Annotated in this window: 40 protein-coding genes and 1 pseudogene (1 of these 41 only partly in view); 20 read left to right on the top strand and 21 right to left on the bottom strand. The window is 43.9% G+C overall.

From position 1 onward, the window contains the following. The 6 genes from recO to F6K64_RS07705 form a co-directional block, all read left to right on the top strand. Window positions 1–537 carry the 3' portion of a DNA repair protein RecO gene (recO, locus tag F6K64_RS07730; RefSeq protein WP_287265227.1) on the top strand. The gene continues 429 nt to the left of window position 1, outside the view, so only the last 537 of its 966 coding nucleotides appear in the window; its start codon lies off the left edge, out of view; its stop codon occupies window positions 535–537. Window positions 538–776: 239 nt separating this feature from the next. Beyond that, window positions 777–2,216, top strand: a complete 1,440-nt coding sequence (locus tag F6K64_RS07725; RefSeq protein WP_008180203.1) for an MFS transporter — start codon at window positions 777–779, stop codon at window positions 2,214–2,216. Between the two features lie 20 nt (window positions 2,217–2,236). Continuing rightward, window positions 2,237–3,394, top strand: coding sequence for a glycosyltransferase family 4 protein (locus F6K64_RS07720; RefSeq protein ID WP_287265225.1), 1,158 nt, complete (start codon window positions 2,237–2,239; stop codon window positions 3,392–3,394). Between the two features lie 43 nt (window positions 3,395–3,437). Next, entirely contained in the window at window positions 3,438–4,016 is a 579-nt protein-coding gene (locus F6K64_RS07715) for a Uma2 family endonuclease (protein ID WP_287265224.1), read from the top strand. A 1,956-nt stretch (window positions 4,017–5,972) separates the two neighbouring features. Then, complete coding sequence (locus F6K64_RS07710) at window positions 5,973–7,760, top strand: SUMF1/EgtB/PvdO family nonheme iron enzyme (RefSeq protein WP_287265223.1); 1,788 nt, start codon at window positions 5,973–5,975, stop codon at window positions 7,758–7,760. An 18-nt stretch (window positions 7,761–7,778) separates the two neighbouring features. Beyond that, window positions 7,779–8,594, top strand: a complete 816-nt coding sequence (locus tag F6K64_RS07705; RefSeq protein WP_071106782.1) for a prohibitin family protein — start codon at window positions 7,779–7,781, stop codon at window positions 8,592–8,594. A gap of 240 nt (window positions 8,595–8,834) precedes the next feature. On the opposite strand, the gene lpxB is transcribed toward F6K64_RS07705, so the two are convergent. Then, window positions 8,835–10,064: a lipid-A-disaccharide synthase gene (lpxB, locus tag F6K64_RS07700; protein ID WP_287265221.1), complete on the bottom strand. Its 1,230-nt coding sequence runs from the start codon at window positions 10,062–10,064 to the stop codon at window positions 8,835–8,837. Between the two features lie 143 nt (window positions 10,065–10,207). On the opposite strand from lpxB, the gene F6K64_RS38780 reads away from it, so the two are divergent. The 3 genes from F6K64_RS38780 (at window position 10,208) to F6K64_RS07685 (ending at window position 11,768) form a co-directional block, all read left to right on the top strand. Then, window positions 10,208–10,351, top strand: coding sequence for a hypothetical protein (locus F6K64_RS38780; RefSeq protein WP_287265219.1), 144 nt, complete (start codon window positions 10,208–10,210; stop codon window positions 10,349–10,351). A 266-nt stretch (window positions 10,352–10,617) separates the two neighbouring features. Further along, window positions 10,618–10,818: a hypothetical protein gene (locus F6K64_RS07690; protein WP_287265218.1), complete on the top strand. Its 201-nt coding sequence runs from the start codon at window positions 10,618–10,620 to the stop codon at window positions 10,816–10,818. Window positions 10,819–10,982: 164 nt separating this feature from the next. Beyond that, complete coding sequence (locus tag F6K64_RS07685) at window positions 10,983–11,768, top strand: calcium-binding protein (protein WP_287265216.1); 786 nt, start codon at window positions 10,983–10,985, stop codon at window positions 11,766–11,768. Between the two features lie 101 nt (window positions 11,769–11,869). Here the strand turns inward: F6K64_RS07685 and lpxA are convergent, their stop codons facing one another. The 5 genes from lpxA to purC form a co-directional block, all read right to left on the bottom strand. Further along, a complete protein-coding gene (lpxA, locus tag F6K64_RS07680) occupies window positions 11,870–12,664 on the bottom strand; it encodes an acyl-ACP--UDP-N-acetylglucosamine O-acyltransferase (RefSeq protein WP_287265214.1) in 795 nt (264 codons plus the stop codon). Between the two features lie 402 nt (window positions 12,665–13,066). After that, window positions 13,067–13,579, bottom strand: coding sequence for a 3-hydroxyacyl-ACP dehydratase FabZ (fabZ, locus tag F6K64_RS07675; RefSeq protein ID WP_008180185.1), 513 nt, complete (start codon window positions 13,577–13,579; stop codon window positions 13,067–13,069). Window positions 13,580–13,597: 18 nt separating this feature from the next. After that, window positions 13,598–14,596: a UDP-3-O-acyl-N-acetylglucosamine deacetylase gene (locus F6K64_RS07670; protein WP_287265213.1), complete on the bottom strand. Its 999-nt coding sequence runs from the start codon at window positions 14,594–14,596 to the stop codon at window positions 13,598–13,600. Window positions 14,597–14,731: 135 nt separating this feature from the next. Then, window positions 14,732–17,341, bottom strand: a complete 2,610-nt coding sequence (locus F6K64_RS07665; protein WP_287265211.1) for a BamA/TamA family outer membrane protein — start codon at window positions 17,339–17,341, stop codon at window positions 14,732–14,734. A 325-nt stretch (window positions 17,342–17,666) separates the two neighbouring features. Next, the gene (gene purC, locus F6K64_RS07660) at window positions 17,667–18,395 is read right to left on the bottom strand and encodes a phosphoribosylaminoimidazolesuccinocarboxamide synthase (RefSeq protein ID WP_287265210.1); all 729 of its coding nucleotides are present in this window, start codon (window positions 18,393–18,395) and stop codon (window positions 17,667–17,669) included. Window positions 18,396–19,364: 969 nt separating this feature from the next. On the opposite strand from purC, the gene F6K64_RS07655 reads away from it, so the two are divergent. Continuing rightward, complete coding sequence (locus F6K64_RS07655) at window positions 19,365–19,586, top strand: DUF7219 family protein (RefSeq protein ID WP_008180180.1); 222 nt, start codon at window positions 19,365–19,367, stop codon at window positions 19,584–19,586. 20 nt (window positions 19,587–19,606) lie between these two features. Here the strand turns inward: F6K64_RS07655 and F6K64_RS07650 are convergent, their stop codons facing one another. Further along, window positions 19,607–22,171: an adenylate/guanylate cyclase domain-containing protein gene (locus F6K64_RS07650; protein WP_008180179.1), complete on the bottom strand. Its 2,565-nt coding sequence runs from the start codon at window positions 22,169–22,171 to the stop codon at window positions 19,607–19,609. A 395-nt stretch (window positions 22,172–22,566) separates the two neighbouring features. On the opposite strand from F6K64_RS07650, the gene F6K64_RS07645 reads away from it, so the two are divergent. Next, window positions 22,567–23,076: an RNA-guided endonuclease InsQ/TnpB family protein gene (locus tag F6K64_RS07645; protein ID WP_008180178.1), complete on the top strand. Its 510-nt coding sequence runs from the start codon at window positions 22,567–22,569 to the stop codon at window positions 23,074–23,076. Window positions 23,077–23,130: 54 nt separating this feature from the next. On the opposite strand, the gene F6K64_RS07640 is transcribed toward F6K64_RS07645, so the two are convergent. The 4 genes and pseudogenes from F6K64_RS07640 to F6K64_RS07625 form a co-directional block, all read right to left on the bottom strand. Then, window positions 23,131–24,264 (bottom strand): glycosyltransferase family 4 protein, encoded by a 1,134-nt coding sequence (locus F6K64_RS07640; RefSeq protein ID WP_008180177.1) that lies wholly within the window; start codon window positions 24,262–24,264, stop codon window positions 23,131–23,133. Between the two features lie 263 nt (window positions 24,265–24,527). Further along, complete coding sequence (locus F6K64_RS07635) at window positions 24,528–25,142, bottom strand: chromophore lyase CpcT/CpeT (protein WP_008180176.1); 615 nt, start codon at window positions 25,140–25,142, stop codon at window positions 24,528–24,530. Window positions 25,143–25,636: 494 nt separating this feature from the next. Then, window positions 25,637–26,797: an esterase-like activity of phytase family protein gene (locus F6K64_RS07630; RefSeq protein ID WP_008180175.1), complete on the bottom strand. Its 1,161-nt coding sequence runs from the start codon at window positions 26,795–26,797 to the stop codon at window positions 25,637–25,639. A 526-nt stretch (window positions 26,798–27,323) separates the two neighbouring features. Further along, a pseudogene (locus tag F6K64_RS07625) lies at window positions 27,324–27,916 on the bottom strand (Uma2 family endonuclease). Between the two features lie 1,215 nt (window positions 27,917–29,131). On the opposite strand from F6K64_RS07625, the gene F6K64_RS07620 reads away from it, so the two are divergent. Continuing rightward, the gene (locus F6K64_RS07620; protein ID WP_008180172.1) at window positions 29,132–29,398 is read left to right on the top strand and encodes a hypothetical protein; all 267 of its coding nucleotides are present in this window, start codon (window positions 29,132–29,134) and stop codon (window positions 29,396–29,398) included. Window positions 29,399–29,524: 126 nt separating this feature from the next. Here the strand turns inward: F6K64_RS07620 and F6K64_RS07615 are convergent, their stop codons facing one another. From F6K64_RS07615 to F6K64_RS07595, 5 genes are all read right to left on the bottom strand, one after another. After that, window positions 29,525–30,448, bottom strand: a complete 924-nt coding sequence (locus tag F6K64_RS07615; protein ID WP_287265209.1) for an ABC transporter ATP-binding protein — start codon at window positions 30,446–30,448, stop codon at window positions 29,525–29,527. A gap of 961 nt (window positions 30,449–31,409) precedes the next feature. After that, the gene (locus F6K64_RS07610; RefSeq protein WP_287250279.1) at window positions 31,410–32,183 is read right to left on the bottom strand and encodes an ABC transporter permease; all 774 of its coding nucleotides are present in this window, start codon (window positions 32,181–32,183) and stop codon (window positions 31,410–31,412) included. A 101-nt stretch (window positions 32,184–32,284) separates the two neighbouring features. Next, window positions 32,285–32,614: a hypothetical protein gene (locus tag F6K64_RS07605; protein ID WP_287265208.1), complete on the bottom strand. Its 330-nt coding sequence runs from the start codon at window positions 32,612–32,614 to the stop codon at window positions 32,285–32,287. Window positions 32,615–32,625: 11 nt separating this feature from the next. Next, window positions 32,626–32,808 (bottom strand): hypothetical protein, encoded by a 183-nt coding sequence (locus F6K64_RS07600; protein WP_287265207.1) that lies wholly within the window; start codon window positions 32,806–32,808, stop codon window positions 32,626–32,628. Between the two features lie 505 nt (window positions 32,809–33,313). Beyond that, complete coding sequence (locus F6K64_RS07595) at window positions 33,314–33,481, bottom strand: hypothetical protein (protein WP_008180164.1); 168 nt, start codon at window positions 33,479–33,481, stop codon at window positions 33,314–33,316. A 329-nt stretch (window positions 33,482–33,810) separates the two neighbouring features. Here F6K64_RS07595 and F6K64_RS07590 point away from each other — a divergent pair, with 329 nt between their 5' ends. From F6K64_RS07590 to F6K64_RS07580, 3 genes are all read left to right on the top strand, one after another. Then, window positions 33,811–35,823, top strand: coding sequence for a protein kinase domain-containing protein (locus tag F6K64_RS07590; RefSeq protein ID WP_287265205.1), 2,013 nt, complete (start codon window positions 33,811–33,813; stop codon window positions 35,821–35,823). Window positions 35,824–36,025: 202 nt separating this feature from the next. Then, window positions 36,026–36,811, top strand: a complete 786-nt coding sequence (pgeF, locus tag F6K64_RS07585; protein ID WP_287265204.1) for a peptidoglycan editing factor PgeF — start codon at window positions 36,026–36,028, stop codon at window positions 36,809–36,811. A gap of 348 nt (window positions 36,812–37,159) precedes the next feature. Next, window positions 37,160–38,686, top strand: a complete 1,527-nt coding sequence (locus F6K64_RS07580; RefSeq protein ID WP_287265202.1) for a DEAD/DEAH box helicase — start codon at window positions 37,160–37,162, stop codon at window positions 38,684–38,686. 94 nt (window positions 38,687–38,780) lie between these two features. Here the strand turns inward: F6K64_RS07580 and F6K64_RS07575 are convergent, their stop codons facing one another. Then, a complete protein-coding gene (locus tag F6K64_RS07575; protein WP_287265200.1) occupies window positions 38,781–40,520 on the bottom strand; it encodes a calcium-binding protein in 1,740 nt (579 codons plus the stop codon). An 887-nt stretch (window positions 40,521–41,407) separates the two neighbouring features. Further along, complete coding sequence (locus tag F6K64_RS07570) at window positions 41,408–42,904, bottom strand: calcium-binding protein (protein WP_287265199.1); 1,497 nt, start codon at window positions 42,902–42,904, stop codon at window positions 41,408–41,410. A 264-nt stretch (window positions 42,905–43,168) separates the two neighbouring features. Here F6K64_RS07570 and F6K64_RS07565 point away from each other — a divergent pair, with 264 nt between their 5' ends. The 3 genes from F6K64_RS07565 to F6K64_RS07555 all read left to right on the top strand — a co-directional run bounded on the left by F6K64_RS07565 (window position 43,169) and on the right by F6K64_RS07555 (window position 47,148). After that, a complete protein-coding gene (locus F6K64_RS07565) occupies window positions 43,169–44,317 on the top strand; it encodes a hypothetical protein (RefSeq protein ID WP_287265197.1) in 1,149 nt (382 codons plus the stop codon). A gap of 186 nt (window positions 44,318–44,503) precedes the next feature. Next, a complete protein-coding gene (locus F6K64_RS07560) occupies window positions 44,504–44,983 on the top strand; it encodes a DUF1822 family protein (RefSeq protein ID WP_287265196.1) in 480 nt (159 codons plus the stop codon). A 1,247-nt stretch (window positions 44,984–46,230) separates the two neighbouring features. Next, window positions 46,231–47,148, top strand: a complete 918-nt coding sequence (locus F6K64_RS07555) for a DUF1822 family protein (RefSeq protein ID WP_008180144.1) — start codon at window positions 46,231–46,233, stop codon at window positions 47,146–47,148. Window positions 47,149–47,469: 321 nt separating this feature from the next. On the opposite strand, the gene F6K64_RS07550 is transcribed toward F6K64_RS07555, so the two are convergent. Next, the gene (locus tag F6K64_RS07550) at window positions 47,470–47,613 is read right to left on the bottom strand and encodes a hypothetical protein (RefSeq protein ID WP_287263710.1); all 144 of its coding nucleotides are present in this window, start codon (window positions 47,611–47,613) and stop codon (window positions 47,470–47,472) included. Window positions 47,614–47,726: 113 nt separating this feature from the next. Here F6K64_RS07550 and F6K64_RS07545 point away from each other — a divergent pair, with 113 nt between their 5' ends. Beyond that, window positions 47,727–50,024, top strand: coding sequence for a CHASE2 domain-containing protein (locus F6K64_RS07545; protein ID WP_287265195.1), 2,298 nt, complete (start codon window positions 47,727–47,729; stop codon window positions 50,022–50,024). Between the two features lie 511 nt (window positions 50,025–50,535). Next, window positions 50,536–51,390 (top strand): DUF928 domain-containing protein, encoded by an 855-nt coding sequence (locus tag F6K64_RS07540; RefSeq protein ID WP_044492329.1) that lies wholly within the window; start codon window positions 50,536–50,538, stop codon window positions 51,388–51,390. Between the two features lie 341 nt (window positions 51,391–51,731). Here F6K64_RS07540 and F6K64_RS07535 read toward each other — a convergent pair whose 3' ends face one another. Both F6K64_RS07535 and F6K64_RS07530 read right to left on the bottom strand, forming a co-directional pair. Continuing rightward, window positions 51,732–54,569 (bottom strand): CHAT domain-containing protein, encoded by a 2,838-nt coding sequence (locus tag F6K64_RS07535; RefSeq protein ID WP_287265194.1) that lies wholly within the window; start codon window positions 54,567–54,569, stop codon window positions 51,732–51,734. 313 nt (window positions 54,570–54,882) lie between these two features. After that, window positions 54,883–57,671, bottom strand: a 2,789-nt coding sequence (locus F6K64_RS07530; protein ID WP_287265193.1) for a beta strand repeat-containing protein, incomplete at its 5' end; no start/stop codon positions are given.

Raw genomic sequence — 57,671 nt, 5'->3', positions numbered from 1 at the left:
TTGTCCCATGGTGTCTTTCACCTGCTTGCCCTGGCCGGAATAGCACCTCAAGTGCAACTTTGTTGTATCACACAACACACTTTAAGTCCAGATTTGACTGACCCGAATTGGCGGGTTGGTTTTAGTGTAGAAGCAGGTGGCACTATTAGTTTAGTCAGTCATGAGTCCAATATGAAGGATTTACCCAATCGAACTATTCCGAATCGAACTATTCCGAATCGAACTATTCCGAATAAAGTAGAGAGGTTGACTCAAACCACTGGCAACACTGATACTGATGTCATCCTACCCCCTCCTCCACGAGTAAATCATAAGCTGAATGCTCTGGAGTTAACCCTGCTTCAACAACTGGCAGCTGCTGAATTACCTCAGCTGACTACACTATTAAAAGAGCAATTGGGAGGGTGGAAGGCGGCTGAGTCTATAGATTCACTCTGGGTGAAGCTGGAGCGAATTTTACGAGACTACGCTCAGTATCACTTTGGTCGCTCAATTCGCTCAGCGGCTTTAGTGGATGCGTTGTCGTCTGTTAACTAATACTCATAATCCGGGTCTGTTAATAGGTAATAAATAATGGGTAATAAATAATAGTTAATGGGTAATGACAATATAATTTTGGTGTTTAAAAGCAGCAAGATTAAGGTATTAAATTATCAATTAATAATTACCATTTACTAATTACCAATTGCCGAGTAAATCATCCATTCATAGTAACAGTATGACTATCTAAAAAAGTTGTTACTGGTAATAAAAAAGCCTAACCCATAAAAGCCAGAATGCGATCATCGGAGCCTGGAAAAAAACAAAAACACTCCCCAGACCCCACGTCTGATTTCACCAAGTCTGATTTGGTGGCAAAACCCTCATCGAGAAGTGATGAGCTAAGGGATCAGGAACTGGATTCATCACCGGATAAAGGATTTCTACCAGTTCTAAAAAATTCCAACTTCTTAGCCCTATGGAGTGGTCAAGTCTTCTCTCAGCTAGCAGACAAAGTTTATCTGGTGTTAATGATTGCCTTGATAACCAGTCGCTTTCAAGACGCTGATCAAACTATCAGTGGCTGGGTATCAGCTATCATGATTGCCTTTACCATCCCAGCAGTTCTATTTGGTTCCTTGGCTGGCGTCTATGTGGATCGGTGGTCAAAAAAAGATGTGCTGGTGCTAACCAATCTGTTGCGAGGCGCACTGGTGTTGTTAGTGCCTGGGTTGTTGTCCTTTACTCAAGGCTGGACATCAGTCTCCAATGTGCCACTCGGCTTTTACGTCTTATTAGTGATTACATTTCTAGTCTCTACCCTGACCCAATTTTTTGCCCCAGCAGAACAAGCGGTAATTCCCTTGATTGTGAAACCGCACCACCTACTGTCGGCCAACTCCCTATATACTACAACCATGATGGCTTCCTTAATCATTGGTTTTGCTGTGGGTGAACCGTTGTTAGCCTTAGCGGATAGCTTGGGAGCTCAGCTACATTTCGGCGTGTACTTGGGGAAAGAAGTTTTGGTAGGAGGGTCTTATGCGATCGCAGGATTAGTGTTGTTGTTACTGAGAACGGGTGAAAATCGGGCAAAGTCTAAGGCTGAGCAACCTTATGTGTGGGCAGACATTGCCGATGGTCTGCGTTACGTACAACACCATCGAAATGTCCGCAATGCTATGATTCAACAAGTTATTCTGTTTTCCGTTTTTGCTGCTTTAGCCGTTCTGGCGGTAAGACTCGCGGAAAACCTACCTGGGATCACCGCTTCCCAGTTTGGCTTCTTGTTAGCAGCAGGTGGAATTGGGATGGCGATTAGTGCAGCAATCCTAGGAAACTGGTTTGATGACACCTCCTATGTAGATTTAAGTCTGTCTGGTTCTGTAGGTATGGGAGTAGCCTTAGTAGGGTTGTCCCTATTCACTAACAATCTCTGGCTGGCTTTACTGATGACAATGGTATTGGGGGGGTTTGGGGCTTTGGTGGGTATCCCGATGCAGACTACCATCCAGGCAGAAACACCAGAACAGATGCGGGGCAAAGTTTTCGGACTACAAAACAACGCTATTAATATCGCCTTGAGTTTACCATTAGCCTTAGCGGGGATCGCAGAAACTTGGTTGGGTTTACAACCTGTATTTCTTGGTTTAGCAGCACTTGTGTTCTTAGGTGGGTTCTTAAACTGGTATATTTCCGGTAATAGATTAAATAATTTAAATAAACGTCATCAATAGAGACTTAACTACCAACCGGAATGCATATCGCCTGGCTCGGAAAAAAATCCCCTTTTTGTGGTAACGTCACCTACAATCGAGAAGTGACCAATGCTCTGCTCGACCGGGGCTACCAGGTCAGTTTCCTCCACTTTGCCCAAGAAGAAGAGGACCGGACTTGGTGGGGTTGTCAGGAGGTACCACTGCCTTGCTTGTACAAGTCTCAGATGTATACCATTCCAACCCTAACCGCCAGTAAGGTTTTGAAGCGATCGCTACAGGAGCTCAAACCTGATCTGGTTCATGCTTCCTTAACTTTATCTCCTTTAGACTTCCTGTTACCGGAAATCTGTACCGAACTCAATTTACCCCTAGTGGCGACCTTCCATCCGCCCTTTGATGGTAAACGACGCAATTTGCAATCGGGAACCCAATTGCTGACCTATCAAGTTTATGCGCCGTTTCTCGCCCACTACGACCGAGTGATTATCTTTTCTCAACTCCAACGGGATGTCCTAAGCCGGGTTGGGGTTCCTGATCACAAGCTAGCAGTGATTCCCAATGGAGTTGATGTCCAGAAATATTCTCCAGGATACTCCCAGTGTACCTCTGAGTTTGCATCCGAGTTCAAAGCGGAACGGCTATTTGTTTATCAAGGTCGCATTGCTACGGAAAAAAATGTGGAAGCGCTGCTGCGAGCCTGGAAACACTGTAACCTGGGTAAATCCAGCAAGCTAGTGATTGCTGGTGATGGACCGTTATTAGCCTCATTGAAACCATTTTATGGGGAAGAACAAAATGTCATTTGGCTAGGATTTGTGGCTTCCGAGCAACAACGGATTGAGATTTTGCGGGCAGCGGATGTGTTTATTTTACCTTCTCTATTGGAAGGGCTGTCCTTATCATTACTGGAAGCCATGGCTTGTGGTGTGGCTTGTGTAGCCACAGATGCTGGAGCTGATGGGGAAGTGTTAGAGGATGGTGCTGGGGTAATTCTCAATACCCATGGGGTGACATCCCAACTGAAAACCCTATTGCCCCTATTGCGTGACCACAGAGACTGGACTACTTTGCTTGGTCACAAAGCTAGGGCAAGGGTTCTAGAGCGCTATACCTTAAGTGGGAATATTACTCAGCTCGAAAGGCTTTATGAAGAGGTTGTACAAATCAGGCTTGTGCAATTGAGTGGTCGTGCTTAGTTTTTTTTTGTTTGGCAAGTTACCGATAACTTGACATTGATCCATGAATACCCTTCCGATCAACATTCCTCCCAGCCTCAGAGTTACTGACGAGCAGTTTGAACAACTTGCTGCTGCTAATCGAGACTTACGCTTAGAACGTAGTGCTACAGGAAAAGTAATTGTCATGCCACCCACTGGGGGGAATACTGGAAAACGCAACATTGATATTGAAGGGCAACTTTGGTTATGGAATCGCCAAACTAAACTGGGGGTTACCTTTAACTCCTCTACTGCTTTTCGACTTCCCAATGGGGCAATTCGTTCCCCTGATGCAGCTTGGGTTACTCAAAAACGATGGAATGCATTAACCCCTGAACAACAAGAAACGTTCCCACCCCTTTGTCCTGATTTTGTGCTGGAGTTGCGTTCAAAGAGTGACAATATGGAACCCTTACGCCAAAAAATGCAGGAGTATATTGATAATCAACTGCGTTTGGGTTGGTTAATTGACCCTAATCATAAGACGGTTGAAATTTATCGACTTAATCAACCTGTAGAGGTCTTGAAATCTCCCAGAACATTATCGGGAGAAGATGTTTTACCTGGCTTTGTCTTAGACTTGGAATTAGTCTGGAATTAGCAGGATTTTAAGCATATGCGCTACGCGCACGCTACTTGAGGTGCCATTAGCCTTTGACCACGCTAAGCCATTCGTCACAAGCTAAGGCAGAATGTATTTTGTCAAGGTATTGTTAATTAATCTTTACCTGGGAGGGTGATATGCAAGCTAAAATCCTTACTGGGTAATATGTTCAGCCCATCTGTTACTTCAGGTGCGCTTTCCGCATTAAGAATTAAATTCGCTCAAAGTGCGCTTTCCAATGGGCGAGTAAATCGCCCTTGGGTCGCACTTTCGGGTCGCACCTGAAAGATACATGCTGTTTTGGGCTAACCTTGGACGTAGTTATAAGGGTTTGAGCTTCCAGAAAATGATAGGAGGGTCAATTTGGGAGTTTATCTTTTTTGAGATAATTGGCATCAAAGCTTTATCTAGTAAGCTTTTTAGAGGTCATGTCACCCCCTCAGCTAGAAACCTAATTTTTTCGTTGGTCAAGTTCAATTGGTATGGGAATCGCTGGGGACATCTTATCAAAGGCAACCTAGCTGAAATCCTTGCCACACAAAGCTTACAGGCTAATTGTTTCCCCCCCAGGGTTTCTAGACTTGGCCATCGCAAATAGGGGCGTTAATCAACCTGTCAATCTACCCAATCTTTTTTGGCATAGCATGGCTGAAAAGCTTACCCCAAGCCATTTTTAGCCTGGTTGTCACCCCTTCAGGTTATGCCATCATAGCGATGCAGCGCGGTCTTGGGGGTTCCCCCCACTCGCGCTTTGCATCAAGACAATGATCAGCAGCTGAAAAGGTACCCTCAAGGGTACTGTCAAGCCGGGTTAGATCATTCTATAAATGTATTGATTGAAATTCATTACAGTAAAAGGTAAAACCCATGGCTTAAAAATACTAGAATCCCTGTGTCTTCCAAGTTCCGATCAACTTGGGAGTAGATCAAAGTGGCAGAACAGATGAATTATGTACTATCAGAGCAAGCTAAAACCCATGAGGGGGCTATAGCTAATGTACAAATGCTCAAATGCTCTGCATAAGTGACATGCTGCCATCGCTATTTTACGGATAATTAAGCCCACCTACTTAAATACTGGGGTGGCGACTTTATTCGTGGTATGATCCATTTTCATTGGTGGCAGGCAGCCAAGGCTTAACGTTAACTATTTAACCGGATTTGATATTACTTCATCCTTCCTTAATACTTGATAAATCATCCTTCATAGGACTTGATTTTTTTCCGTAAATGAATTAATATAATATCCAGATAAAAAAATCTCAATGGTCAATGGGTAACAATTTAAATTCTGTCCCCATCCTTAAAATAGCTGTCTTGGCGTTATTCAGGGTGCCATTACTTGCAAAGTTTTAGGTAGCCAAGTTAAACACGGTGCTTAACAATTTCTACAGTCTTGGGTTATGTCAAAACTCAATTATAGGTATGAGTAATTCTAAATAAAAGCCTATAGAGTTAATCACCCTTCAAAGAATCTCCAGGATTCTAGAGTGTGGAGTATGGAAATTATCCTTCAAAAGTCAAGCAATTCTTCACAAGGCAATATGCATCTAAATTCTAGAAGCCTTCTTCAGAAAAAATTTCAAAATTCATAAGCCAAAATACTTATCATATCAATTTCAGTCCAGTAGGCATTTCAACATAAGATGCGTTTACCCTGTTTCTGTTTTCAGAATGGCTTCACCTCAATTCAGTGTCAGGATTCTGACAAAACTTAATCAGAAGCTCCAAGCTTATGGTTCCCATAATTCCATGACCAAGGCTGAAGTCATAGTTCAGCTTTAGATCATTTCCTTCTGGGATCATTACCTTGGCTGTTAGTTTGAAGTTCTACTTTCTCAGAGCATGGTTAAGTTTGAATAGAAAGTTGCAGAGCTGCAAACTTTTCTAAAGGTAAAGTCAAACCTCCAGTGATTAATTTGTGATAAATTTATAAGAGAAGACGAGTAAGTAGTGAATATAAATGGACGTCAACGCAAGAAATTAATCCAAGCCATTATTAGTGCTTATCCAACCAAAGCCGCGTTGGAGATGATGATTGATTTTACTCTAGAGGAAAATCTGAATGTTATTGCAGGTGGAGAAAACTATGAGCAAGTTGTTTTTAAGCTAATTAAATGGGCAAAGGCAAATGGTAAGCTAAAAATACTGATATTATCAGCGTCTGAGGAGAATCCTGGCAATAAAGAACTACAAGCAATTAAAAATGAAATAAACACGAAGCAAACGCCAATTACTCCAAATTATAAACCTGACCCTTTGACTCGAAAAATATTGATTTTGTCAGCCAATCCTAGAGACACAAGTAAACTTCGTTTAGACGAAGAAATGCGCGAGATAAAGGAAGGACTAAAACGGGGAAGAGCGCGTGACAAGTATTCAATAGAGACAGCGGGAGCAGTACGGTATAGAGACATACACAGATACATACTGGACTACGAACCAAACATTGTTCATTTCTCAGGACATGGGGCAGAGGAAGAGGGTCTAGTGTTTGAAGATGAAAATGGTCTTGTAAAGTTAGTCGATGCAGAAGCTTTAGCAGGATTATTCGAGCTGTTTGCTGACGAAGTAGAATGTATTGTTCTCAATGCTTGTTACTCAAAGGTACAGGGGGAGGCGATCGCAAAACATATCAACCATGTGGTTGGAATGAGTAAAGCAATTAATGATCAAGCAGCCATTGAATTTGCTGTAGGTTTCTACGATGCATTAGGAGCTGGTAAGTCCTATGCTTTCGCCCACAGATTAGGGTGTCAGGTAATTAAGATGTCAGGAGCATCAGAGGCTTTAATTCCCTGTATTTTAGGAAAAAGTCACCCCAGAAAGCCAAGTGAATCTGAACCACTAATTATTGAAAATGAAAGTGAAAATGAAGCTGAAAATAAACCTTTGGATGATAGCCAGCTTACTCCATTTGAATTTCAACTTGTGCAGTTAAATGCTCAAGGCCAAGAAAGTGGTAGGCGCTCTATTGAAGCTAAACGGTTTTGTGAAGAAATAACGGAGCACACAAACTTAGAAATGGTTGCCATTCCAGGTGGTGTGTTTCCGATGGGTTCCTCAGAGCTGGAAGAGGGGAGTAATAAAAATGAATGGCCACAGCATTCAGTAGAATTGTCTTCTTTTTATATGAGTAAATTCCCGATTACACAAGCTCAATGGTATAGAGTTTCAGCTCTTCCTCAAGTTGAAATTCCTCTGAATAAAGTTCGCTCGAAGTTTAAGGGGGAAGAGCTGCCTATGGAGGGAGTTTCTTGGTATGAAGCTCTTGAGTTTTGTGCAAGATTATCAAGACAGGTTGGACGTCAATATCGGCTACCAAGTGAAGCTGAATGGGAGTATGCATGTCGAGCAGGAACTTCTACTCGATATCACTTCGGTGATAGGATAAGTACTTCATTCGCAAATTATAATGGCGCGAAGGTTGATGGCTTTGATTCAAAAGAGATTGATCGTAAACGGACAACTCCTATAAATTCTTTTGGAGTATCTAATGCTTTCGGTTTGTCTGATATGCATGGAAATGTTTTTGAATGGTGCGCAGATCCCTGGCATGAGAATTATGAGGGAGCTCCTGAAGATGGAAGTAATTGGGATGTGGGTGGCCAGAGCTATCGTCGAGTAATTCGTGGGGGCGCGTATAATGAAGGACCCAACGATTGTCGCGCAGCAAGTCGTTATTTCTTAGATCCGAAGAGACGAACTGGCTTCGTTGTTGGTTTTAGAGTTGTTTTTTAATCAAGGAGATTATATCTTATGTTAGGTCTTGAAATTATCGAACCAGGTGAAGTAGGAATTCTTGTAAGGCTTGGAAAAGCACAAGAAAAGGTGTTACAGGAGGGGTTACATTTTGTAGCTCCATGGCTTGATAGGGTTCAAAAATTTGACATTAGAGTACAAAAGTATGAAGTTGAGGTTCCAGCAGAAACTAGGGATTTACAGCCGGTAGATGCCAAATTTGTTATTACTTATCGTGTTAAAGAAAACAAAGTGGTTACGGTTCTACGAGAACATGGAGATTTAAAACATGTTGAGGAAGAACTTGTTTCCCCACAGACAAAAGGAGCCTTCCGGCAAGCTGCTACTAGCATGAATGCTCAAGAAATGGTTACTCAGAGGGCTGAATTAAAGCAGGACTTTGAACGTGAACTTAATGATTCCCTGGACAAGTTCGGAATCAAACTTCTTGATATTTCGATACTCAGACTAGAATTTGGTAAGGATTATCAAGATGCAGTCATTAGAGCACAAATGGCTGAGCAACAAGCGAGAGAAGCAGAGAATATGGTTAAAGTTGCTAAAGCAGAAGCTCTTGCAGAGCAAGAACGTGCCAAAGGTCAAGCTCTTGCAGAAAAAGAACGCGCCGAAGGAAAAGTTACTGCTATCAAAAAGGTGGGTGATGCATTACTATCTCCAGGAGGTAAACTTTTTCTACAAATTGAGATACTAGAAGCTTGGAAAGAAGGAGGATCTAAAGTGCCAAATGTTCTTGTTATAGGTGATGATATTCCTAGACTTCCTTTCTTGGTAAACACAGAGCAAAGCAATAATAATCCTTTAGAGGACTACTAATGAAAAGATTTAACTGAAATGTCCACTAAGTCTGATTCGGTGGGTGATTTATAAAAAATTTTTATATTACAAATTTTAATTACCGCCGAATCATGATTATACTACCTATTTCTTAAAAGTTTAGTAAAAGTTTTACATAGCCAGTTCGGTATAACAAAAAAAGTAAGCATTCAGCTATCAGTTATCAAGCCAACCATTAGTCTTTGACCACCCTAAGCTAAACCCGATTTTAAATGCGTTTTAGCTCATTAGCTGGAAAATTTCCTTAGCAGCGCGATCGCATACGCCCACTTCACCCAATAACTGGCGCATTTCCTGATAATCCTTCAGGGTTTGCTGACGCCGTTCTGGATTAAAAAGGAGTTCCAAGGATTCCCGAACAATATTCTCTGGTGTGGCTTGCTCTTGTAACAACTCCGGCACAATGGAACGCATGACTACTAAGTTAGGGGGAGACATGAAGGGAATGGAAAACTTCAAGAAGGTGCGAGCAAGCCAGTAGGTAAAGGGATTAACTCGGTAGAAAACTACCTGGGGCACATCTAGTAGTGCTAGTTCCAAATTCACTGTACCTGACTTGGTAATGGCTAAATCAGCAGCAGCCAAGATTTCCTTAGTTTCACCAGCTACCACCTTAGCTTGTAAACCATAGCGCTGTACTGCTTCCTCAATGGGATGGCGATAGGCTTCTAAGGATAGGGGAATCCAAAATAGTGGTGAATCAGCTTGACTTTCCCTTAACCCTTCACCCTTCGACTGGCTAACCCGTGTTTGCTCAGTATCTAACAATTGTGACTGTAGCTGCTTGGCGGCTTCGAAGACTACAGGCATGAGATACTTTATTTCTTGTTGTCTAGAGGCAGGTAAAAGTGCGATCGCAGTTTGTTCTGGAGCTATGCCTAAGGTAGCACGAGCCTCTTCCCGGCTTGGGCTAGATTCCATCCGATCTACCAGGGGATGACCTACCCAACTAACTGACGCTCCCTTTTCCACAAAGTAACGGGCTTCTTCTGGGAAAATTGCCAACATGATATCAGTCATCTCTACAATAATCCTGGTGTTGCGCTTAGAGATAGACCAAACCCACTCTTGGGGAGCAATATAATACACTACCGGTACTTGCGGTAGTTCACGCTTAAGAAAACTCCCAATACTCAAATTTGGTCCCATGTAGTCAATCAGCACCACTAGGTCAGGGGGCTGCTGCCGGAGATACTGTTTGGCACGACCTTGGACTTTCAGGGTAGGCAGCACAAAGGGTAGAGATTCCAGAATTCCCACAGAACCAATACTGGTGGTATTACCCAACAGCTTCGCACCAGCTTGAGCCATTTGATCACCCCCTAGAGCAACAATCTCTAACTCTAAGCCAGCTGCTGTTCCCTGACGTTTCAATGCTTCAATCAGTAGAGCCCCTTGTAAATCACCAGATACCTCGCCAGTACTGATAAAGATGGTTTTGAGAGTCATGGTTAATGGGTGGATAGGGATTAGGGAAATAGGCAGTAGACAGTAACCATATCTAAATTACCTGACCACTGAAACATGCTATCAGTGCCAGGCGAGGGTAAGCTGTCACACCTTGAAATTGTGAATAGGGGCCCTTTGGGGAGATGAGGAGATCGGGAGATGGGGAGAGGGTAGACCAGCTTTTGCGCCAGTGGATTGACCTACGGTCACGCTACGGGATTGACCTACGGTCACGCTACGGGATTGACCTACGGTCACGCTACGGGAACGGACATTTAAATCCATAAAAGCTTAATCACTAATTATGTAAATTTTTTATACTTAAGTATTTTCTTTTAAAAGATAAGTTTTACAATTTTATGGAATTTTAAATTATTCACATAAACTTAATTAAAACTAGTCATTTAATTAATCCAATTTTAATATTTTTTAAAGTATCATAAAAAATGAATAAAATGAAAATCATTAGTGATTTGCGCTAATTCCATCAAGCTAAAATCACAATATTCATACTATAGGGTGCAATTAAAATTTTTTTTTAGGAGAAATAAAGATGTCTACCAATTCCACTAACACAACAGTTCTGACCTTCGATGAACTGCCTTTTCAACCGGTTGATGACCTAAGTTTCATGGGGGTCACATTTGATTTCAAAGTCGGTGGGGTAGATTCAACGGATGCCAATTATGGTTCCTTCGGTCCAGGATCAATTGCTTTTGTACACAGGGTAAGCGCCAGAAAAAATTGCCCATAATGTGCATTGGCTGGATATCGGTTGATCGTGGCTCGAAACCCCTATAATCTCGTAGAACTTGATTCTCAATAGAGTTTAATAGTTGAGAATGAACCCAGTTTTTTCTCAATAAGCTACAGCTTATTGATTCTTGCGCTTACCCTGCTTTTGTACAAGATCCGAGTTTGGAAGGTGATGCCGCCGGAATCCTAACCCTTGACTTTGATGCACCGGTTTCCGAGCTTGAGTTTGGGGTGGCGCTGAGTACCTTTGCTACTCTCACACCTGGTTTTACAGTGGAACTGTTTGATGATGGCTCCACATTGGTAAATACGATCGCAGTCGATACTAGTTCACAGCCAAGCTTTACCGAGGGTCTGTTCTCCCTTTCTGGTATTAGTACACCAATAGACCGGGTCGTGATCGATTTCAATGATGCCGCTGCTTTCCGCTTCGCCCTTGACAACCTTAGCTTTGAGGAAGCTGGTGTTACTCTAATCGGTACTTCCAACAATGACAGCCTTGAAGGTGGCGGAGGTGACGATATTATCAAAGGGCTTAACAGTCAAGATACCCTTCTAGGCTTTGCTGGGGAAGACTACCTCGACGGTGGTGACGGTGACGATCAACTGTTTGGAGGGGACGGTCATGACACCCTCAAAGGTGGCAATGGTCAGGATACCCTCGAAGGCGGAAATGATGACGATACCCTGATCGGTGGCCCAGGAGATGACATTTTAACTGGTGGCAGTGGGCAAGATACCTTTGTCTTGTCAACAGTAGGCAAACTCACCATCACTGACTTTACCGATGGCGAAGATCTGTTGCAGTTAGATGGTCTGACCTTTGGCCAGATTTCGATTTTTGAACAAAATGACGATACCATAATCACCACCATCAATAATCAACCATTAGCTGTCTTGACTGGTGTAGATTCTGGTGATATCACAGAAGCAGATTTTGTGTTTTAATCTCCTATTTTCTTAATTAAGAATCTCTAAAATAGGTTAGCAAAGGGTAAAGGTTAAAGGTAAAAGGAATTTGAAATAAACCTTGATAACCTTTACCCTTTTCACCGACGACCAGGAATCAAACCCCGACGACCTTCCATGACAGACAACTGCAAAAACTGATGCAGGTGCTGCACATGTGGGTTATCTGGTGGCAATTCCAAAGTTTGGAGGGCTTGAGTGAACGGTTGTCCTGAAAGATAGAGCTTCCGGAATACATTTTTTAGCTGTCTAATCTCACCAGTTGTCAGTCCAGCCCGTTTAAGACCGATTAAGTTAAGCGATCGCACTCGGGATGGATTCCCCTCAACTAGCATATAGGGTGGAACATCCCGGTCAATGCGACTCATCCCACCCACCATAGCTAGACGTCCAATTTGGACAAATTGATGAATTCCCAACACCCCACTAATTCTCACCTGGGACTCAATATAAACGTGACCCGCTATAGCAGTTCCATTAGCGATAATTACATAATCTTCAATTACACAATTGTGAGCAACATGACTATAAGCCATTAGCATATTGCCATTGCCAATTACAGTTGCTTCTCCTGCCCCGGTGGCTCGGTTAATGGTGACGTACTCTCGAATTAGATTATTATCACCAATTCTCACCCAGCTAGGAGCACCATCATACTTGAGGTCTTGGGGTTCCGAACCCAGTACTGCTCCTGGAAAGATTTGATTCCTGGCTCCGATCTCCATTGGTCCAGAAAGAACCACATGGGCACCAATGGTTGTTTCTGGACCAACTTTCACATTATCTTCGATCACCGCGTAGGCACCAATCTGAACTGTCGGGTGTAGTTCAGCACCAGGATGGATAACAGCAGTAGGATGAATAAGTGTTGCCAATTTTCCAAACACCAAAGTGACCAATGACTAACAATACTGGCAGGTTGCAGGTTGCAGGTTGAAAGGTTAAGGTTGACTGTTGCAGGTTGCAGGTTGCAGGTTAAAGGTTGAAGGTTAAAGGTTGCAGGTTTAAGGTTTAATGTTGAAAGGTTAAGGTTGACTGTTGCAGGTTTAAGGGTTAAGGTTGACTGTTGCAGGTTTAAGGTTTAATGTTGCAGGTTGTAGTCATAATATATAACATTAACTTTTAACCTCCAAAGTCAAGTATTTCAAGCAAATAACCTACCCGAAAAGGGACGCCAAAGGCGAACAACCAAATAACTTTCAAGCAAATAACCTACCCGAAAAGGGACGCCAAAGGCGAACAACTAAATAACTTTCTAAGCTCTTGCTAATCATGTTTTAATCCACTATAGAGAACATAAGCTCGCCTTCTGCTGCTTTCTTACCATCAACAGTAGCAACTGAGTGCATCTTACCAAAACGACTGCGCTTGATGGACAACAGTTCCGCAGTCATCACCAGTTGATCTCCTGGCACTACGGGACGCCGAAAACGAACTTTGTCAATCCCTGCAAATACGAATAATCCCTCAGGACTATCGGGCATTTGGGTTAATACAATCCCGCCAACCTGAGCCATAGCTTCCACGATCATCACCCCAGGCATCAAGGGTCGTCCAGGAAAATGTCCTTGAAAAAAAGGTTCGTTGAAGGTAACATTTTTGATACCTACAGCTCTTTTACCTGGAACATAGTCAATAATCCGATCAACTAATGCGAAAGGATACCGATGGGGGAGTAGTTTATGAATGTCTTCGACGGTTAGAACTGTTTTAGTCGATGAGTCATCATTTACATCCTTGGTAGTTCCGGTAGAGTTATTTGGCGTGTTAACGTCAGTCAATGTGGACATAAGCATACTTTAATAAAATTACAGATTGCAGGTTAGTTTGTTAATTTTTAAAGGTTCAACCTTCTTTGTGTTTAACTTGCAACCCATGCGTTCAGCCAGCTTTTTGGCAAGTTGGACATGGAGATGGTGGCTAGCTTTATAGGCCAGGATATGAGCAACAGGAAAACGTCCTAATAAACTCAAATCCCCTACTAAGTCTAAAAGTTTATGACGTACTGGCTCATTTGAAAATCGTAAGGGAGGATTAACCCATCCGTGTTGACCACAAACCAGAGCATTCTCCAAGCTACCACCTTTAATTAAACCGCGATCGCGCAACTGGTCAATTTGATCAGCCAAGCCAAAGGTACGAGCTGGTGCGATCGCATCAGCAAAATTGTCCTTTTCTGGAGTCCAACTATACCATTGTTTACCAATCGCTGGTAACGCAAAGTCAATGCCATAGGTAAATCGAGTTTTGGGTGCTGGTAGAGCCGTTACAAAGGCATCTCCGTGATAAACCGAGACTGGCTCGTTTAATACAAAAGGGATAGGTGTTGTTACTGAGGGAGTTAGCAGGTGAGGGGGTGTTAGGGTAGCTCGAACTTGTCCGGGGGTAAAACTATCGTGTGCTTTATCCTCGATTCCTTGAACCCCTGCTGCTACTAATCCCACCTCCTGGAGAGCTTCCAGCCAAACCTTCGCCGAACCATCTAAAAGAGGTACTTCTGGACCATCAATCTCAATTTGAGCATTATCCACACCACTACCAGCCAGTGCAGCTAAAAGGTGTTCCACTGTACGAACGGAAGCCTTTCCATACTGGGCTGATGTCGAGAGTTCCGTAGACAGTGTGGTAGCTGAAACTGCATCTATGTTTGCTGGAATAACGGGTTTACCTGGTAAGTCAACCCGCACAAAATATCGCCCAACTCCCGCAGCTGCTGGTAGTACCCTTACGTTGGTTGAAATACCGCTGTGCAGTCCGACACCAGAGCGTTCAAACATACCAGCCAAGGTGTAATATACTGAAGACATTTTTTTTGGGAAAGTTTCTATCAATAAATGCAGGAAAATTGAAAATTGAAAATTGAAATTAACCAATCACAAATTACAATCAACAATTGACAATTAACCACTAATAATTCACAACTAACAATTCACAATTAACAATTAAAACTTCTCTCCAATACCAAAGTGAAGACGACTGTCCCCTTCGGTATTCAAACCAAAGTCTACCCGAATCGGACCAAGTGGTGACTGCACTCTAACCCCAAGACCGTAACCGAGACCAGTACCGGGTAAATCTCTCTGCTCACCGGGTTCACCAGGAACAGAACCAGCAGAACCAAGGTCAGTGCCAGCGTCAACAAATAGAGCGCCCCCTATGACTGAGAAAATGGGGAAGCGATATTCTGCAGTAGCCTGAAGGTAACTACGTCCTGAGGCTAGGTCTCCCTCAGCAAACCCCCGCACGGAGTTACTACCACCAATAATAAAAGCTTCATAGGGAGGTAAATCCCCCAAGATAGTGCCCCCTTGAATGTTAAAGGCAAGAGCCTGAGGTCCTTCGGTAAAGTTGGTGAATTCTACAGGGATATAGAAACTATAGCTACCTCTTAACCGATTCATTAAGATGCTGCCACTACCAATAGGAATAGATTGTTCCATGCCCAACCGGAGTAGGGAACCGTTAGTAGGTTGGGTGGTACTATTGCGTAAATCCCGCACTGCCCCTAACTGGACAGTAGTTAGGTCATCTTCTCCACTGTCACTAAAGCTCAACAGTTCTCCATCTGTAGATTCAGGTCTGACATCCCCATCACTATCTTCAATGGCAACATGTTGATATTTCAAGCCTAGGGATGCTGTCCATTCTGACCGTTTAAATACATCTTGCGATAAAGGACGGCGAAAAGTCACTCCACCACCAGTGCGCACAATCCGGGGGCGGTCTCCATCATCATCATCATTAGGAACTTTAATATTATTCTCACCGCTGCCCCCATTAAAGACCAAGGAAATCGAGCGCCGTCGGAATGCATTTACGGTGTAAGAGGTGCGGAAGGGGTCTCCTGCAATCCAAGGGTCTGTAAAGCTCAAATCGAACAATAGCTCTCGGGTTCCCAGCTGAAATTCTCCCCCTAAGGTCTGATTATTACCCCCTAGATTTTGCTGTTGATAGCTCACGGTACCAAAAAAACCACTGGCAGAACTCAGACCTGCACCAGCCGCAATTGAGCCACTACTCTTCTCAATCACGTCTACTACTATCACCACCTGGCGTGGGTCAGTACCGGGTTCAAAGGAAAACCGTACATCATCGAAAATCCCTAAACCAAAAACTCGCTGTAAGTCCCTTTGGGCTTTCTTCCGGTTAAATACAGTACCGGATTTTAACTCCACCTCCCGGGTAATAATAAAGGGGCGAGTATTACCCCCAACCGGTTCCTCCCGGTCAGTCATTGATGGAAGTGGGTTGCCATTTTCATCTACAATCGGGTTACCATCTTCATCGAGAAAACGCACCTTAACAGCTTCAATCACCCCTTCTGCCACGACCAAGGTGACTGTGCCATCCGGTGTGACTTGCTCAGCATCAATGACTTGAGCTAGGTCATAACCTTCTTCCTTATACCAATCGTTTAATTGTTTGATTCCCTCTTGCAGGTCTCGCAGATTCAGGATTGAGCCATATTGCTCACTGAAGATTTCATTAATTTTTTCCTGGTTTACGATTCGTTGCCCTTCCCCTGGGGGTTCTGTTTTGACTGCCACCTGACGCAATACTGGGTTAGCTCTGACAACAAAGCTAATCCTAACTCCCAAGGGAGTATCTTCTGGCTGAACATCCACACTGGAAAAGAAACCTGTGGCAAAGATAGCATTAACATCTTCCTGAAGCTGAGAGCGCGTGGTTGCTCGTCCTGGTCGGGTTTTAATCACCCGATAAATTTCCTCTTCCAGTTGGGGAGGTGCGCCAGTAATCAAGACTTCTGCTACCAGTACTCGTACTTCTGAGGAGTCAGAAGGAGGTTGAGTTGAAGGGGGCTCCAGTTGAGTGGGTTCCGGGAGTTGGGACAGTTGATCTATACCATTTGGAGGTTTTACTTGAGCACTCCCTTCGATGCTATCGATTGATAAAGGAGGTTGAGTTGAGGGGGGCTCCAGTTGAGTGGGTTCCGGAAGTTGGGACGGTTTTTCTATACCATTTGGAGGTTTTACTTGAGCACTCCCTTCGATGCTATCCGGTGATAGTTGGGGTGGCTTTGGGGTTTGGGAAGGTAACTCTGCGGCTGTTGAATCTACCGGAACCACTAGTTTAGTAGGTTTAGTAGGTACTGCCACCTGGGTTGGTGATGCATCTACCGGAACCACTAGTTTAGTAGGTACTGCCACCTGGGTTGGTGAAGAATTGTTCACCGAGAGAGTGGTAGGCACAGACTGCACAAGCGATGCAGCGCGGTCTTGGGGAGGCAGCGCGGTCTTGGGGGTTCCCCCCATGAGCGACTGCCGTGGGTTTCCCCCACTCGCTATTGCATCAAGAACACTCTTGGTGGGTACTGCCACCTGGGTCCCGGAAGAGTGAAGCACCAAGGCAGTCCTTGGTTTTGCCTGGACAGCAATTGTTTCAGGAACCGCTGGTTCAGGTGTTTTTACGTCACTGGAATTCTGTTGAGGTGCATCCGGTAGGGACTGAATGGTTTGCCCACGGGTTGGTTTGGATACACCAATACTGGCAGTAGCAGCAATGATCGCTGCTAACAAGGGAGATAAACGCATTGTGTTGTTTGTTTTTGACACTTCCACACACCATTCCTATTGGGTCATTGGTCATTGGTAAACTCTCAGTAAGCCATTGATTACTGGTTGACGGAGGGCTAACAACTCCAGTGCCATAGGAGCAACTATTATATTAGTTATTAGTTGTCAGCCACAGTACCATGACTGAACACTTGACCTAAGCAAGCAATGCGCATGCCTGTTGTCTATTTTCGTTCGTCTGTGGTTATTTTTACCAATGTGCTAAATTTTTTTGGGTTACGGGTTAACGATGGCATCAATCCCGTCACTTGTTTTTACCCTGTCAGGTCTAGTCAGAGGCTGATTAGAGTTTGCTCTCAAGAACTTTTTGTAGCACTTGCTGATAGGCTTGTTCTACATTGCCCAAATCCTTGCGAAATCGGTCTTTGTCCATCACTCGACGCTCCGGATCAGTTTCGGCTTGGTTCCAAAGGCGGCAGGTATCAGGACTGATTTCATCAGCTAATAGTAGGTCTTCAGACGGGGTTACACCAAATTCCAACTTGAAGTCTACTAGAGTAATGCCACACTGATAGAAGAAGTCAGTCAGAATTTGGTTGATTCGCAACGCTTGCTCAATCAGTTGGTTCAACTGCTCAGGCGTTGCTAGTTCCAGCAGTAGTAAGCGATCGCGTGTTAACAAGGGATCTCCTAAGTCGTCATTCTTTAAATAAAATTCCACTAGGGGCTTCGGGAGTACCCGACCCTCTGGTATTCCAGTTTGTTGACATAGACTACCAGCAGCAATGTTCCTGACTACCACCTCCAAGGGCACAATTTTTACCTGTTTGACCAACATTTGGTTGGGAGTAGGACGGTCAATGAAGTGTGTAGCTATGCCATTCTCTTCTAAGACTTTGAACAAATGAGATGCGATCGCACAATTTATCTCACCCTTCCCAGAAATCTGACCTCGCTTTTGGGCATTAAAGGCAGTGGCATCATCTTTAAAGTGAGTCAGTAGAATCTCTGGGTCATCGGTAGTATATAGGATTTTCGCTTTACCTTCGTAGAGTTTTTGATCAGGGGACATAATCAGTAAGATGATGGTTGACTGACAATATATTGACAGATATACCAGCCCTAAATGATTCGTAAAATATAGTGGCCACAGCCGACGCTATCGCGTTCGCTTTGGCCGTAGGCCAAAGCGAACGCCGAATCGCGCTTAAAGCAAGCCCAGCAATGATTTCAGATTTTGCATGTTTGACAACTGATTTAGGATTGCTATAGATCTTGACCAAAAATTTTGGGTTTAAAGCCCCGTCCTTCAAGGTACGGCTTTGATTTATAATTAAACCTAGCGGTTTTACGCATATATAAAAAGCGTAGTAGGTCGCTTCGGATAGCTTGAGCTCCGGAAGCAAAGTAGCAAAAATACGCGCATTTTTTATAAATGTTGAAGCCGTAGCACGACAATTGAATAAATTTCTCCCGGTGCACTTTCGCGCACCTTTCCAAACGCCGCCGGGCAGACGGTGTATGCTTGTGGAGGGTAAAGTCGTTGGACTCCCCGAGAAGCAATAATCCTTGCTGCGTGATTCAGGAGGAGTGTCAAAGATAGATTTAGCTATATCCGCGATTCATAAGGGGCTGTGTGCGCCACCTACGGGCGCACTTTATAAGCCCCCTCCCACACTAAACCAATCAACAAAAGATGTGGGGTTTATAGCGGATCTAGCTAAAGTTTTTCAGCAAAGCAGAAAGCGATGCAGCAAGGGAACAGGGTACCTAACGCCGACCTGTGGGGGTTCCCACGGGTAAAACAGCGGTGCATTCACCTAGTGTCTCCAAAGGAGAATCGTGGTGTTTCGCAAACAGACACAAAACCACTCGCCCTTTGCATCAAGACAATGCCCTTGTGTTTTGGGCAGTACCGTAAAACCTGATGTCTATTACAGCAATCACAATCAGACAAAATCCGAAATTTGGTGGAGCGTGAGTTATCCTTTAATCAGTTAAGTTAAGGTTAGGTTAAAAACGTCTGGTGCAGGCAATAGCTATGGTAGATCCATCTGATTTTTTACACCCTCACAGTCCCTATCACGGTCAGTTCAAGCCAGAAAACGTGGTTTTTAACGCTAATTTACAGGAATTTGCTCAAAAAGTCAGCTACATCTGTAATCTGGAAACTGCTGGTAAGCTGCCTCCAAAAGAGGCTTACCAGCAGATTAAAAAACTCTGGAAAGAGTTGAAACAAAGCAAAAAGAGCCTGGGTATATAAAGGATGAAATACGTCATTCTTTACTTCGTGGTCATCGTGTAAACTCCATCCCAGGAATCATCAGGAGGATGATCACAATAGTTTTTAGCTCGGTTAATATGGGTCTTGACAGGCCGGTCATTTGGTTGTATATCTAGTGCATCAGTAAAATACTTGAGTGCCTGGTGAAAGTCTCGTTTGATGTAAGCATTACGCCCTGCTTGATACAAATCCAAGAACCGTTTTCTTTTATCGCTAAGGGATACGTCGGTTTTGCCAATTAATTCATAAATCCTAACCGCTTGGTTTTTACCTTTGACCCGGATTTGATCTAACTCCCGCACCACAATGCGATCGCGGCACAAATTATAGGTAGACTCACTCAAGATAATGTCGCAGCCATACTCTTTGGTAACGCTTTCGAGACGAGCACTTAGATTCACCCCATCTCCAATAACCGTATAGTCCATCCGTTTTTGGGAGCCGATATTGCCGGAAACCACTTCTCCAGAACTAATTCCCATTCCAATCCGGATTTCAGGTTGGTTGTTACGACTGCGATTGGAATTAAATTTTGCTAAGCGTGAGCGCATATCTAGAGCTGATTTGACAGCCTTCCAAGCATGATTTGGCAGGGGTAAAGGTGCTCCAAACACCGCCATCAAGGCATCTCCAATAAACTTGTCCAAGGTGCCATCATGATTGAATACAGCCTCTACCATGGTTTCAAAATACTTGTTGAGCAACGATACCACCTCTGTTGCTCCGAGATGTTCTGTTAGGTTTGTGTAGCCCCGGATATCGGAAAATAGAATTGTTACTTCTTGCTTCTTGCCCTGCATTAAGGTATCTTCCCCTAGGGCTAAGACTTGATCAGCAACCCGTGGAGTCATGTAGCGATACATGGCTGTCTTCATACGCTTCTCACGAGTCATATCTTCTAGAACCACTAACCCACCTCGCACACTTCCCTCTGGGTTGAGCAAAGGATTGACGCTTAGGTTGAGACTGCGTTCAATTTCCTGAACTTGGTATTTTGACAAATAATAAGTAGATGAAGATTCCGTGTGGGGTGTTTCATTCCAGGGTACATAAACATTCGGGTCATCCCACTTTGGCATTGCCAGCACCATCGATGGTGATCCTAAATCCCCTTGAGGAGCTTTATACAGACCAATCTTCAGAGTTTGTTCTGGCATATAATGCCGAGTCCCTGTAGCCAAGCTATCTTGCCAACGCCACTGGAGATTTTCAATCGGTACTACATCCCAGATGTATCGACCAGTGAGCTTAGACTGCCAGAATTTCCAATCGGGACTGCCTTTTCTACGATTAGGACCACCTAGGAACTTGATGGCTGCATCATTGATCATCACAATTCGTCCCTGCATGTCAGTGGAAATCACTGCGTCGGTTAGACTTTGCAGGATATCTTGCTGATATTGCTTTTCAATCAGGACCCTTTCAAACAGCTGGGCATTTTCCAGAGCTATGCCTGCCTGAATATTAAACGCCCGCATAAACTCTTGATCAGAGCTGGTAAAGTAGCCTTGGTGCTTGTTGATTAACTGGGTCACACCGATTAATTTATTTTTGGAGTTAAATACCGGCATACAAAGAATACTTTCGGTGCGATAACCGGTTTGTTTGTCAGTGGTCGGGTCAAAACGGTCGTCTTTATAGGCATCTGGAATATTGAGCGGCTCACCAGTGGATGCTACATAACCAGCAATACCTCGGTTGGCTGGTATTCGGATTTCTATGGTGTTTTGTCCATCCGCTGTAGCTACCTTACTCCAAAGTTCGTTGCGTTCTTGGCATAGCAAAAATAGCGTAGAGCGGTCCGCTTGCATTAGATCCCGAGCCTGCTCCATCACTAAACTTAGGGTTTGTTCGAGCTTCAGGCTCTTCCCCAGAGACTCAGTTGCCTTGAGCAGAGCAATCACTCCCCTTTGGTTACGAGCTGCCTGTTGAAATGATTGGCAGGCTTCGAGGATGATGCCAAGGTCGTCGGCAAAGTTCTCAAATTGCTTTTCGTTGGTACTATCGAAGGGCACACCGCCAGTTTTATTCAAAAAATTTATTACAGCAATCACCTGGTTATTGCGATTAAAAATTGGCATACACAGGAGGCTTTGGGTACGATAGCCAGGGATTTCGTCAAATTCTGGGTTAAATAGGGGATGATGGTAAGCAACTGACGTATTGAAAGACTTGCCAGTGGCAGCAACATGACCCACAACACCCTGATTGTGGGGAATCCGGCGTTCTATGGTTTTGTCCGTGTGAGGTTGGGGGATGTTTGCCCATAGTTGACCTGTGTCGGTGTCAACCATGAAAATAGTGGCTTGGTCTGCCTGTAGGACTTGACCAACTTTTAGGGTTAAAGCCTCTATAACCTGCTCTAGCCGAGTTTCCAGAGCATCATTATTGATCAGTGCGATCGCTCCCAGAAACTGTTGAAAATCAGCAGCAAAGAAATCTAACCAGCAGCTAAATTGAGGAATGGATAGGGTTTTGATGCGGTCAATTAGATGGCTGGTTTGTGAGGGTTGAGTTAACTGAGATAATGTAGCAGTAACACTACTGGTATTCGGTCTTGTCATACTTCGTCTGCTCCTGCCTTTGGAGGCGCGTGAGGGCAAGTCAACTGGGCAGATAAGAATTGCTGCGTTGATAAGTCTTCTATCGTCTTTGACTTCAAGAACATGAATTGACACCCTGGCTATAAGTAGATCTGAGGATATACCTATCCTGATTACAAGTTTGGCATATCTCTACAGTCAAAATCAGTACCCTAGGGGGTACTTTCTAGACTATAGGTTTCCCTAAAACTGTTAAGGATTGTACAATTACAATAGTTAAGTTTTCGATAAGATTTTGTAATAAAGTCAGTAAGCTCAACCCCATTACGCCCCCTGAGACCCTGAAACCCTTCCTTGACATGCTCCCTATGACTAGGCATAAACCCTTGAATTAGGCAGGCTTAATTAAGCCTTAGGTGATTAAAACTTCACACCTAACACCTAAAACCGCTACTGGTGTCAGACCTGTGGGATGCTTACCTCAATGTCGGGAGGAGGATGTGGTTGTCTATGAAGATCTCAAGATACAAAACATGGTCAAGAATCATCATTTGGCTAAGTCGATTTCTGATCCAGGTTGGTATCAATTCACCCAATGGTTAGAATACTTTGGAAAAATCTGGGATAAAACTGTGATATCGGTCAACCTCCACTTCACATCTGCCGATTGTTCTAACTGTGGTTATCGGGTGAAAACATCCCTCAGCACCCGGACTCATAAATGTCCTCGTTGTCATCTAGAAATCTGTCGTGATCCCAACGCAGCTCTCAACATTTTGAAGCGGGGATTAGAGGTTTTAGGTGTTGAGTACAACAGTACCCTAGGGCATAGGAAACTGCCGTTAATACGGAAACGCGCAGGCGTGAGTTCGACCGCTGTTGATGAAGGGAAACCTAATTCAAGAAGTTGTCTGATTGAACCTTGAATCACATATTGTGAGAATCCCCCGTTATCATCTCCGATTTAACGGGGGAGTATGTCAAGCAGCGGAAGACATGGATTCGGAAAACACGATAGTCTGGTAGTAATGTTGCAATTGGCGTGTAGCAGCTGACCAACTCCAGCGTTCAGCTTCTGCTCTAGCATTGCGGCGCAGAGTTTCCCGTTCCTGCTGTTGTGCTAAGAGACGCTGGGTTGCTGCGATCGCTCCTTGCTCATCTGCTGGATCGTATAAATACCCATTCATCCCATCCGTGACAATATCGGGAATCCCTCCAGAGTTGGCTGCTACCACAGGACAACCTGCTGCCATCGCTTCTAGTAAGACTAGTCCTAAGGTTTCTGTCCTAGAAGGAAAGATAAATGCATCAGCAGAGGCAAAGGCCGATCCGAGGGTTGTACCGGTAAGGTAACCCACGAAATGAGTCGGGGTGCCAGCAAAGTGTGCTTCTAGTTCCTTACGGTGGGGTCCATCCCCTACTAATGCTAGGCAAGCGTTGGGAATTGCTTCTAGCACTAGCTTGATCCGCTCAATTTCTTTTTCAGCAGAAAGACGGCCTACATAAAGGAGTATGGGGCTGTCTGGATTTCCTTGGGAAAGATGCGATCGCATTTGGGATGAAGCTAACTCTGGTTGGAACGTTTCCGTATCCACACCTCGCTGCCACAAGTCTACTCGCTCAACACCATGGTCTCTTAATTCCTGTACCATAGCATTAGAGGTACACAAATTCAGCTCAGCTTGATTGTGACTAACCTTAATTAACTCCCACATAACTCCTTCGAGCATACCCAATCCGTAGTGCTGGAGGTACTGAGGTAAATGGGTGTGGTAGGAGGCGACCAAGGGAATATTCATCACCTTGGCATAATACAGCCCTCCCAACCCTAATACTGCTGGGTTGACAACATGGATCAAATCTGGCTGAAACTTTTCTAATACCCCACCAATGGAGGGTCGTGGCAGGGCTAGCTTTAATTCGGGATACAGGGGTAGGGGAAAGCCAGAAACACCGTAAATTTTGGCTCCTTTGTATGTTTTTAGTCCCCCTTCTGGGCATATAACTAGCACCTGGTCACCGTTACGCTGCAAATGTTCCACCGTGTGGCGCAACCGGGTCACGATGCCATCAACTTTGGGTAGAAATGTTTCAGTAAAAAAAGCAATTCGCATAATTAGTGATTAGTCATTAGTCATTAGTCATTAATTATTTGTCTTTGATAGTCCCTTAATCCAATTTGCTTGACCCTACTCGCTAAATGTATCAGGTTTGGGGCACTTGTTGAACATGAATTAGTTTCTAGGTATTAGACCATTGGCCATGGCGTTTAGGGATTCCAGGACGCCCTTGACTCTAACCTGATCAGTTTGGTTATAATTGTGGTTTGTATGAAACCTTTTTTGACCTCAAACCCCCAAGGTAAGAGTTAATTCTTCTATAGTTCAGTAAATTCTGGAGTTGGGATCAGCACTTCTGAAGCGAAGCTAGTCCTGGGTGCAAAGTGAAATGCTCCAGCAATCGAACCCCAAATGAGTTCATCGGTTTGGGGGTCACGTCCCCTGTCAAGACTAATCAATTTTTCTTCCATTACTTCAAAGCTGCTATCGAGATAGGTTTCTTTACTATTGCGCACCACCAAGCAAGCTTTACCTGGTTCTACTTCCGCTTTGAAGCTATGACCAGTCCAGGCAACATTGAACGTGCAACCAGGAAGCTTCTCTAGCTGTTGGGCACTCAGGGATTTTAGACGTTCTAAATCACGGGAAGCTCCGTATAATAGTTTTTCATCCTGAACCTTGTAATTTTCGATTTTGATTTGCCCGTCTAGCTCAACAATCTTTAGCACCCGCACTCGGTAGGGGGTGTTGAGCATATAGTCATAGGCTTGCTCAAGGAACAAGCTACATCCATCTAGCACTGACCAAGGTAGAGGACGCATGCAGACGCGGATGTGAGCATACAATGGTGGATTCTCAAACGCCTGCTCTTGGTTACTAAAATCAGCTGCCATCCAGCGAGCTAAAGTAGCGATATCCGTAGAATGAGTCATTACCAGAAGTGTTGAACTTAGAATAGCGCGAACTTCGGATGAAGTAGTTTTTGATGCAGTTAGTATCTTTACAATACATCGTCTTGATGCAGTCGCTTATGTTTGGATTCTGCATCAAGACCAATGTAAGTATTCAGCTATCAGCTATCAGCTTTCAGCTTATCGGCTACAGATGGTGCTACTTGAAGTGCTTTTGAATAAAATAAGCTGACGGCACCTCAAGTAGCACCATCTGTAGCGCATATGCTTACAAAATCTCGAACTATTAAATTCTCCCGTTCAAGGTTTATCTTAAGCACCTCAAGTAGCGTGAGCTTTTAGCTGACGGCTGACAGCTGACGGCTGAATGCTTACAGACCAATTGCTAAAAGCTTTAGTTGACAAGCGCCCATCATTACCATGATCCGAAGTTCCCTATTCCGTATTTGCTGTCCCCAGCGCTATAGCTGATAGCTTACTGGCAAGAGCTTGGGAATACCTCTGGTTTCTTTGGGTTATTTCAAACCTTTAATCCCAAACAATAGAAACTGTGTCACCTGAGCCTCACTAAAATTGTTATCACTCACCAAAATTAAACTCTGAGTTCCATCACTCAAGCGCGGACCAAGGGTCATTCCCTCTAAATTATCTAAGTAAATCCCCAATTCACTCAAATCCAGCAACAACTTTTTTTGCAGTGGCTTAATCTTGGAAACATCACCCTTGAGACTAGCAATTTTGGTGGTATCGGTTGCTCCACCGGTCACCACTTGATAAAGTTTGGCACTGAATCCAAATAAACCATAGGTACGCTCCAAACTCAGAAAATGTCCTGCGGTATCCACTGCTAATAACTCAGTTAAACCGTGAGAAAGGGTGTTAGGGGGGTCTGGGTCGAGTAAGTAAAGATGTTCACTAACCAGCATTGGAGGAGTAACGTCTCCAATCAAATAGTGCAACCAACGAATTCCCGCTGCTTGTTCGGTATCTGCTTCTGGCTGGTCTTGGTGTAGGGAGTACTCACTGGCACTAAATAAGCGAAATGACTCTTGCCCACTTGCTGCAGCTAGGCTGATCGGTTCTAAGGTCAATGCCTCAAAGCCTAAGTTATCCTGGATACCATTACTGACTGTTCCTAGGTCAGTGTCATTCGGTAGATAACGCTGGGGAATTTTTAAGTTTTGCAACTGTTGTCCTGTTGCTATATCAAACTGCCGAATGAATGGAGCAATGCCTTGATTAGTAGCCCCTTCACTAGAGATAAATACAGAATCTTTTCCAGACCAAGCAATCCCTTCTGGATCCAGGGTACCCCTTACAAAGGTCTCACCATTTTTATCTTTGAGGAAAGTGACATCTTCCACTTCTACGTTTTCAATCCCTATGTTTCCTGTATCGGTGGGATTGAAGGTTAGTTTTAGGGTGTAGAATCGAGCCGGAGCTAATCGAGAACGATCATCAGAAACAGCTAAAAAGCGATCGCGTTCCCGATCATAGGCCAATCCTGACAACCCTCCCACTACGGTATTTTTGAATTCCGTTTGGGGGAGTTGATACTCCCCTAAGAAGTTCACGGAAAGGTTGAGGAAGGTGCGTTCCTCTGCTGTGATGGCTGGTAAAAAGCTACAGGTAGTGGTCAGGCTACCCAGGAATATTATTACCACAACCCATAGCATATTTGATAGTTTTTTAGGTTTTCTTAACATTAGGTCAGTCTACCAGTACCTTAACTTACTTGTATTATTACTTGGTTCGACCAGAAGTGTTGATTGTTATAAATTAGGTCTAAAAAAAAGTACCAAGCTGTCTACTAACTATTGGTGCTATTTAAAAATTAAATTATGCTCGCGTCATGTTTTTAAAACAGTTTACAAAACGAGTCTTGGATAGCTTAACATCTATCCCTAAAAATTACTACCCTGTCTCTTGATGCAGTCGATCATGGTGCATCTCATATTTGTAAAAAAGAAGGTAATTGTGGGAAGTGTGGGAAGTGTGGGAAGTGTGGGAAGTATGATAATTTTATGATAATTTTGCCTAATTTAATGCATTGAGATGCACCCTTATGCGTTCTGCCCTCTGCCTTCGATACACTTTTATTATGGGTATTTAACCGGACTTGATATAAAATCCTAATGACCGAACAATTGGCAAGAAGTTGACTAGTTTACGAGATGTCTATTACAAACAGACACAAACTATTCACCAGATTGGAACCAAATCCAAAACAAACCTTGGCAAAACATCCTATCCTCTCCTGATAATGTTTGTGGACTAGTTAAAATTTCCACATCTCGATCGGGAGGATAAATTTATACTTGCTGCTGTTGGCGATTAATTAACCATCCCAGTCTTGCGCCATTATCCCTATATTCCCTCATTTTGGCCTGTGTCTTTTCCAGGGAATAACTGGGAGACATTAATTCAACCACAAAATCGGGGCACAAAGGAGCAAATCTTTCTTTTTCCGCTTGAGTCAAAGCATTCCACCGTTCAATTTTCACCCAAGACGCATCTGGAGAGCGCTCTGCACCCGAGGAAAGTTTGAAACCACCGGAAGAGTCAAAGGATTTTCCTAGCTGATTTTGGCGACTCCAAGCTCTTAACTGATACGTTAGATCAGCATTGCGTACGCTAGTTTTGCTACCCGTAGGTGGCATAATAATTAATTATCCTTTAGCTGTACGCTCGAATCTCAAGTCACGGTTAGTTTGACAAAGCTGAAAAAATTGCTTGTCAGTTAAGTCAATAATTAATTCGAGCCTAGCCGGTAAACTGACGGTATTAGGGTTCATCTTATCAGTTTAGATAGTAGCAATAGTTTTCTCAATTATAGTATAGCGCTTTTTAAGCTAGTAAGGTACATTTTTTTTGGTTTTAGGAAGCATGGAGCTAAGGCCGTGGGCCACGCTTTCGGGCTTTGCCCGACCCTGCGCAAACGCCAACGGAGCTTCGGAGCAGTAAAGTTATAAGAGGGAAAATGTAAAAAAAAATTGTACTTTATTAGGCTAAAAAAAACGATATTTTATATCATCCAGACAGACACGGTTTTAAAGGGATATTAGCTTAGTCCAATCATCGTGTAAAATCCCAAGGATAAGCATAAGACAGTTGGGGGTTTCAAGGCTCTGTTAAACTAAATTTTTATTCTCTGTAACAGGGTAATAAAAATCAACATTAAACGTTCAAGATACCAATTTTTTTTTTAGGCATTTTGAATTTAAGCTGTTGCGCATTTAAATTGGATATTATTCAGTTAGCAAAAAACCTTCAAACCCTCTCCAATGCTCCCATTCCCCCCTTACTAAGGGCAGGGCTGTTTCATTCTTTGGGATAAATTGTCAGGTCAATAAGCGTGAAAGGGATGAAACCTTGAAGAGGGTAGCCTTATTACAAAAACTTAAACCTGTTGCCCATAACCTGCCGACCATAAATGCTACCCTCAACTACTGTAACTTCAAGGGAAGTGGGGTGCTGGTGAGAGGATATTTTTAAGGTGAAAAATACCTAAGGTGCGCTTGACCCATTAAGAATTAAATTCGCGCTATAGGTGCGCGCCAAGGGCGATTTACTCGCCCTTGGGTCGCACCTTCGGGTCGCCCTTTTTATTAATAAAAATTCCCCACGGTGCGCGTTCACACCGCTATCTCCCTATCTCCCTATATCCCTATATCCCCACCAATCACATTTTAGTCCGACAATGAAACAGCCCTGGCTTACTAAGGGGGGTTAGGGGGAATTGATGCTCCCCTGCTGTCAGAACCATGGAATTTAAATGAAGACCAGCTTAAGGCTCTGCCTTGATATCTGGAAATGGTGACAAATCCTGAAAAAAATGGTTATAATATCCCTGTGAAGACAAAACATTGATTAACCCTAACAGGTTGATTAACCTTGAGGAATTTACTTAGAATTGCAGAGGTGGTCTATTCTCTATAAGTAGATTTACGGTTACGGCGGTCAACTCAGCAATTCTATAATCCCATCAGTTATTTAAGGGCAGTAAGGCAATGTATAAGAATTGCGTAATTGACATTAACTCCAAGCCTAATAAGGTTGATAGCGTTTGGCGTCTAGCCGAAACATTATCTGTAGAGGAAAAGGCTGAATTGATTGAGCGCTTGCTTGACCAAGAATCGGGGTTGATTGTGCTTTCAGCAACTACCCACTTCGCTGATTATATCCTGGCCCAGATGAGTCTTTTGTCATCAGAGGGCTTGGTGTACGTATTCAGGAAAGTTGCGGCTCAGCTGTCTAGCAAAGGGAATGGTTTGTAGATTGTTATCATTAATCACCCAGAATTTCCAGTTTGTTATTTGTTGTTGGTGGTTAGTAGGGGCGAACAGTTGTTGGCCCCTACAGTAGTTAGTAGAGATCAAGACACTCTGACTAACGACTAACCACTAACTTCTTTGAGTAAGTGACCAGCATTCAACCAGATTTGATGTAACCTCTACATAGACATACTCCAGCCGCACTGGCTGACGAGCAATGGAATCGAGGGGAATCCCATCAAAACAAGCAATAATATCCTTCAGGTCTAAAGACTCTGGTAGCCAAAAGGCTAAATCATTTCCATAGCGGCGATGAGTAAACCCTAATTCTTGGGCACGAGCGATCGCTTGTTCTTCTTGAGGGGTATCTACTACTACAATTTCTTGAGCGGGAATCTTTTGCCGTAACTCAAGCAAACTCCCCTCTGCTACAATCCGTCCCTGTTTAAGAATACCAATTCTCTGGCAAACACGTTCTGCTTCATCAAGGGAATGAGTCGTCAGCAAAATAGTAATTCCCTGGCGCTGAAGACGTCGAATCAAGTCCCAAATTTCATATCGGGCTTCAATATCTAAGCCTGTGGTAGGCTCATCTAAAATAAGTAATTTCGGCTGATGCACTAGAGCCACAGCAATATTCATCCGTCGCTGCATCCCACCACTGAGGGTTTCCACCGGACTTTTTGCCCGCTCTAATAAATTTACTGCAGCAAGGGCAGCGTAAACTTGTTTAGAGCACTGCTGACCATCTAACCCATACAGACGAGCAAAGAAATACAAGTTTTCGTGACAGCTAAGGGTTTGATACAATAAATTCTCTTGGGGAGCAACCCCAATCAGCTTTTTCGTGGCCTCGGAGACTGGCTGGTTATTGATTGCGATCGCACCACTATCTGCTCGTAGTAAGTTACAGATGATATTGATAGTAGTTGTCTTACCTGCACCATTGGGTCCGAGTAAACCATATATTTCTCCCCCTGGAATATTTAGGGTTAAATCCCGCAGAACGTTTCGATTACCGTAAGACTTATTTAATTTATGGATATTTAGCACTAGTTAAACCTTCAGCAATACTAAGGCAATTTAATCAGACTTTTTTTACGCGGGGACGTACAAGTCGAAAGCCCCGTGTTTTTAAACCGGGGATGAAGACTCACAGCGACTAAAGTCGCCTAGAAAAATAAGCGTAGGTTTCCGGAATCATTGGAAAAGATGATATAGTCTAATATTAGGTACAGGCTGAAAAACCGTTGGCTCAGACGGGAGAGAGACCCGCAACTGATTGACCACAAAGTAGTAATGCCGTAAGGGCAGGGAGAATCCTCTTTAAAAACCCAATCGTCAACTAGCAATTGGCGTGTGAACCCAGGAAAAATCACTTTTTAACAACAAGGTACGGTGGGGCACACCGGAACCTGGGGAAATGGTTAAAGTACCCGTTCGCGTAGCGTCGGCTTTGCCGATACGCCTAAGGAGAACTGCCCTCTGGGTCTGTCGTGAATCGACTAGGAATTTGGCACAGCGGATTCTTGGTTTGAGTACTGTCCTGTTTTTGGCGGCGTCAAAGATGGAACACGACGGTTTAAGGTGGCTCGTTGATCTAGGAATCCCCGTCTCGCGATTAGCGGGGAGTGTCAAGATAATCGGATGATTTTATAGGAGTACTAGGGTAAGCATTCAGCTATCAGCGGTCAGCTATCAGCTAATGCTTCACAGGCTTCTAGCCTGTGAAGCATTAGCTGATAGACTTTTCCCCAGACTTTCAATTCTCATTAATCTCGAACTATTAAATTCTCTCGTTTTAGGTTTATTTTAAGCTGAACGCGTAGCGTGAGCTAAAAGCTCACGGCTGACGGCTGACGGCTGAACGCGCACGCGTGCGCGTAGCGCATATGCTTACCTACTAGGTAATAGATAACTGACCCGACTATACTTGAGTTTATTTCTTTGTGCAAACCTCCTCATTTTTCAATAGTTTAAACTAAGTTACCCTGCACCAAACTCCCGTGGGTAATCACAATCTCCTCTCTACCTGAACCATCCCCTGGTATGACAACCATCCGACTATCACCATCACTGAGGCAAAGCCAAACAAAAACCAGAAATGGGACTCGATTTCCACCAAACCCTTGCCATCAGCCCATACTCCCAGCAAGGCTTCGTTCATATGATAAATTGGGTTAAACTTAGCGATTTCCAGTAACTGTTCCGGAAACAAAGCAGTTGGTAAAAACGCACCCCCCAAAATTAATAGAGGTACACCGAAGGTTCCCACTAAGGCATTAACGTCCTCAGTCCGCCGCGCTAATTGAGTTCCCAGAAAAAATCCCACTCCCACATAAGCAATAATACTCAGGACAATAATCAATACCCCTAACAACACCGAACCTTGAAACCTTGCCCCCAAAAATGCTGCTATGGTATAAACCACTAAGGCTTGACCTGTACCAATGCAGCTGTGAGCCAAAAAAATTCCTAAGAAATAGGATATGCCGCCTAATGGAGAGAGAAATAAACGCTTGAGCATTTGCTGTTCTCGTTCTGAGACTACCGTTGCGACGCTACCCCCTAAGCAGCTAAAAAACAAAGCAGCACCGACAATAGTAGTTGGGGCAGCACGTTCAAATGCTTCAGCGGTTGATAGCTGAGCCTGTTCTGCCATAATTAAACCGTTGAGAAATAGCACAGTAATTGGAAAAATACTCCAAAATAATAGGCTACGCTGCCTTCGCCATAGTTCAATCAAGATTCGCTGTGCTACAGCCCAGGTTTCCCGCCAATATTTTATAATTATCCTGTGTATCATTTTTCATGTGGTAATTGTTACTTTAAACTTTAAACTTTAAACTTTAAACTTTAAACTTTAAACTTGAACCCTAGATTTTATCTTTAAATTACCGATCGCCTATCGATTACAAACAGCGTATCAAGGTCTCTGAGATAATAAAGGGCAAAGCAAGCTGCTAACATTGGCCAGGCTGCAAAAAATAGCAAGTTCGGATCATTAAAGGGGCTTATATATTGGTTATAGGATGAGAGAGTTGATCCCCCATGAAATACTAATACGCTACCATAAGTAAATCGTTTTTTCCACCCTATTAAAAAACTGATGATGATGACTAGCTGGATAGCGCCAATAATAATAAAAATGCTGTTACCGAGTCCACTAATAAAGTAAAAGTTTTCATAGACCGCAGCGGGAGCATCCCAATTTGGCACGTTAGCTCTTGTTAGGGGGCTGAAACCCTTGAAATATAGTTGCTTTGGGTAATATTGTTTCCAAAATGAGATGCTCCCACCGCAGCTGCATGTTCAGGACGCACGAATTTATCGATTGTCCACATCAGCATTACTATAAAAACACTGAGGCGCAGTAGAAACAAAACTAGGGGAATTCGATTAGATGCTCTCATGGTAGTTTCAGAAGTAATAGATCGGAGGTAATAGATTCCATAAAAGAATGATAGATCAGATTATATCTGGTAGCGTTGTTATGTTATACCTAGGCTTGACAATAGCTATGGTAAGCATTCAGTTATCAGCCGTCAGTCGTCCCTACTATGAATCCATGACTTCCGTGACAGAGTATAGTTCCTAAAAGAGGTTGAAGGTTGAAGGTTAAACAGGTTGAAGGTTAAACAGGTTGAAGGTTAAACAGGTTGAACGCGATCGCGTGGCCAAAAGCCAAGGTTAAACAGGTTGAAGGTTAAACAGGTTGAACGCGATCGCGTGGCCAAAAGCCAAGGTTAAACAGGTTGAAGGTTAAACAGGTTGAAGGTTAAACAGGTTGAAGGTTAAACAGGTTGAAGGTTAAACAGGTTGAAGGTTAAACAGGTTGAAGGTTAAACAGGTTGAAGGTTGAAGGTTAAACAGGTTGAACGCGATCGCGTGGCCGAAAGGCCAAGGTTTAATAACCACCTAACCGATAACCTGTAACCGATAACCGATAACCTGTAACCGATAACCGATAACCTGTAACCGATAACCGATAACCTGTAACCGATAACCGATAACCTGTAACCGATAACCGGTAAAATATAACCAGATTGCGATCGCATTTCCTAAAATTCTGCTAATATCATTCATTGAAGGTAAATTAACCAGCACCCTTAATCATAAGGATTGGTCAACAGCTCAAATCCTTGATCGTATCACCATTACCGATTCAAATCTCTCGGAAACCGCAAAGCACCTAAAGTAGCCTGGCCTTTTGGCCATCCCTGCTACTTGATCCGATTAGCTAACAGCTACCGCTAGCATCTACTAAAACCATCCTGATACCAGGGAATTTCTACCGTAAGTACTACCGTATGTCATTTAACTGTGACATGCTCCCTCTTAAGAGGAAAATCAACAGGAAAAAACTACCCTCTTAATGGCCTAGTCATACCCAAATTCCCTAATGACCTGCCAGTATGATCTGCTGTCTTAATCCTGATTGCCAGAATCCCATTAATCCGGATGATAACCAGTTTTGCCAAAGCTGTGGTAACAAACTAGTACTCCTGAAAAACCGCTATCGTCCGATTCGACCCATCGGAGATGGGGGATTTGCCAAAACTTATTTGGCAGAAGATAGGGACAAATTGGATGAACAGTGTGTGATTAAGCAGCTAGCCCCCCAACTTGAGGGAACAAAGGCACTCAAGAAGGCACGAGCATTATTTGACCAAGAGGCAAAACAATTGCAAAGGCTGGGACAACATCCCCAAATCCCTACTTTGCTAGCTTACTTTGAAGAAGATCAGCGCTTATATTTGCTCCAAGAGTATATCGAGGGGAAAACCTTAGAGCAAGAGTTGGCAGAAGCAGGACCGTTCAATGAAGACAAGATTAAGGATGTTTTATTTGAACTGCTAACTATTCTCAAGTTTGTGCATCAACAGAAGGTGATTCACCGAGACATTAAACCAGGTAATATCATTCGCCGTCCTGCTGCGGCTCAAGGATCTGAAAAAAAGAGTCAGCTAGTACTAATCGATTTTGGGATAGCCAAGCAATTGAGGGCTACGGTAATGGCTAATATCACTGGCACCACTATCGGTTCGTTTGGCTATGTGCCTATGGAACAAATGGAGGGAGGTAAAGCCTATGCTGCTAGTGATTTATACAGTTTGGGCACGACGTGCTTTCATTTGCTGACCAATGTTCATCCTTGGGATTTGTGGAAGAAACAAGGCTATCGCTGGGTAAATAGTTGGCGAAAGCATTTAAAGCAACCGGTGAGTGAAAAATTGTGGTGGATAATGGATCGGCTGCTCCCAGAAAGCTATCAGCACCGTTATCAGTCTGTAGACCAAGTTTTGGAGGTGTTGGAGCTTCAGTCTGCGCCCTCTGCTAATCCCTCTCAATCAACGTCTAATTATCACGAGTCTTTTCTGAATTTTTTAACGTCATTCAGACAAAATGACCAGTTAAAAAAACAAGTTATGATGGGAGGATTTTCTTTATTATCTCTAGGATTAATTACTCAAGGATATGGATATTTTCGGTATCAAACCTTTCCCTCTAATCTAAGTTTTTTGATTGCTGGATTACCCAGCAGTACCTACCTCAAAACTACTCTGAGTGGACACAGTAACTCAGTGCGTTCTATTGCAGTTAGTCCTGATAGTCAATATTTGGTCAGTGGTAGTAATGATCATACTATAAAAATTTGGGATTTGCCGAAAGGTGAGTTAGTCAGAACCCTTAATGGCCATGATGGTAATGTTTATTCCGTCGCTATTACTCCTGATGGAGAAACTATTGTTAGTGGTGGAGATGACAACACTGTAAAGATTTGGAATTTGAAAACGGGTCAGCTAAAAAAGAATCTCACTGGTCATCAGGGTTTTATTAGTTCTGTTGCGATTAGTTCTGATGGACAAACGTTAGTAAGTGGAAGTTATGACCAAACTATCAAAGTTTGGAATTTACCGACGGGTAAGCTTAAACAAACCTTAACGGGGGAAACGAATTGGGTTAGTTCGGTGGTGATTAGCCCTGATGGCAAAACATTAGTTAGTGGTAATGGGGGCAATACGATCAGAATTTGGGATTTGGATACAGGTAATCTAAAAAAGACCCTCACCGGTCATAGAGATTCCGTTGTTTCTATAATCATTAGTCCTGATGGTAAAACATTATTTAGTAGTAGTCTAGACCGTAATATTAAGATTTGGGATTTAACAATTGGTGAATTCAAAAATACCTTGACTGGACATATATACTATGTTCATTCTCTGGCGATTAGCCCAGATGGTAAAACCTTGGTTAGTGGTAGTGCTAATAATACCATTAAGGTTTGGAATTTAGAAACGGGTGAGTTGAAAAATACCCTCACTGGTCATACAAACTGGGTGAGTTCTCTGGCGATTAGTCCCGATGGAAAAACCTTAGTCAGTGGGAGTAGAGATGATAGTATTAAACTTTGGAAGTTGCCTTAATTTATGAGAGTAAGCTGGTGTTAATTTAAAATTTTAGGTTATGAGAGCAAGGGAACAGGGAGCAGGGAGCAGGGAGCAGGGGTAAAGAGTTTTATTTTTTTGATAACTAAATAATATCTAATTGAAATGCACAACAGCTTAAAGGATAAAGTGTAAAGTCTAAGCTGTAAACTGTAAAGTGTAAACCGTTAATAAAATTTAAATGCATACCTGGCACTGGCACACTTGGAACAATTTGCCCTATTTAACGAGTAGCCTATTGAAGCAATGGAATCACGGCTTCTTTTCCTCAGCATTTTCTCCCCGTTCTCCTGAAGAAATGGTCGATGTACTCCAGCCTGATGCCCAGGTGTATCGAGTTAAACAGGTCCACGGCAATACAGTACTGACTCCTGGGGAAATTGAAAGTACCCAAAACGGTGAGCCAGACTCCGATAAACCACCGGCTGATGGTATTATAAGTGAGGAAGCTAACCAAGGTGTTTGGGTTTGTACGGCAGATTGTACGCCCTTACTGATTGGGGATATCGAAACGGGACAGGTAGCAGCAATTCATGCGGGCTGGCGGGGTACTGCTCAAAAGATTGTTCCTAATGCGATCGCACGATTGCTAAACAATGGTAGCCGTAAAGAAAATTTACGCATTGCTCTCGGTCCAGCAATTACAGGGGAATGCTATCAGGTATCAGAAACGGTGGCGGCTGAAGTGGGAGCTAGTATTGTATCTACTGATCAAGGGAATACCACTGAATCAATTATGGGGGTTTTGCAGCAGCTAGACGACTCCCCAATATTAGAGGACCCGAAACCCGGACGAGTACGCTTGGATGTGCGGCGAGTGAATGTCTTACAGTTGGAACAATTGGGCATTGATTCAGAACAAATTGCGATCGCACCCCACTGCACTTACTCTGAACCGGAGCGTTTTTTTTCCTATCGCCGTAATCAACTCAAGAAAGTTCAGTGGTCTGGTATTATTAGCTATTGAAGCGTAAGCTATCAGCGTGTCGCGTATCAGCTATCAGCTAATGAACTACAGATTGTGCTACTTGATGTGGTTATGGGCTATTAGGAAGCTACACCGAACAGCTTTTTAATAAGCCATGCAGAGGTGCGACCCGTGGCGAATTTAATTCGCCTACGGAAAACGCACCATTACCGACCTGCGGGGGTTTCCCCCACTCGGGCTTTGCATCAAGAAAACAAGTAAGCATTCGAATAATGCTGAGTTATGGAAAGCACCTCAAGCAGCTTGATCCAAAGGCTGACGGCTGACGGCTGACGGCTGAATGCAACGGAACCGGTACGACAATAGCAAAGAAACGTCCTTGAATCCATGCCACGCACCCCTAGATTAACCTTTGACCGGGGAACTCTGATTTTGCATCCACCACCGAGGGGTAAAGCTTGGGTGGAGTATGCGACTTGGGATGATCGGGTAGAAAAGTTTCGGATTAGAGGAATTCACTATCGTCCTCTGGTAGAAAGCTTACTCAGAGACAAGGTTGATTTTATTGATGATGCTAGGGAATTTGTGCCTCTGCCACTAGTATCTAGTTTTGAGATGGAACCTTATCCCCATCAACTGGAAGCTCTATTGGCATGGAAGCAAGCCGGTCGTAAAGGGGTAGTGGTGCTACCAACCGGAGCAGGTAAGACTTATCTGGCACAGTTGGCAATGCAAGACACTCCTCGTAGTACCATAGTTGTGGTACCAACCCTAGATTTAATGCACCAGTGGTATGCTCAACTGGAGGCAGCCTTTCCAGATGTGGAGGTGGGAGTGTTGGGGGGTGGTTCTCGCGATCGCACGCCTATCCTGATCGCCACCTATGATAGTGCCACTATTCATGCGGAAACCTTAGGGAATCGGTACGCTTTGGTGATTTTTGATGAGTGTCATCACTTACCTACGGATTTTTATAAGGTGATTGCGGAATATGCGATCGCACCCTATCGGTTAGGATTGACAGCAACCCCAGAACGCTCCGATGGCCGTCATTGGGATCTTAATGGTTTGATAGGACCAGAGGTTTATCGGAAAAGCCCTGATCAATTGGCGGGTTTGGCACTAGCTGACCATAAGGTAATTCAGATTAAGGTGAAGCTTTCCCAAAAAGAACGCGATCGCTATAATTCTTGCATGACCTTGCGCAATGATTTTTTGCGGACCTCCAACATTCATCTCGGCAGTATTAAAGGTTGGCAGGAGTTTGTGATGGCAAGTGCGCGATCGCAAAGCGGACGCCGTGCCATGTTAGCTCACCGGGAGGCCAAGGAAATTGCTTTGGGTACCGATGGAAAATTAAGGATTTTGCTAGATTTACTGGCTCAGCATTACCCAGAGAAGATGTTAATTTTTACCAATGGTAATGCTACACTTTATCGCATTTCTCAAGAGTTATTGATTCCGGCGATTACTCATCAAACTCCAGTCAAAGAGCGTCATGATATTTTGAAGCGATTTCGGGAAGGAGAGTATCGCTGTTTAGCGGCATCCCATGTGTTGAATGAGGGAGTCGATGTACCCGATGCGCGAGTGGCGATTATCTTGTCAGGAACTGGTTCATCTCGGGAGTATATCCAGCGCTTGGGTCGGGTATTGCGTAAAGGTAAAGATGGGGAGAAGGTAGCGTTATTGTATGAAGTGGTAGCTGAGGATACCTCTGAAGAACGAACCTCTTGGCGTCGCCATGGTGGTGGTAGCAAGAATGAACCGCGAAGGCGCAAACAGCCGGAAGGTGCCAAGACCGGTAAGCAGTTAGAGTTATTGCCAGAGCAGGGTTATCAGGTCAAGCCTAGGAGTAGCCCCAGGGCGGCTGAGTCCAAGGGGAAGTGGTCAGAAGAAGAAGATGATTTTTGAGTAGGATGATTAGGTGATCACTGAGTATTGCCCCCATTCCCAAATCTAGGGATTAGGGGGCAATACTAACTCAATTTACTAAGTCTTATTCAATCTAAAATATTGCATCAGAGCTAATATTAAAACTGGTGTCATCTTGTAAGACGGCAATTAAGTCCCCCTTGTAATATAGCGTTGTATCCAGTGCTGAGGTACCACTAACATCAATAAGCTTAAACACAATGTAATCACTGATCACACCGCCGAGCTGAACTTTATCACCTTCTGTCTGATTAAAGTCAGTGATTGTCGCAAATCCTGAGCTAGTATCACCAAAGTAACCAATCTCGGTGCCAACACCATTTTTACCTAAGACGAAAGTATCCGCACCCGTACCACCAGTTAGGGTGTCCAGTTCACCTTGACTACTACCTTCATAACCTTGGATAAAGTCATTACCAGATCCACCGGTCAGGGTATCGTTGCCAGAGCCACCATCAAGGGTGTCATTACCACCATTCCCATATAAGTAGTCATTCCCAGATTTACCCCAGAGGACGTTGTTGGAATTGTTACCACTGATGCTGTTGTTGAGGCTGTTACCGTAGCCGTAGTTATTAGCACTACCAGTAAGGGTCAAGTGTTCCAGGTTATCTCCTAGGGTGTAGCTGATGGAGGAGTTTACATTATCAATACCCTGATTGATATATTCAGTCACCACATCCCCGGTGCTGTCAACTACATAGCGGTCATTACCCGTCCCACCATACATCCAGTCACTGCCTGTACCACCATCCAGGTAGTCGTTGCCAGAGTTACCATAAAGGGTGTCGTTGCCAGAGCCACCATAAAGGGAGTCGTTGCCAGAGCCACCACGGAGGTAGTCATTACCTAGATCACCGCTAAGGGTGTCATTACCAGCATTCCCATACAAGTAGTCACTGCCAGAATTCCCCCAGAGGTAGTTGTTGTAACTGTTACCACTGATGCTGTTGTTGAGGCTGTTACCGTAGCCGTAGTAAGCACTACCAGTCAGAGTCAAGTTTTCCAGGTTAGCTCCTAGGGTGTAGCTGATGGAGGAGTATAGTGTATCAATACCCTGATTGAAGTATTCGGTGACCACATCCCCGGTGCTGTTAACTACATAGCGGTCATTACCCGTCCCACCATACATCCAGTCACTGCCTGTACCACCATCCAGATAGTCGTTGCCAGAGCCACCATAAAGGGTGTCGTTGCCTGTACCACCATAAAGGGAGTCGTTGCCTACATCACCGCTAAGAGTGTCATTACCACCATACCCATACAAGTAGTCATTGCCAGATTTCCCCCAGAGGAAGTTGTTGTAACTGTTACCACTGATCCTATTGTTGAGGCTGTTACCGTAGCCGGAGTAAGCACTACCAGTCAGGGTCAAGTGTTCCAGGTTAGCTCCTAGGGTGTAGCTGATCGAGGATTTGACTGTATCAATACCCTGATTGAAGTATTCGGTGACCACATCCCCCGTGCTGTCAACTACATAAAGGTCATGACCCGTGCCACCATACATCCGGTCACTGCCTGTACCACCATCAAGGGTGTCGTTGCCAAAGTAACCAGAGAGGGTGTCGTTGCCAGAGCCACCATTGAGGTAGTCATGACCAGAGCCACCACTGAGGTAATCATTACCGCCCTTACCATAAAGATTGTCGTTACCATCATCACCATAAATGGTGTCGTTTTTCGGGCCACCAATCAGGGTATCGTTGCCACCATTGCCGGACATTGTCCAAGACTTCCATCTCTGGAATATAAACCGACGTTCTTTGTGTGCTTGTTTGTAGTTGTTTAAGTCGTTACCGGTGTAAGTTCCCATATCATTTGCTCCTTACCGATTGCAATTGTTTGAAAATTTGTGGATTGTTCTATTCGGAAAGATTCACTCTATTTGTCTGAGTTGTATCTAGAAAAGTTATTCAAGAAATACTCATTATCAATAGTGGAACCTAAGACACCCAGTTTATGGGTAAATCAAGGGTAATTTTGATCAACAATCCTGATGTTGACCATTACATATTTCCAAAAAATCACAAAAATAATCTATTAATAGCGTAAATAACTTGATTATTAAACGCTACTACATCGTGATTTTATTGATAATCCCTTGATGAATTAACAGGTCAGTTCATTTAACAATCAAGTCGATCAAGTCAATTGGTTAGAACCTATAGACCCCTTGATTAATGGAGCACCATGAACTGATATATCCGAGACAGATAGTTTGAATCTGGATCTAAGTAATTAGGAGTTAAATCAACTCTTACTATTGATGGCTTAATTAGCTCCAATCTGATTATAGATCTTACTAAGATAAAAATTATAACGTTTACAAAAAGTTCACTATTTTTTTAAACTACATAAAGCTTTGAGAAAGATGAGATAAAATTATGCATAACAGTTATCAATTCGGTCCAAAGGTGCCCAGACAGTTAAGCAGTTGGAGTTCCAGAGGTGATCAGGTTAAGCATAAAAGTACCCCCAGGACGGCTGAGTCCAAGGGGCAGTGGGGAGATGAGGATGATGAGTTTTAGTATTTCTCAAAAGGTGATAGGGTGATCTGGTGATGGGGTGCTAGCTATGAATGCAACTTGGTACCAACACCCCTCTGACTAGGTATCCCATCAGCAGCTTTCCCCTAAACTCAGAGAGCCAGTAAAGCAAACAATCCTACTTGTCACCCCGTCAGATCAAGTCCTTTGGCGACTAGACTGAGATAAAGTCAGTAGCCGTCAGTAAACCACTAGAATCGACATAAGCAATGATCTCTGCACCTAAGTTGATTCGAGTGCCATTGGTAATAGAAACACCAGATCTTGTACCTGTGAATGAGCTTAAGCTGTAATTGGACAATGACCCGGAAATCTGGATCTTGTCAGAGTCAGTTTCCCCAGCGAAGCTAAATCTGTCGAAATTGTCAATCACAGCGTAATCTAGACCAGCACCGTTGTAATAGATCGAGCCACTGGTGCCTAGGATAATCAGATCCCTGGCACCAAAATCACCAGGATCAAGGATATCAATTTCACCAACACCGTCCAGAATACTGTTAGTACCGTTCAGGGTATCTGAGCCCAAACCTCCAACTAGGGTATCGTTACCACCTGCGCCAGTGAGGGTGTCATTGCCAGAACCACCGTTGAGGCTATCATTGCCAAAATTTACAGTCGAATCATCACCCGTGAGCCGATCATTCCCACTGCCACCAAGTAGAGTGTCGTTTCCGGCTTCTCCCTGAAGTGTATCGTTACCCGCACCGCCATCTAGACGATCACCAATTGTATCAACACTTCCGAGAGTATCTGAGTCCAGGGAATCATTGCCACTACCGCCAATCAAGGTATCCGCTCCCCCTTGACCTTGAAGAGTGTCATTACCACCATTACCATCGAGGCGGTTTGCGCCGCTGGTACCGATAATTGTCTCACCCCCCTGAGAGCCCTCGACGTTCTCAAAACTGCGAATTGTTTCGGTATTACCTCCAGAAACTGAGGTGGTCTCAGTTGCCAGGTTGATGGTGACCCTACCGGAAGTAAATGTGACATTGGAATAATCGATAGTGTCGATTCCTGAACCGCCATTGTGGATGTCGAAATTCACCAAATCGGCGTCGATTATCCGATCATTACCACTACCACCATTGGTGGTGTCGGCTCCAGCTCCACCATTGAGTATGTCGTTACCAAAACTACCATTCAGAATGTCGGTTCCAGCTCCACCATTCAGAATGTCATTCCCAAAACCACCGTTGAGGTTATCATTTCCGGCATCTCCATTCAGAGTATCGTTCCCAAAACCACCATTGAGTGTGTCATTACCACCATTACCATCGAGGCGGTTTGCGCCGCTGGTACCGATGATTGTCTCACCCCCCTGAGAGCCTTCAACGTTCTCAAAATTGCGAATTGTCTCGGTATTACCTCCAGAAACCGAGGTGGTCTCAGTCCCTAGGTTGATGGTGACCCGACCGGAACTAAATGTGACATTGGAATAATCGATAGTGTCGATTCCTGTACCCCCATTGTGGATGTCGAAATTCACAAAATCGTCGTCGATTATCCGATCATTACCAGAACCACCATTGGTTCTGTCGGCTCCAGCTTTACCATTGATGGTGTCATTGCCGCCAAATCCATTCAGAGTATCATTCCCAGCTCCACCATTAAGTGTGTCGTTGCCAGGACCGCCAAATATGAATGCCATTGTTTTCTCCTTAGAGTAAAATTTTTAATTTAGTTAGAGTAAGTAATTCTGCTTTATGACTTACAGAACCTATAATCAGTTTTGCTATCAAGAGCATCAAGGCTTTTTGATTGCCCTCACTATGTTAATCACTCCGAAAATCCAATTTTTCTACAATTTTATATAAAGTTTTGTAACTATTCCAAAATATAAAGTTTTGTAACGAATTTCATAAAACTTGGAAACTACCCTGATAACTAATTACACAAGCATTCCTGAATGGTCATGAGCAAGCAAATTCAACATCTGGTGATTAAATCAAAACAAGATACGATTGAAAATCAACAGCGGTATCAGGTTTTGGCAGAACTAGTTGAGCATATTTTGCGTACCCGTAAAGTGTGTCGCCCACGGCCAGGTCACCCTCTATCTGGCATCTATCTAGAGATATATCAGACCGTACAGGAGCAGCTCAACCATCAACTTGAGGAGGATATTGATAGCCCATATCTACAAATGACTTCTGAAAAGGAGTGGGCCTCTTGGCGGGATAGTCTTTTTAAGAAGGTACTCGACGAGAGTCGTCTTCAGCAGCTAGCCCTAGAAGCACAACGGCATCAACCCCATAGCCCAGAGCGATTTTATGCCTTAACGGAATTGCTCAATGCCATTAAGCTTTCCGGTAAGCTTTGCTATCGAGGCAAATTTTCCCCTGAGGTCTATGATGATGCTGTGAATCGGACATTGTATTATGTCTATCAAAACCTCAATCACTACAATCAAGCAAAAGGGAAATTTATAGCCTGGGTCAATTATCGCCTTGATAAGATGTTACAAAAGGCTCAACAAGACCTCAATGACCCATTTATCCAAGCTCAATCTGGCAAAATTGTCAGAATCAAATATCAGTTGAACGCTCTGATTAAAAGCACCAAACTAGATTCTGTGATTTTTTGGATCACACTAAGCATTAAAGGCTTAATTATAGACAAGACCCAGATCAGTAACGTTACTAAAATTCTGATGGTCTTATTGTTGTTGTCCCAGTTAATCGCAAAAGACCGGACAAAGGGAGATTCATTAGTCTTTGAGATGGCTAAAGCCTCTCTGCCTTTCTCCTCAAACTTTTCTGAGCTGACTGGGGAATCGATGACCATAGAGACTGTGGCACAACCGGAAACAGAACTGACGTTGTATGACCAGCTCAGATACTATTTTAAAGCAGACCCGGAAAAGCTCTTACAGAAACATATCAAAAACCATCCTTCCGCCACATTGCAAGTGATAGGGTTAGCCTACCTCGACGGAAAAAAATGGCAAGAGATATCGGATTCTTTAGGAATTAAAATTTCATCCCTGAATAACTTCTTTCAACGTAATATTAGGAAATTATCCCCTGAAATCAAGAGATATATAGAGGAAGAGCTGGGCTGAAAATTGTATAAACAAATACAGGCTTGTCCAAATCGGTGCTTAATCTGCTCAATACATAAACTTAGATCACCTGTAGGGGTTAAAGGGAATTATTCCTCTACCTATAGGATGATACCTATTATAGTTGATAATTTATTAGTAACGCTAAACTAGAGGGATTGCTCAGTCACACTAGTCTGTCAAATTATGGTCACACTACCAGAAGCAGCCCATCAGCTAGCAGAAAAGCGTTGCCAACAGCAATCTAATCTGGAAAAAGCCGAACAGGTTTATCTCAATACCTTGGCGGTGTATGCAGTCAATGAGTACTTACAGGGTCTAGGATTTGAAACTGACTTAGAGTCTAGTGATAGCCAGAAAGAGATCATGCAGACATTCCTAGATGTGGCTGATTTAGTGGTTAAAAATTACGGCAAGCTCGAATGTAAACCAGTCTCACCAGATGCCGAGTTTGTTTACGTCCCAGAAGAGGTTTGGCAAGATAGAATTGCTTATATAGCGGTGCTACTGAATCACTCCTTGACAGAAGCGAAACTGCTGGGATTTGTGGAAAATGTCGCAACTAATGAGTTACCGTTAAGGAAGTTGCAGCCGATGGCATATTTTCCAGGATACCTTCAGGATTTACCGAGAAAATCAACTGATAGTCGAGAGGTTGTCTGTTGAAGGTTGTCTGTCAGAATGGAGAATGCAGAATGGAGAATGGAGCATGGAGCATGGAGCATGGAGCATGGAGCATGCAGAATGGAGAATGCAGAATGGAGAATGCAGAATGGAGAATGCAGAATGGAGAATGCAGAATTACAAATTCTAAATTCTCAATTCTCAATTCTAAATTCTAAATTCTAACTTCTAAATTCTAAATTCTAAATTCTAAATTATTAATTCTAAATTCTAAATTCTAAATTCTAAATTCTAAATTCTAAATTCTAAATTCTAAATTCTAAATTCTAAATTCTAAATTCTTAATTCGGCACTGCTCACCCTACAATGAATCACTTGGGATCTGGGGATAATAATTAACTCAAACGATTGATGTCTGGTGGGCACTACCCACCCTACGATTCTAGAAAAAAATAAAGTTTTGTAAATTAACCCATAAAAATTTCAGCTCAGCCAGATAAGTAAGCAGGTCAGTCTTTCTAATTGATAGCCATGAAAGAGCAAATTAGGCAGCTGGTATGCCAAGTGCAAAGGTACCCACGAGATACTCAAGAGCGGCAGCAAGCTTTAGGAAAACTGGTTAAGCAAATTTTGCGATCGCGTAAAATTTGCCGCCCATCCAAAGGTCAACCCCTATCTGGTATTTATTTAAATACTCTGGCAGTGTATGCAGTTAACTTTTACTTGCGGTGTTTGATACTCCCATCGCTAAATCGAACGCGCCCCGCGTCGGGCAAAGCCCGAAGATTATAGCGTTCCCGTAGCGGCTCCTAGGTCGCTGGGATTATTAAGAGTATAAAACCCTTAAAGGCTGAACCAAACAGCCTCTACACCCTCCGTTCGCGTAGCGGCGACCTAGGAGCATCAAATCATCGGGCTTACTTTTTCAAGATTTTTGATGATTTAAGTTTCTAGCAGAGGCTTTTCAGCTTGCACCTAAATCGACACTCAAAGGAGCGTAATAATATATCTATGATAACAGAAACTATCAACGACTCGCAACAATTCTAGTCTCCAATTCCCAAGGGGCTGTGTGGGTCAGCTGCGGGAGCACTTTATACGCCCCGTCTCCCGGAGACAAAACCTTGAACAGGGTCGCCTTATGCCAAAAGTTTTAACCCTTTTACCTATAGCCAGTAACCCATTTTGGCGACCCTGTTCTTGCGGTAATTTCGTTCCCGCGCTTGTCTTACTGGCAGTGTCAGACGCTGCGCGAACGACTATAACGGGAGGGGAATTGGAGTTGAAAGATGGGATTTGAGACAAACTTAGAGGAAAGCGACAGTTGGAACCCAGTGATGCAAACCTTGATGGATGTTGCGGATCTGACTGTGAAAAATCATGGTAAGTTGGAGTGTAGACTTATTTTACCTGAGGCTAAGTGTGTCAAAGTTCCAGCAGCAGTCTGGCAGGAACGAATTGGTTATGTGGCGGTGGAGCTTGATCAAGCATTGGAGGAGGCAACTCTGGTAGGATTTGCTGATAAAGTGGTAACAGAACAATTCCCCGTGAACCAATTGCGAACCCTGAAAGAGTTACCGCGACACATTAAAGAGTATCGGCAATGTGGCCAATCCCAGGCAGGGGCAAAGCAGTGGAGCCATAGTCATGCTCTCAAACCCAAGGTCTTCTGTCCCGATGCTTCACCGTCCAACACTATGGAAACAGACTCTAGCCAACAACAGCAACCACAAAGCCAGACAGCAGTAGTGCGATTAAGGCAGTGGTTAGACAATAGTTTTGAGGCAGATTGGAAGACTGTGGAAACTATATTACAGCCAGCACCGGAGCCAATGCTGGATTTCAGAAGTTTCCCCTTTGACCAACCTAGTAAAGGATTGCATACTACCGTGGGAGTAAAACGAGGTAAGCTACTCGGTTCGGAAATCGCCTGGGGTGCCGAGAAGGTAGCTTTATTTGTGGAGCTACATCCAACGGATTCACCCAAAATGAATATATTCATTGAACTGTATCCTGGTGGTGGTGGAGACCGTCTTCCCAAGAATCTACAGATTATGGTGCTGGATCACGAGGGCATTGCGGTGATTCAAACCCAAGCCAGAGAGACGGAAAATATTAAGTTGCAAGTCAGTGGCGAACCGGGAGAACGTTTTAGCATTAAGTTAGTTTTGAATGATGTCAGTATTACGGAAAATTTTTTAATCTAAAGTTAGCGGCGATTGTGCTACCGGTATGCTTCTTAAACCCAGCCTTGTATTAATCCGATTATTAATTAGATATAATATTACTATAGCAGTTGTCAATTCGGTGAGGTAGATTTTGGCTTATAGGAAGTAGGGGTAATAAAGGGGATTTGGTATGATTATAGGAAAGCCCGAGTAAGTAGGGCTGGTTTTTTAGTGAGAAACTGACTCAGGGAAAGCATCGTCTATAAATCCATCCCTATTGCATAAAATTTATTCTCAAGTAAGGGGGAATGGGTAAGATTGTTAGTAAGTATTCAGCGGTCAGCGGTCAGCCGTTGGCCTTTAGCTGATAGCTGATAGCACCTCAAGTAGCACCATCTGTAGCGCATCAGCTGATAGCTGTTCGCGCAGCGTGCGCGTAGCGCATAAGCTGTTCGCGCAGCGTGCGCGTAGCGCATTAGCTGAATTATTACGATTGTTATCCATTCCTAATACCTAATACTTAATAGCTAATAGCTAATAGCTAATAGCTAATACTTAATACTTAATACCTAATACTTAATACCTAATACTTAATACCTAATAACTAATTACCAAAAATGGGAAAGTTAGTTGTCCTGAGTCTAGATGGTGATTCCCAGCAGCAGGGGTTTCAGTTACGCTTAGAAATTGCTGAAGAAGGGTCACGCGCAACACTGGAAATGACCGGTTACTTGCCTGCAGCTTCACAACTCACTACTTACTTACAATACCATTGGCGCGAAAAATATCGGAGCCTAGGTTCACCCGCGAGAATCCAGCCCGGAAAAATTATCTATGGTGGTTCCATTAACCAACAGCTCAAGGAATGTCGGGATTCAGCCCATGAGTTAGGTAATATACTGAAACGATGGCTGGATTCTGAACAGTTTCGTCCCATTGATAAGCGATTACGGGAAGAGTTAAACCCAGAGGAAACCATTCGGGTGCTGATTCGCACGGAAAATACCCAGTTACAAAAGCTGCCTTGGCATCTGTGGGATTTTTTTGACCGTTACCCCAAGGCTGAAGTTGCTCTGAGTGGAACACAGTTTAAGCGACCCCATCAACTCCCTACACCTACCTCGAAATCTAAAGTGAGAATTTTAGCAATTTTAGGTCATAGTGCTGGTATTGATATTAAGGCAGATCGACAACTGCTGGAGAATTTACCTAATGCAGAAACCGTCTTTTTAGTAGAGCCCAAACATCACGAAATCAATGACCAGTTATGGGAGCAAGCTTGGGATATTATCTTTTTCGCAGGACATAGTGAGACAGAGGGGGAAACAGGTCGAATTTATATTAATCCCACCGATAGCTTAACCATTGATGAACTGTGGTATGCCCTCAAAAAAGCCGTGGCCCAGGGCTTAAAACTGGCAATTTTTAATTCTTGTGATGGGTTGGGATTGGCACGGAAACTCCATGATTTACAAATTCCCCAAATGATTATAATGCGGGAGTTGGTGCCAGATCAGGTCGCTCAAAACTTTTTGAAGTATTTTTTGAAGGGATTTGCTAATGGTAAGTCTTTATATCTGGCAGCGCGGGAAGCACGGGAGCGATTGCAGGGGTTGGAGCGTCAGTTTCCCTGCGCCAGTTGGTTACCAGTAATTTACCAGAATCTAGCACAAGAACCACCAGCTTGGGCAGATTTGTGCCAAGAGCAAGAAAAACGGAAACCCAAGTGGCCTAGTTTCCAGAGAGTGCTGCTATCTAGCATAGTGGTCACTAGCTTGGTAATGGTAGTGCGATCGCTTGGCCTATTCCAGCCCTGGGAACTGCAAGGGTTTGACCAGTTGATGCGGCTGCGACCCAATGAAGGACCAGATCCACGACTGTTATTAGTCACAATCACTGAAAAGGATGTGCAGTCCCAACCTAAGGAAGAAAGAAGAGCCGCCTCCTTATCCGATCGTTCCTTGGCCAAACTGCTGGCAAAGCTGGAACAGTATCAACCGAGTGCCATTGGTTTGGATATTTATCGGGAGAATCCTGTGGCAAGGGAATACCAGGATTTAGCGACTCGGATGCAAACTAGTGATCACTTGTTTGCCATCTGCCATTATGGTGACCCCGGAGTTCCCCCACCTCCAGAAGTGCCAGAGGTTCGCCAAGGCTTTAATAATGTTTTACTCGACCCCGATGACATTATCCGTCGCCATCTGTTGGCTGTAGGGTCACCATCTCCTTGTCAGAGCTACTACTCATTTAATTTCCAATTGGCAACAGGTTATCTGGCCGATCAAGCAATCCAGTTGGAGGTGACAGAAAATTACTTAAAGCTTGGCACTACAGTTTTTAAGACCCTAGAAAAGGATTCTGGTGGATATCACAATCTAAAGTCCGGTGGTCACCAAATATTACTGAATTATCGAGCTTCCGATCAAATTGCTGAGACCGTTTCCCTTGGAGAGGTTCTCAGGGATGACTTCAATGCCGACTTAGTCAGGAATCGCATTGTCGTGATCGGTACCATTGCCCCGAGTTTTAACGATGATATGTGGCGCACACCCTACAGTGGTGGTCAGTTTTCTGTTAAGACCATGACTGGCATAGAAATTCAGGCTCACATGATCAGTCATATCCTCAGTGCAGTGCTGGATAATCGACCATTAATTTGGTGGTGGTCTGAGCCTGGTGAAGCCCTGTGGATTTGGTGCTGGGCTGTGGTGGGGGGTATGGTTGCTGGAAACTTTAACGTGCTGCGTCCCGTCCTATTGGGTACTGGAACTGCTTTGGTTGTTTTATATGGAAGTTGCTGGGTTTTACTGATAGTAACCGGTGGTTGGGTGCCATTAATTCCCGCTACTATAGCATTGGTGGCTACTAGTGTGGTTCTTTACTTTGGTTTACAAAGTGACCAAAGTAATTGACTCGTCATTAGTCATTAGGTAAGCATATGCTTACGTCATTAGTGATTAGTCTTTGGTGAGCTACATTAAATCTCTTGATAGTTACAAATGACCAATGACCAATGAGCCAAAATCCCCTTTGATAACCCCCCTTTAGCCGCGACTTATAGTGCTTGGGGCGATACTAACTTGGGGCGATACTAACAAGTTGCGCCTAGGGCGTGTCTTCTTGCCTCGGAGATCCCCCTAAATCCCCCTTAAAAAAGGGGGACTTTGAGTATGGCTCCCCCCTTCCGCGCGGGGGGCTGGGGGGGATCTAAATCTTGCGAAAAACTTTGAAAACACGCCCTAGGCATACTGAATAAATGGGATTTTTAACCCGGATTTGGTATGACTAATTACTAATAACTAATCACAACACTTGACCGGATTTCGATCTGGAAATAGTGGTGATATACAGGGGTGTTAATCTGAATCCAAAAATTGGATATATCAGGTAAACATCTGTCGATGTTGATCTGAAGGTTGAGTGATGATGTTAACTAAATTATTTCGGCTTCAATACCTATTTCCCTTTAATTTAATGGTTGTTGGCTGGATTAGTTGTTTCTTGGTCTCCCGAGTAGAAGCTGATCAATCCATCAATGTTGGCCAAGCACAACAAGGACCAATTGAGTATACCAAGCCCAAACCCCCAGACAAGGGTACTCCTGATGCTGCCCAGGGTACAGGAACCCGTGGTCCTTGCCTATACAAGGCAGAGCTTCCAACACTGACTTCTTTAGTAGGTTTTTATCAGCCAAATTTAGATTATTCATATTTAAAGGTTACTCATGATTATCCAACCTTTTGGATATATCTACCTTATACCTCAGAAGATGGAGATTATAACTCAGAGGATGAAGCGTCCTTAGAATTTTCCTTGCAGGATAAATATGGTAAAAAAGATATTTACCGAACATCTTTCAAGCTACTAGATAAGCCTGGCATTGTGGGTATTCGGCTTCCTGAGAAAGTAAATTCCTTGGAAGTTGGTCAAACCTATCGTTGGAATATAGAGATCAATTGCCCTGCTTGGGAATTATCCAATAAACCAACAACCGTCTATTTCAAAGGACGAGTTAAACGAGTTGCCCACTCTCCAGACCTAGAACAGGATTTAAATGAGGCGAAAACTCTTCAAGAGAGAATCGCAGCTTATGATAAGCATGACATATGGTTTGATCAGTTAACTGAGTTAGCTGAATTAAGGCGGCAACAGCCCCACGATAGGACTCTTAAAGAAGCTTGGACTGAGGTATTGACCCCTCGTTTGGGGAAAACCATATCTGAACAACCCCTTTTGGGTAACCTTGAGGAAATTACACCGGTGCTGGTTAAAAAATAGGGAAAAAGAGGAGAGTGTCGGAATTTTATAATTAAGAATTAAGAATTGAGAATTAAGAATTAAGAATTGAGAATTGAGAATTGAGAATTGAGAATTGAGAATTGAGAATTGAGAATTAAGAATTAAGAATTGAGAATTGAGAATTGAGAATTAAGAATTAAGAATTGAGAATTCTGTCTTCTACATTCTGCCTTCTGCCTTCTGTCTTCTGTCTTCTGTCTTCTGTCTTCTGTCTTCTGCCTTCTGCCTTCTCCCTTCTGTCTTCTGCCTTCTCCCTTCTCCCTTCTCCCTTCTACATTCTCCCTTCTGCCTTCTACATTCTACATTCTACATTCTACATTCTACAGCCAATTCCCAACTAAAATAAATGGTGCCCAATGATAAGGAAGAGTGTAGTCTTTGTTAGGATCTTCTTCTTCCATCTTTAGAAACTCTATTTGAGCATTTCGCAGGGCTTCCGCTTTAGTCAACTGTGGATTATTTAACTGTTGGTAGAACTGATTCATAAATTCCGCTGTAGAGGCATCATTAACTTGCCACAAGGTGGCTAGGGTACTGCGTGCTCCTGCTCTAATCGCTATCCCAGCTAGTCCTAAAGCCGCTCGTTTGTCCCCAGTAGCAGTCTGACAAGCACTCAGTAACAATAGTTCAATGGGGGTGGTGCCACTGGGGTCACTCATCCGTAGTAAGTTATCTAAATCCTTGACTTTGATGCGTTCATCCCAGTCTAAAATAAATGTTTGCTCTGGGTTGGAACTGAACTGGCCGTGAGTGGCAATATGAACAACATTGAAAGACGCTGCGGTTAGTTGATTTTGCAGGTTTTCTTTGATAAATTCCTGATTTTGCAGTTTCTGACTACGGTTGACCTGTTCCCCAATTTTTGTTAACTCGAATGCGACGTTATCGATTGGTCCTAAACCTTCTTTTTTAAAGCTGGGAGCGTTAGTAGCTCCAGCAATTAGGGCTGTGAGCTGTTGCCTTGGCAATGGTTTGGGGTCCACTAGCTGTAAGCCAGGGGTCACAGCTACAGCATACCGTTCTATTAAATACTTGTCCTTTTCTCGATCATAAAGGGCTGCTACAGGAATATTTCGTAATGACCCATCTAGGATAAATACTAGGGTTTTTATTGGGCTTTGGTCTCTGTCACGGTTAGTCTCTAGTTCTTCTTCAAAGGGTCTGATTAGCAAGTCATAAATTTGGGGTAATTCTTTTTTGATAGTGTGATTAGCACCGGTAGGTTTGGTTATGATTTCTTGGAACTTTTTGACCGCTTCGTCTACTTGATCGTCTGATATGTTTTGATGGAAAGAGTACACCAAGTCATTTTGCTTAGGCAATTTGAGGATTACCGCTAAGCCGTCTTTTAAGATAATCGGGTAAATCACCGCTGCTCTAGGGTCTACATTATCAATGTTGACTTTTTCTGGCTTGGCGCAGGCGTCTCGAAAAAAGTTGTCGATTTCAGCAAGCTGGAGTGCTTCAATAACCTTACGGGCCTTTTTGAGATTATCGTTACTCGGTTCAGGAGAACGCAAGAGTAAATCAACTAACTCTCGATAGACAGGCTCTACTTGTTCTCGGAAGGAAAACTGGATGTCCGGATTGAGAGCAACTAAATCACTGCGTAAATTCGTTAAGGTATTAGAGGCTTGGGTATAATAAGCGATCGCATGATCGATCAGTTTCGTTACTGCTTCGGTATCACCATTGCTGGTGGTAGTGGCTTGTTCTGCTTTAGCCTTAAGTAGACGTCCCATTTGCCACTGCCACTGATAAGCAATATCCGGTGCATTAATCCCTTGGGCAATCAGAAGCGCTGACTTGGTAAAGGTTATGGCATTTGACCAATCCTTGGTTTGTTCAAACCAGTTACCAAGGGTGCCCAGGGCATAGGATTCTGCTCGTTTGTCTTCTAGGGTTTTAGCTTGCTCAATGGCAGTGTTGAGTTGTTGAGCAATGTCTGGGAAATTGGGAATTTGCGTGGTAATTGGTTTGGTAAATTGCGTACGCAATTTTCGATTTCTGATCAAGATCAGACTTTGAGCGAAATTTACGTGGGCGTAAACTGATGCTCTACTGGATGGTAATTTAGTGAGCAATGTCTGGATTTGTGGCAACAACGCTTGAACAGATTTCTCCTGGTCTGTCTCGATGAGTAAACTTAGCTGATTCAATTGTGCTTGAATTTTGGTAATGGGTGAGGTGGTGGTTGCTGCTGCTTGTTGATAGTGAGTTATCGCCTCTTGGATATGCTGCTTGGATGCCTTGTGGTTATTCGTGTCTTTTGCTCTTGTGGCTAAGGCTCGCTCAGTATTACCTAAACTCAGTAACGCTTGACTCTGGGATTCTGGAGATTGTATTCGTTGTGCGACTTTCCAACTTTCGGTTAAGGTCTGTTTAGATTGCTCTAAATCCCCTGCTTGGCGAAACACATTACCAAGATTGTGTAAGCCAATAGCTTTTAGAGGAGAATCCGGTTGTGCCAGCAGGGTTTGTCTTACCTGAGTCAATAGCTTCTTGGCTCGACGGTAAAGTCCCAAAGATTGCATCCCTTGGGCTTGATTAATCTGGCTACCAAGCACACCAACCCGATCATTGGCTTGAGCATACAGTGCTTCAGCATTTTGCCAGGTGTTCAGGGCAGCTTCAGCATTTCCCTGTACCAATTGCAAACGCCCTTGAGTGTTCAACACTTTAGCCAATACTCCCTCACCTCCCCTGGATACGGTTTCTAGCAACGACAAACTGGAGTCAATGGCTGCTTGGGCTTGATCCCATTCCCCAAGTTGCTGAGTCACTAAGGACAGCAAACGCAGGGCTTGGGCTTGGTTGAGGATATCTCCTGTGGCTTGATAAGCTTGTGCCGCCTGCTGCAATACTCGTGCAGCATCAGCATACTGTCCAGCATCGTAGTATTGTTTTCCTGTTTCCAGCAGCAAGTAGTGCTTCGTGCTTCCTGCTTCCTGTTGCGTCCTGCTTACTGTTGCGTTCTGCTCACTGTTACTGAGTGCTGATGGCTGATTGCTGATGGCTGAGTGCTGATGGCTGATTGCTAATGACTGAGTGCTAATGACTGATGGCTGATGGCCAGCCGAGAAGGGTAGTGCGTGTACACCATGGCTTAAGATTAGCCCCAACAAGGTCATTAAAATAAACTGAATCAGGCGCTTCATTTATCTGAGTTATCTTTCGCGTTGGGAACAGCGAACAGGGAACAGGGAACAGGGAACAGGGAAAAGCGATCGCATAGCTTCCCCCTTGTTAAGGGGGACGGGAGGGGGATCTATCTTGTTAAGGGGGACGGGAGGAGGATCTATCCTCTGGCTTCCCCCTTGTTAAGGGGGACGGGAGGAGGATCTATCTTGTTAAGGGGGACGGGAGGAGGATCTATCTTGTTAAGGGGGACGGGAGGAGGATCTATCCTCTGGCTTCCCCCTTGTTAAGGGGGACGGGAGGGGGATCTATCCTCTGGTTTCCCCGGAAAACTCACCGCAGCTGCTTAAAGGTTTGGTGAAGCATTGGACAGTCTACTTTATGTAACCAGGTACCCTTCGGAGTCACTATGACTGGATGAGCGGTGAGAATTACCTCCCCGTTGGCACCGATAACCCAGCCTTGGGCTTCCACAATTTGTTTAGGTTTAGGATTACTGGTCTGTGGTTGATTAATCTGTAGTTGATGCTGCCTTGACCTTAACCGACGCCTTTTGATCCTAGTTTGAGGTTGCTCAGTGATACGCCAATCGTCCCATGTAGCATTGGGGTTCAGGGTTTCGTTGGGAGAAACCGGTAAGCCACCACGACCTGTGGCAGTAAATTCACTCCCCTCACCCGCAGCACAGAGGTTTTTTTCAATCAGTTGAGAGGCATCAATTATATCGGTTGGCAATTCCGACAACCCTCGGCTGGGGTCAATTCCAGGTGCATTGATGTTGACGGTACCATCTAGACCAAACTCAGAGCTAGCGGTAATGTCACTGAGGGGGGTGAGCTTTTCTCGGAACTCTAGCCCAATGATACCTTGGGTGGTGATTGTGATATTGCCGCCATTGCCTTCAAAAGCATTAGCGGTAATGTCGCTATTTTCTTGACGAATGCCTAGGATAAAGGGAGCATTAATCTCAATATTGCCGCCGTTTCCACCAGCTTGAGCAGTGCCTGCGGTAGTAGAGATTTTACTGTTGCGTCGCAAGAACAACAACTCGTCAATGGTTAAGGTAATATTACCTCCTTGGGTGCTAGCCGTTTCTGCGGATAGCTCTGCTTTATTATTAAGGGTGAGTGTGCCTGCCTCAAGTGTAATACTGCCCCCTTTTCCCTGGCCTTGGCTATCTACAGCTATCTTGGCTTTATCCCGAATGGTCAAAGTTCTGGGGTCAACGAAAATATTGCCACCATCACCGCTAGAACCACGAGTAGTGTTGGCAAACAACCCACTTCCAGCTCCAGCTAGAGTTATATCATCACGTACTTCCAGAGTAATATTACCAGCCTGCTTATTACCTTCGGTGGTGGTTCTGACGTTCCCACCGTCGGTAGCCTCAAACCGATTGGCCTCAATTATGTTAATGTTGCCACCCTTACCCCGGTCAGTATTGGTAACGCTGGAAGTAGTGGCTGACACCTGTGAGTCTCCCTGGATGGTCACTTGATCAGCCTGAAGGGTGATGTTACCGGCATCTCCATCACCAGCAGTACTGGCAGTTATTTCAGAGTCATTGGTTAATTTTAGCGTACGCGTTTTAATATCTACATCCCCACCATTGCCAACTGCACCAGTGTTTACTGCTGTCGAAATCGAACTATTCCGATTAAGGGAAACCTCCTCAGCGTCTGGGATTGTGATACTACCGGCATTTCCGTTACCGGCAGTACTTGCTTCAATTTTCGAGGTGTGATCTAGGGATAGAGACTTGGTTTCAATATCGACATTGCCACCATTGCCAACTGCTCCAGTATTTACTGCTGTGGAAATGGAACTGTTGAGATCAAGGTCAACCTGTTGAGCATCTTGTATGGTGATACTACCAGCATCCCCTTGACTATCTGTACTAGCTAGGATTTTCGATTCATTGTCCAGGGATAGATGCTTGCTTTCAATATCGACATTGCCACCATTGCCAACACCGGCAGTATTCGCTTCAATGGTCGAGATGTGATCTAGGGATAGAGACTTGGTTTCAATATCGACATTACCACCATTACCCTCTGCACCAGTATTTACTGCTGTCGATATCGAACTATTGAGATCAAGGTCAACCTGCTGAGCCTCTTGTATAGTGATACTACCGGCATCCCCTATCCCAGTGGTGCTAGCTGTTATCTCAGCGCCATTGGTTAATGTTAGCGATCGCGTTTTTAGATCAATATTACCGGCTTTTTCAGCATCTGCTCCAGAGTTTACTGCTGTGGATATGGAACTATTCCGATCAAGGGAAACCTCCTCTGCATCTGGGATGGTGATACTACCAGCATTGCCAACACCGGCAGTACTCGCTTCAATGGTCGAGGTTTGATCTAGGGATAGAGACTTGGTTTCAATATCGACATTACCACCATTGCCTACTGCTTTAGTATTTACTGCTGTGGATATGGAACTATTCCGATTAAGGTCAACCTGTTGAGCTTCTTGTATGGTGATACTACCAGCATCCCCTTGACTATCTGTACTAGCTAGGATTTTCGATTCATTGTCCAGGGATAGATGCTTGCTTTCAATATCGACATTGCCACCATTGCCAACACCGGCAGTATTCGCTTCAATGGTCGAGATGTGATCTAGGGATAGAGACTTGGTTTCAATATCGACATTACCACCATTACCCTCTGCACCAGTATTTACTGCTGTCGATATCGAACTATTGAGATCAAGGTCAACCTGCTGAGCCTCTTGTATAGTGATACTACCGGCATCCCCTATCCCAGTGGTGCTAGCTGTTATCTCAGCGCCATTGGTTAATGTTAGCGATCGCGTTTTTAGATCAATATTACCGGCTTTTTCAGCATCTGCTCCAGAGTTTACTGCTGTGGATATGGAACTATTCCGATCAAGGGAAACCTCCTCTGCATCTGGGATGGTGATACTACCAGCATTGCCAACACCGGCAGTACTCGCTTCAATGGTCGAGGTTTGATCTAGGGATAGAGACTTGGTTTCAATATCGACATTACCACCATTGCCTACTGCTTTAGTATTTACTGCTGTGGATATGGAACTATTCCGATTAAGGTCAACCTGTTGAGCTTCTTGTATGGTGATACTACCAGCATCCCCTT

It is taken from the genome of Moorena sp. SIO3A2 (genome assembly GCF_010672265.1).
GTDB classification, from domain to species: Bacteria; Cyanobacteriota; Cyanobacteriia; order Cyanobacteriales; family Coleofasciculaceae; genus Moorena; species Moorena producens.
This window is presented reverse-complemented; position numbering and strand designations above follow the sequence as displayed.

Bases quoted from the DNA above. Each gene is read 5' to 3' on its own strand.
- F6K64_RS07725 (WP_008180203.1), top strand. From the start codon at position 777: ATGCGATCATCGGAGCCTGGAAAAAAACAAAAACACTCCCCAGACCCC.
- F6K64_RS07720 (WP_287265225.1), top strand. From the start codon at position 2,237: ATGCATATCGCCTGGCTCGGAAAAAAATCCCCTTTTTGTGGTAACGTC.
- F6K64_RS07715 (WP_287265224.1), top strand. From the start codon at position 3,438: ATGAATACCCTTCCGATCAACATTCCTCCCAGCCTCAGAGTTACTGAC.
- F6K64_RS07705 (WP_071106782.1), top strand. From the start codon at position 7,779: ATGTTAGGTCTTGAAATTATCGAACCAGGTGAAGTAGGAATTCTTGTA.
- lpxB (WP_287265221.1), bottom strand. From the start codon at position 10,064: ATGACTCTCAAAACCATCTTTATCAGTACTGGCGAGGTATCTGGTGAT.
- F6K64_RS38780 (WP_287265219.1), top strand. From the start codon at position 10,208: ATGAGGAGATCGGGAGATGGGGAGAGGGTAGACCAGCTTTTGCGCCAG.
- F6K64_RS07690 (WP_287265218.1), top strand. From the start codon at position 10,618: ATGTCTACCAATTCCACTAACACAACAGTTCTGACCTTCGATGAACTG.
- fabZ (WP_008180185.1), bottom strand. From the start codon at position 13,579: ATGTCCACATTGACTGACGTTAACACGCCAAATAACTCTACCGGAACT.
- F6K64_RS07670 (WP_287265213.1), bottom strand. From the start codon at position 14,596: ATGTCTTCAGTATATTACACCTTGGCTGGTATGTTTGAACGCTCTGGT.
- F6K64_RS07665 (WP_287265211.1), bottom strand. From the start codon at position 17,341: ATGCGTTTATCTCCCTTGTTAGCAGCGATCATTGCTGCTACTGCCAGT.
- purC (WP_287265210.1), bottom strand. From the start codon at position 18,395: ATGTCCCCTGATCAAAAACTCTACGAAGGTAAAGCGAAAATCCTATAT.
- F6K64_RS07655 (WP_008180180.1), top strand. From the start codon at position 19,365: ATGGTAGATCCATCTGATTTTTTACACCCTCACAGTCCCTATCACGGT.
- F6K64_RS07650 (WP_008180179.1), bottom strand. From the start codon at position 22,171: ATGACAAGACCGAATACCAGTAGTGTTACTGCTACATTATCTCAGTTA.
- F6K64_RS07640 (WP_008180177.1), bottom strand. From the start codon at position 24,264: ATGCGAATTGCTTTTTTTACTGAAACATTTCTACCCAAAGTTGATGGC.
- F6K64_RS07635 (WP_008180176.1), bottom strand. From the start codon at position 25,142: ATGACTCATTCTACGGATATCGCTACTTTAGCTCGCTGGATGGCAGCT.
- F6K64_RS07630 (WP_008180175.1), bottom strand. From the start codon at position 26,797: ATGCTATGGGTTGTGGTAATAATATTCCTGGGTAGCCTGACCACTACC.
- F6K64_RS07620 (WP_008180172.1), top strand. From the start codon at position 29,132: ATGTATAAGAATTGCGTAATTGACATTAACTCCAAGCCTAATAAGGTT.
- F6K64_RS07600 (WP_287265207.1), bottom strand. From the start codon at position 32,808: ATGAGAGCATCTAATCGAATTCCCCTAGTTTTGTTTCTACTGCGCCTC.
- F6K64_RS07595 (WP_008180164.1), bottom strand. From the start codon at position 33,481: ATGAATGATATTAGCAGAATTTTAGGAAATGCGATCGCAATCTGGTTA.
- F6K64_RS07590 (WP_287265205.1), top strand. From the start codon at position 33,811: ATGATCTGCTGTCTTAATCCTGATTGCCAGAATCCCATTAATCCGGAT.
- pgeF (WP_287265204.1), top strand. From the start codon at position 36,026: ATGCATACCTGGCACTGGCACACTTGGAACAATTTGCCCTATTTAACG.
- F6K64_RS07580 (WP_287265202.1), top strand. From the start codon at position 37,160: ATGCCACGCACCCCTAGATTAACCTTTGACCGGGGAACTCTGATTTTG.
- F6K64_RS07575 (WP_287265200.1), bottom strand. From the start codon at position 40,520: ATGGGAACTTACACCGGTAACGACTTAAACAACTACAAACAAGCACAC.
- F6K64_RS07570 (WP_287265199.1), bottom strand. From the start codon at position 42,904: ATGGCATTCATATTTGGCGGTCCTGGCAACGACACACTTAATGGTGGA.
- F6K64_RS07565 (WP_287265197.1), top strand. From the start codon at position 43,169: ATGAGCAAGCAAATTCAACATCTGGTGATTAAATCAAAACAAGATACG.
- F6K64_RS07560 (WP_287265196.1), top strand. From the start codon at position 44,504: ATGGTCACACTACCAGAAGCAGCCCATCAGCTAGCAGAAAAGCGTTGC.
- F6K64_RS07555 (WP_008180144.1), top strand. From the start codon at position 46,231: ATGGGATTTGAGACAAACTTAGAGGAAAGCGACAGTTGGAACCCAGTG.
- F6K64_RS07550 (WP_287263710.1), bottom strand. From the start codon at position 47,613: ATGGATAACAATCGTAATAATTCAGCTAATGCGCTACGCGCACGCTGC.
- F6K64_RS07545 (WP_287265195.1), top strand. From the start codon at position 47,727: ATGGGAAAGTTAGTTGTCCTGAGTCTAGATGGTGATTCCCAGCAGCAG.
- F6K64_RS07540 (WP_044492329.1), top strand. From the start codon at position 50,536: ATGATGTTAACTAAATTATTTCGGCTTCAATACCTATTTCCCTTTAAT.
- F6K64_RS07535 (WP_287265194.1), bottom strand. From the start codon at position 54,569: ATGAAGCGCCTGATTCAGTTTATTTTAATGACCTTGTTGGGGCTAATC.